The organism is Pseudomonas rosaeacicularis, assembly GCF_057128745.1.
On sequence record NZ_JBSKHT010000011.1, the window covers coordinates 115,343 to 171,950 of the forward strand.

Consider the following 56,608-nt stretch of genomic DNA (forward strand, 5'->3'; position numbering starts at 1 on the left):
ACTGGATGGTCTGCGATATCGTCGAGAAGCCCGCGCGCAATGCCGCATTGCTGGAAACCTGGCTGGGCGAAGGTCTATGCCGGGAAGCGGTGGTGAATCTGAAGCTGCCGATGAAACAGCGTTACGCCGAAGTACGACGCTTGTTGGACCGTATCAAAGAAGGTTTCAAGGCACGAGGCATCAAAGTGGCCATCGGCTGCAAGCAGCTGTACCACGACCGCGAAGAAGTGACGTGCCATCTGCGGCGGCTGGATATGAAGCGTAAGGCGTGAAGTGTTGCTTTTGTAGGCGCTGACGAGCCGTGCGAAGCTGCGATGCGGTACACCTGACACACCGAATCGCAGCCTCGCGGAGCTCGTCAGCTCCTACAGGTGTTAGTTGATATGGGCGAACTCACTCGCAGGTTCTGACAGTGCAAAAAGACAACCCCCCACGGCCACCGGTTCTACAGCACGTCAGCCTGAACGTGCGACGGTTGCGGCGTGCTGCAGGTCTCAGTCAGACGATGCTGGCGCAGAAATCGGGCGTCAGCCGACGGATGCTGGTGGCAATCGAGGCGGGTGAGACCAACGTCAGCCTCGCGACGCTGGACCGCGTCGCCGAAGGGCTGAGCGTGGCGTTCAGTGATTTGATTCAGGCGCCGGATGAGCGTGATTTCAGTCGCATCAACCAAGTCGCGTGGGTCGGCGAATCATCTGGCAGCGAAGCGGTGTTATTGGCCAAGGCCAGCGCCCGGCGCGAAGTCGAACTGTGGGAGTTCAGCCTGGCGCCCGGTGATTCTTACGTTTCCGATGCCGATCCTGATGGGTGGAGCGAGCAGGTGTTCGTCATCGAAGGTTGCCTGACCGTGACCCTTGCCGACCAAATCCGGCAGGTCGCGGCGGGAGAGTTTTTCATGTTTCCCAGCAACCAGCCGCACACCTTCAGCAACGAAGGGGACGTTGCGCTGCGGTTTGTCAGGAATGTGGTGATTTAGCCGCCGTGTTGCGGACAATCCCCTGACCTGTAGGAGCGAATTTATCCGCGAGGAATGCGTCAGGCGAAAAATCAATGTCAGGCATGTCGGCGCTCGCGAATAAATTCGCTCCTACAGAGGTGTGCGGTTGTTTATCCAGCAGCACCAAATCAACACTTTGCTGAATCTGCCCGCCCGACACCCGTTCGAATACTGCGCAATGCAGCGAATATTCCGGCACGGCCCGTGCACAGTCGTCACATCTGCATCTTCGTACCGAAGTGGCCGTACTAACGTCTTGTTTGAAACCCGACCTACGCTCACCCTACTCAAACAGCCGCGCCACTTTCCAGAAAGCACCCAAGGCGATAATCAATGACTGCTGAAAACCATCGACCCGCCGCTGACATCCTGATCGTCGGCGGTGGCCTGAGCGGCACGATGCTGGCCGTGCAACTGCTGCGCCTGCCCGGCCAGCGCCGCATCCTCATCATCGAGTCTCGCCGCGAACTCGGGCGCGGCGAAGCCTACAGCGCCACCGAACTGGGCCACACGCTCAATGGCAATGCCGCACGCATGGGCGTCGATCCCGACAATGCAGATGACCTGACCCAATGGCTGACCGACTTTATCGCCGCAGGGGGCTGGCCTGAGTCCGACGAACAGCACGTCCCGATCCCTGAGCTGTTTCCCCCGCGTGGCATTTTTGGTTTGTACGTGCAGCAGCGTCTGGCTGAGGCTCAGGTGGCGGGCGAAGTAAATGGCTCGACAGTGGAACACGTGTGCGGTGAGGTCGTGGATCTGGTGACAGACGATCGGGGTGTGTCGATCACCTTGGCCGATGGCAAGCTGTTACGCGGCGCCAAGGCGGTGCTGGCCACTGGCATGTTCGCGGCCGCCCGCACGCCGCAGCGTGACTCCAACGAACTCAACGCTGCCGCCGTCGACCCTTGGGATGTCAACGCTATGCGCCAACTCGACCCTCAGGGGCGAGTGCTGATAATCGGCTCCGGCCTGACCATGGTCGACGCAGTGGTTTCGCTTGAAGAGGCCGGGCATCGCGGGCCGATTGACGTGTTTTCCCGCCACGGCCTGTTGCCCCATGTGCGCAGGCAGCCGCCCGCGTGGCCGGACTTTCTGGGTGAGGACCACAGCCTGCGTAGCACCCGGCAACTGGTGCGTGCCTTGCGAGCACAATGCGCGCAGGCCGTCGCTCAAGGCATCGACTGGCAGGCGCCGCTGGACACGGTGCGGGTGCATATTCCCAGGCTGTGGAGTCAGGCGACTGACCTGCAGCGTCGACAGTTCGTACGGCACGTGCGGCCATGGTGGGAGAGTCATCACCACCGTTCGCCGCCGCCCAGCGGCAAGCTGCTGGCGCGATTGGTTGAAGAGGGGAGATTGACGATTCATGCCGCTTCGTTACTGGGCGTCGAGCCTGCCGAGCCCGCTCAGGTGCGCATTCGTGTGCGCCGCCGTGGTGATTCCGAGCCGACCCTGATCGACGGCGCTGCGTTGATCAACTCCACCGGCATTCAATATGACTGGCGCCGCGTCGACCGGGCATTGCCTCGGCAGTTGTTGGCGCGAGGGCTGATACAGCCCGGTCCGTTGGCGCTGGGGATTGCCGCAGACCCAAGCGGTGCGGTTATAGATGCGAACGGCGTGGTGTCCCAGCGGTTGTTCGCCATGGGCCCACCCCTGCGTGGCATGTGGTGGGAAAGCACGGCCGTCACCGATGTGGCGTTGCAGGCCAAGTTGTTGGCGGGCACGTTGGTCAGCGTCTAACCTCAGTCCTGGTCGAGTAAGCGCGGGCCGGCGCCGTCCTCGCCCAACGCGTCGCCATTATTGCGCAGCGGGCAGGCGTCCATCGACAGGCAGCCGCAGCCGATGCAGCCCGAGAGTTGATCGCGCAGGGCGGTCAAGCGGTCGATCCGTTCATCCAGATCGGCCTTCCAGCTTAGGGAAAGCCGATTCCAGTCTTCCATGGCAGGCGTTCGGTCTTGAGGCAGCGTTTCAAAGGCGGTCTGAATGCTCGCCAAAGGGATGCCCAGCTTTTGTGCGGTCTTGATCAAGGCCACACGGCGCAGCACGTCGCGCTTGTAACGCCGTTGATTGCCACTGTTGCGCTGGCTGCTGATCAGGCCTCGGGCTTCATAGAATCGCAGCGCGGTGATTGCGACGCCACTGCGCGCGGCCACTTGGCCGACGGTCAGTTCTCGCAGGATGTTGGGTGAATCGGCCTTGCCCATGGGTGATCTCGTCCGTTCAAGATTGACGCTTGACCTCTAGTTAGGTGGAGGTTTTACCCTGCGCAGCACCTGATCGCAACTGAGTGCGTTATTGATGATGCAACGCAAGAAACGTAGTTCGCGACATTGCGCAAGACAGCATTCTGTTGCGCGGTTCTTTTGCCCGCTTCCTTTGCCCGAGAAGGCCATCAGTGGAGAACGTTCATGACGTCGCCAGACCGTAATCGTCCTTTCAGTCAGTTCGTCGAGTTTGTGGTGGATGCACGTCATCAGCCTGGCCTGGTCAGTGCGTTGATTGACCGAACCGAGCGCTTCACTCGGACCTATCCCGGCTTTATCAGCGCCAGTGTGCAGGTCAGCGAAGATCAGCAGCGGGTCCTCAGCCACGTACTGTGGGATTCAAAGGAGGACTGCGAGCGGGCGTTTGAGAATGCCGAGCAGGGGGAGCAGGATTTCTGGACCTTGATCCGCCAGCACCGGGCCACGGCGCTGACGTTCAATGCGTATCAGATGATGAGCCAGACGGTTGGGCGTCGGTAGCTTGCAATTCTGTGTCGGGCAATCCACGTCCTCAAGTCTGCATCGACCTCTTCGCGGACAGGTCCGCTCCCACAGGTTTTGAGTCAGGTCGAAAGCCCGCATCCCCTCAGATCCATTGTGGGAGCGAACCTGTTCGCGAAAGCGGTGCTTGAGGCGATAAAGATGTAGCGACTGGTCCCGGTGCCCGGCAGATCGCCTGCAAGCAAGGCTCCTACGGCCTGCGGCCAGAATCCAGAGGAATCGTGACTCTCACAGTCCTCAAACCGACAACTGCACCATGCGGTCGCCCTGCAACTGCTCGCCGGGCCTGCGTTTGTTGACGGCCAGTTCACCGATCTTGATCAGGCGTGCGCGGGTAACGTTGCGACTCAGGCCCAGCAGGCCCGCCGTGTGCACCTGGTTGTAATGGCTGAAACGGTAGGCAGCGCGCAGCAAGGCGTCCTCGACTTTTTCATGAAGGGCGCCAGCCTGTTCTTCGAACAGTCTTTGAAACGCGCGCTCCAGCAAGGCCTGGGTTGAATCATCGACCTGCGCGGCTTCGTCCTGACGCTCGATACGAAGGTTGGACAGGCGCAGATCGTCACGCTGAATCACGCCGTCGCGGCAGATCAACAGCGTGTGGTGAATGACGTTTTCCAGCTCGCGAATGTTGCCAGGCCAACTGTACGTCTTGAGCTTGTGTTCGGCTTCCGGGCTGATGCGGATCGGGCCGTAACCCATGCGCTGGCTGTAGACACCAATAAAGTGCCGGGTCAGCGGCATGATGTCACCCGGGCGCTCACGCAGCGTATGCAGCTCCAAATTGACCACGTTCAGCCGGTAAAACAGGTCTTCGCGAAAATGTCCGGCGTTGATTGCGCGCTCCAGTTGCACGTTGGTGGCGGCCAGCACCCGAACATCGATAGGCGTGCTTTTGCGTGATCCAAGCCGCACCACTTCGCGCTCTTGCAACACGCGCAGCAGCTTGACCTGAATCGCCATGGGCAGATCGCCGATCTCGTCGAGAAACAGCGTGCCGCCATTGGCCTCTTCGAACCAGCCGGCCTTGGCTGTCAGCGCGCCTGTAAACGCACCTTTCTCATGACCGAACAGTTCGGCTTCCACCAAAGACTCGGAAAACGCGCCGCAGTTGACCGCCACGAACGGGCGATGACGACGGGCGCTGAGGTTGTGAATATGGCGCGCGATCAACTCTTTGCCGGTCCCGGTTTCGCCGATGATCAGCACGCTGGCTTCGCTGGGCGCAACCTGCTGCACATGGGCCAGCAGCGCTTGTGATTTCGGGTCTTCGAACACCTGCGCGGTGGCGCGAATCGAAGTCGCCAGCGCGGGCGAGGGCGGTAAAGTCAGTAGCTGCATGGGAGATCACTTTTGAACTGAAGATTGTGGGCGTCACCACCAGTGGGAGCGGACCTGTCCGCGAATGCAGTATTTCAGGCGCTAATGTCGCGTCGAATGTACTGGCCTCTTCGCGGACAGGTCCGCTCCCACAGGGCTGGTCGGCTCCGGGTTTACTTCTGCGGCGGCAAATCGTTGGCGATCATTTCGCCGAATGGGCCGGTCAGGTTGGTAAGGCCACCGCCTGCCAGGCTGCGATACGGCTCGGGCAGCAGCGGGAACACCAGTTCAGCGAAGCGATAGGCTTCTTCCAGGTGCGGATAGCCCGAGAAAATAAAGCTCTCGATGCCCAGGTCTGCGTATTCCTTGATCCGCGCGGCGACCTCTTCGGGATTGCCCACCAGCGCCGTGCCCGCACCGCCACGTACCAGACCGACGCCGGCCCATAGGTTTGGCGCGATTTCCAGGTTGTCGCGGCGCCCGTCGTGCAGCGCGGCCATACGACGCTGGCCTTCGGAATCGAAACGGGCAAAAGATTTTTGAGCAGCGGCGATGGTTTCGTCGCTGATGTGCTCGATCAGTGTGCTTGCGGCTTTCCAGGCTTCTTCGCTAGTTTCACGCACGATCACATGCAGACGAATCCCGAACTTCACTGTGCGACCATTGCGTGCTGCGCGCTCGCGGATGTCCGCCAGCTTTTCTGCCACAGCGGCAGGTGGCTCGCCCCAAGTCAGGTAGACATCAACCTGCTCGGCAGCCAGTTCGTGAGCAGCCTCGGAAGAGCCGCCGAAATACAGCGGCGGGTAGGGCTTCTGGATCGGCGGATACAGCGCCTTGGCGTTTTGCACGCGCAAGTGCTTGCCTTCGAAATCCACGGCCTCGCCTTGCAGCACGCGACGCCAGATTTTCAGGAATTCATCGGTGACTTCGTAGCGTTCTGCGTGATCGAGGAAGCTGCCATCGCCACGGTTTTCGTCAGGATCGCCCCCGGTCACGACGTTGATCAGCAAGCGCCCGCCCGACAAGCGATCCAGCGTGGCTGCCATGCGCGCCGACACGGTCGGAGAAATAATCCCCGGACGGATCGCCACCAGATAACGCAGGCGCTCGGTCAGCGGCACCAACGCCGAAGCGATCACCCAGGAGTCTTCGCACGAACGTCCGGTCGGAATCAACACGCCGTGGTAACCGAGGCTGTCGGCAGCCTGGGCCACTTGTTTCAGGTAATTCAACGTAACCGGGCGCGCGCCCTTGGTGGTACCCAGAAAGTGGCCGTCGCCGTGTGTCGGTAGAAACCAGAAAACATCCATGAGACATCCTTCGAGCAGAATCGGTGGCTGTGTATAAGTGCGCTATTTATAGAGGCTGAGATTTATTCCGTAAAAGAACTGAATTCCATATTTTTAGATCGTTTGGAGATATGTCATTGTTTCTGTAGGAGCCAACTTGTTGGCGAGGCGATAAATGAGGCATATAAGGTGCGGCTTCTCGCGAATAAATTCGCTCTTACAGGGTTCTGAACATCTGCATGACCTCAAAAAAAGAAGTAGCGCCGCTGCCCGAAGACCTGCGGGTGTTCCTGACGGTGATCCGCAAGGCCGGTTTTGCCGCCGCTGCCGAAGAGTTGGGGCTGTCGCCGGCTTACGTCAGCAAGCGTATTCAAATCCTCGAAAGCACCCTCGCCACGCGCCTGTTGCACCGCACCAGCCGGCGGGTTGCGCTGACCGAAGACGGCGAACGGGTGCAGCGTTGGGCGGTGCGGATTCTTGAGGATTTCCAGTTGCTGCACGACGAGTTGTCGGACGCCCATTCGGCGCCGCGAGGTCGTCTGCACATCTGCAGCTCGTTCGGCTTCGGCCGCAATCATGTGGCGCCGGCAATCTCGCAACTGGCCGAACAACACCCCGATCTGGAAATCCGCCTGGACCTGTTCGACCGGGTGGTGGACATCGTCAGCGAAGGCTTCGATCTGGAGATCCGCGTTGGCGACGACATTCCCGGCCAGCACATCGGCCGACAGCTGGTGAGCAACCGTCGGGTGCTGTGCGCGGCGCCTTCCTACCTTGAACGGCGCGGTGTCCCGCAAGAGCTGACGGATCTGGAGCAGCACGATTGCCTGGTGATCAAGGAACGCGACAACGCGTTCGGCATCTGGCATGTCGAGCGGGACGGCATTCGGGAAAGCGTGCGGGTCAGCGGGGCGTTGTCGTCCAACAGCGGCGAGATCGTTCTGCAATGGGGGCTAGATGGGCGCGGGGTGTTGCAGCGCTCATTGTGGGACGTGAAGCCGTTTCTGGATCAGGGCCTGCTGGTGCAAGTGCTGCCGGACTACACCGAAAGCGCCAACGTCTGGGCGGTATACCCGACGCGTCTGGCCAACTCCGGGAAATTGCGCGTGTGCGTCGAGTTTTTGCAGACCCATTTTCAGGGGTTGTCGTTGTAACGCCGGCCGCCTTACTGGGCTTCTGGCCGCAGGCCCTAGGAGTCCAGCTTGCTGACGATCTGCCGGGCACCGGCAGCAAATCGATTCATCTCGGCGTGTCATGCGAATGGAGGTCGATAATTCTACGACCGGTTCCCGGCCGATCGCTGGCAAGCCAAGCTCCTACGCCTTCGGCAGAAGCAGATTCCCTTTGCGGCATCACCCCAACCACGGATTCTGCGCCAGGTGCCGCTGCTCGAACGCGCGGATCTGCTCGCTGCGCTGCAAGGTGCTGCCAATCGCATCCAGCCCCAGCAACAGGGCGTCTTTGCGCAGTTCGTCGATCTGAAACGGGATTACGCTGCCATCCAGCAGGCGAATCTGTTGCTGCTGCAAATCCACATCGATCTGCGCGGTCTCGGCCTGACTGACCACCCGCCCCAGTTCCTGAATCTGCGCTTCGTCCAGCGTGATGACCAACACGCCATTGCGCTGACAATTGTCGTAGAAAATCCCGGCGAAACTGCTGCCGATTAAAGCGCGAATGCCCATTTGCTTGAGCCCCCACACGGCATGTTCGCGGCTGGAACCGCAGCCGAAATTCGGCCCGACCACCATGAACGTCGACCCCTGCCAGCCGGGCTGGTTGAGGATGAAGTCCGGGTTGGGCTCGGCGTTGGGTAAAAAGCGCAGGTCGAAAAACAGCCCGCGATCAAGCCCGGCGCGATCGATGCCCTTGAGAAACTGCTTGGGCATGATCACGTCGGTGTCGATGTTGGCTGCGAGCATCGGTGCGGCTTTGCCGCTGACGTGGGTAAAAGGCTGCATGTCAGAGACTCCCTTGCAGGTGGCGAACGTCGGTCAATCGGCCAGTGATGGCGGCTGCGGCGACCATCGCCGGGCTCATCAAATGGGTGCGCGCCCCAGCGCCCTGGCGGCCCTCGAAATTACGGTTGGTGCTGGACGCACAACGGTCGCCGGGGGCAAGCACGTCGTCATTCATTGCCAGGCACATGGAGCAGCCCGACTGCCGCCATTCGAATCCGGCGTCGCGGAAAATCGTCGCCAGCCCTTCGGCTTCGGCCTGATCTCGCACGGCAGTGGAGCCGGGGACGATCATTGCCCGCACATGCGCGGCGACATGTTTGCCATCCACCACTTTGGCGGCATCGCGCAAATCCTCGATCCGCGCGTTGGTGCACGAGCCGATAAATGCGTGGCTGATGACGATGTCGCTGAGCGGCATGCCGGCTTGCAGGCCCATGTAAGTCAGGGCGCGGCGCATGTCCTGACGCAGGATCGGGTCGGCGATGGCATCCGGGTCAGGCACGCTGGCGCCAATCGCGGCAGCCTGATCCGGGCTGGTGCCCCAAGTGACCATCGGTTGCAGATCGTGCGCTTCGAGTTGGACCTCTCGGTCGAACACAGCGCCTGGGTCGCTGTGTAACTGCCGCCAACTGGCGACGGCGCGTTCCCATAATTGGCCTTTCGGCGCGCGGGGTTTGTCCTTTAGGTAAGCAAACACTTTTTCGTCCGGTGCCATGAACGCACCCCGAGCGCCGGCTTCAACGGCCATGTTGCAGATGGTCATGCGCGCTTCCACGCTCAACGCGGCAATGGTGGAACCGGTGAATTCAATCGCGTAACCGGTGGCGCCCGAGGCACCGATTTTGCCGATCAGCGCCATGATCACGTCTTTGGAGGTGAGGCCCGTAGTCAGCTCGCCCTCCACTGTGACGCGCATGCTCTTCAGGCGTTTGTAGACCAGCGTCTGCGAGGCCAGCAGGTGTTCGATTTCCGAGGTGCCTATGCCAAAGCCGAAAGCGCCCAGGGCGCCGTAAGTGGTGGTGTGGCTGTCGCCGGCGGCGATCACCATGCCCGGCAGAATGAAGCCTTGCTCAGGCGCGATAACGTGCTCGATGCCCTGGCGCTTGTCGAGGACATCGAACAGCTCAATGCCGAATTTCTCGCAGTTGTCCGCCAGATACGAGACCTGCAACGCGCCGCCTGCATCGGCCATGGCGGCAACCCGTTGCGGCGCGGTGGGGTTGACGTGATCGACAACGGCCAGCGCCGTTTCCGGTCGCCAGACATCGCGGCCCGCTTCACGCAAGCCGCTGAAGGCTTGCGGGCTGGTGTATTCGTTAATCACCTGGCGATCGATGTAGAGCAAGACGTGGCCTTGATCGTCGAGCGTGCACACGGTGTGCGAATCGATGTGCTTGTCGTAGAGGGTTCTTGTTCGAGTCATGGTGGCGCTCACGGTAAAGAGGTCACAGCCATTCAGGCGGCAGTGAACATCTTAAGCGCGCGCGTGTTGCCATCAATGGCAGGAAGGTGAGGGCAGGGGACATGGATCGTGTTTGATGGGATTGGCGCCAATCTTCTGTAGGAGCGAACTTGTTCGCGAGACGTTGCACCTCGATACCCAGGTCAATCGTCTCGCCAACAAGTTGGCTCCTACAGAAAAGGCGGATCCCACGCGCAAAAACGGGCGCCTGAGCGCCCGTTTTTTCAATATGCCGCCCTTCAGAACATCTTGGTAAACAACCAGTACAAACTGCCCGACAACACAATCGCTGCCGGCAAGGTCAGGACCCACGCCAGTGCCAGATTGCGCAGGGTGCGCATCTGCAGGCCGGAACCGTTGGCAGTCATGCTGCCCGCCACGCCGGACGACAACACGTGGGTGGTCGACACCGGCAAGCCGTACATGTCCGCCGCGCCAATCGTGAGCATCGCCACCAGTTCAGCCGACGCGCCCTGAGCGTAAGTCATGTGGGTCTTGCCGATCTTCTCGCCGACGGTGATGACGATGCGCTTCCAGCCGACCATCGTTCCCAGGCCCAGCGCGATGGCGACCGCTATCTTCACCCACAACGGGATGAACCGCGTGGCGCTGTCGATCTGTTGCTTGAACTGCGTCACCTTGGCTTGGGTGTCGGCGTCGAAGTTGCCGATCTTGTCCTTGTCCATCAGGCGAATGGTTTCGGACGTCAGGTACATGTCGTTACGCACGTTGGCCACGGCTTCGGCTGGAACCTTAGAGAGCGAGCCATAGCTGCCGACCTGAATGCCGATCTTGCCGGTCATCACGGCCAGTGCCGGGACCAGATCCGGGGTGGCTTTCTTGTCCCGCACATACTCGGACAACGTCAGGCGTGGGTCCGCTGGCGCTGGCTGAGCCGAGTTGCGACTCAACGCTTGTTGGGTGACTTCGGCCACAGCTGCGAACTGCAATGACTGATCCGCTGGCATTGTGCGGTTCAGCGCGTAGGCCATCGGCAGGGTGCCCACCAGAATCAACATGATCAGGCCCATGCCTTTCTGGCCATCGTTTGAACCGTGGGCGAACGACACGCCGGTGCAGGTCAGGATCAACAGGCCGCGAATCCAGATCGGCGGTGGCGCGTTGCCTTCCGGCGCCTTGTACAGGGCGCGGTTCTTGATGAAAAGGCGCATCGCCAACAGTAACAGCGCGGCGCAGACAAAGCCCACCAGCGGTGACAACAGCAGCGAGTAACCGACTTTAGTGGCCTGCGCCCAGTCCACGCCGCTGGTGCCGTCGCGGCCGTGCATCAGCGCGTTGGCGACACCGACGCCGATGATCGAGCCGATCAGCGTGTGGGACGACGAAGCCGGCAAGCCCAGCGCCCAAGTGCCGAGGTTCCAGATGATCGCAGCAATCAGCAGGGCGAAGATCATCGCAAACCCAGCCGACGAGCCGACCTGCAGGATCAACTCCACTGGCAGCAGGGCGATGATGCCGAAGGCTACCGCGCCGCTTGAGAACAACACCCCCAGAAAGTTGAACATCCCCGACCAGGCCACGGCGAAGTTCGGCGGCAGGGAGTGGGTGTAGATCACCGTCGCCACTGCGTTGGCGGTGTCGTGGAAACCGTTGACGAACTCAAAGCCCAAGGCGATCAACAACGCCACGCCGAGCAACAGGAAGGGGGTCCAGGTCAGAATGACCACGCCCATGTCGTCGACGTCCTGTTTCAAGCTATAAGCGGTGAACAGCAGCCCCATGCCCAGAACGGCAAAGAAAATCACCATCGTCAGTACGCCGGGCTTGCGCCCGAATTGAGAACTCAGCCCGGAGCCGCCAGCGGCAGAGCCCGAAGCCAGTGATGGGGTCGCCATGATGCACAATCCTGTTGTGATGGAATGGTGACCATGATCATTTCAAAATGTGACAAGAATGCGACGTGGGTCACGAAAGCCCGTGTTTGTTGGGTTTTTTGGACAAATGGCTCCCGATTCTGCCCGAATTGACGCAATTTCCGTGGGAGCGGACCTGTCCGCGAAGGGGCCATTACATCCGGCAAATCTTCATCGGTCGACCCATTGCATTCGCGGACAGGTCCGCTCCCACGGGTCCGGCGGCGTGTGCGTTCAGTAATCGCCACGTTTCCTGAACGCCCAGCGTCCGGCAACAAACGTAAACGTCGCGACCAACGCCACCAGCACCCAAAAGCCATGGGGATCGCTGGCCAATGGAATGCCGCCCACGTTCATGCCGAAAAAGCCGGCGACGATGTTGATCGGCAGCGCCAGCACCGTTACTACGGTCAGGGTAAACAGCGTGCGGCTGCTTTGCTCGTTCAGGTTGGCGGCGATTTCTTCCTGCAGCAGCTTGATGCGCTCGCCCAGGGCCGTGAGGTCGCTGATCACCAGTGCCGACTCCTCGGTGGCCTGGCGCAGCTCCTGCAGATCCTCCTCCAGCAACCAGCTTGGCGGTTTGTGCAGCAGGCGCATCAGCGAACCGGGCTCCAGCGCCAGCAGGCGTTGCAGGCGCACCAACACCCGACGCATGGCGCCCAGTTCCGAGCGGTTATTGCTCAGGCGCTGGGACAGCAACTGGTCTTCGATCTTGTCGACGCTGATGCTGGTCTTACGCATGAACTGCGACAGCACCTCGCTTTGATCACGTAGCAAGTGTGCAAGCAATTCCAGCGGCGAGCGAAACAGCTCGCCGTGCTTGACCGACGATCGCAATTTGTCCACCGAGCGCAACGGATGGTGGCGCGCGGTGATCATCACGCCGCTGCGCAGGCACACCCATAAGGTGGCGATGTCGGTGGAAACGCGGTTGAAGTCGAATACCACATCGTTGACTACCGCCAAGAGGGCTGAGTCGACGTGTTCGATACGGGTCGAGCGCGAGCCTTCGTGCAGGGCTTCGAAGAACTCGTCGGGCAGTTCAAGGTTGGTTTTGAGCCAGCGTTCGCAACCGGCGTGGGCGAGGTTCAGGTGTAGCCAGACGAACTCGTCCGAAGGGGCGTCGCGGTGCAGGCATTCCAGCGCAAGCGTTGAAGCAATTTCTCGCCCCGGCTCATCGGGCCGGAAGCGGAACGCATAAAGCAGTCCGAACAGGTCGGAGTCCTGATGATGGGCAATGCTTGGGTTCATGGAGGCTCGCTGGCGGGGAGGGGTGCCGATCCGGGGCAGGATCGAAATCGGCATCATCGCAAGCGGTTTTGACAGTTATGTGACGGTTTGTTTCTAAATAGCGGGGGAGGTCGAACGGTGCCCTGTGGGAGCCAACTTGTTGGCGAGACACCCACGGCGGTGTGTCAGGTGCAATGTCTCGCGAACAAGTTCGCTCCTACAAAATCGGGTTACACCATCGACAACCGCTGCTTGCGATGGGGCGCTGGCCACGCCCGGTCTATCAGCAGCTCATCATCAATGCTCAGCTCGATCTGCGCAGCGGCGATATTCAGGGCAATGTGCTCGGGACTTACCGCCTTGGGAATCGCAATAACTCCATCCTGACGCAGCACCCACGCCAAACTGATCTGGGCGGGCGTTGCATCGTGGCGTTCGGCGACTTCCAACAGGGCAGGGTTACGCAGCAGATGCCCGGCCTGACCAATCGGGCAGTAGGCCATGAGTGGCATGTCGACGTTTTGCATCCACGGCAACAGGTCGTACTCGATGCCGCGCTCTTCGGGGTTGTACAGCACTTGATTGGTGGCGCAGGCCGCAGCGTTCAGTTCGAGCATGTCCGACACGTCGAAATTGGACACACCCCAACGGCCAATCTTGCCCGCTTCACGCAGTCGCTCGAAGGCTTCGACGGTTTCTTCCAGCGGGTATTGGCCGGGCCAGTGCAGCAAATAGAGATCGATGAAATCGGTCTTCATGCGCTTGAGGCTGCGCTCGCAGGCTTCGGGGATGCCTTTACGGCTGGCGTTGTGCGGGTAGACCTTGCTCACCAGCACCACCTTGTCGCGCTGACCGGCGATGGCTTGGCCGACGACCTCTTCAGCGCCGCCTTCGCCATACATCTCGGCGGTGTCGATCAGCGTCATGCCACGCTCGATGCCCAGTTTCAGCGCCGACACTTCGGCCTCGCGCTGCTGCCGGTCCTCGCCCATGTGCCAGGTGCCCTGGCCAATGACGGGGACGGTTTTATCTGCCAGTTCGAGGGTGCGCATGGTGGCTCCTGCAAAATGAGGGGTGATGAGAAGTCTGGCAGCGGATGGGCGTGGGGGTTCAATTGGATGGGGGCAGCTGCAGGTTGCAAGCTTCAAGCGGCGAGTAAAAGCCCAAGGCGGGTCGCAGATCCAATGTGGGAGCGGACCTGTCCGCGAAGGGGCCAGTACATCCGGCGAATCTTCATCGGTTGACCCATTGCATTCGCGGACAGGTCCGCTCCCACAGGTATAGGTCCGGCGCTATTTCTTGGCTTGCGCAGGCGCCACCGCACCACTTCCTTCCCAACCCCCGCCCAGTGCCAGGAACAGGTCGATCTGCCCCATCGCCACTTGGGTGTTGGCCGCAGCCAGTTGGGCGCGCACGTCGGTGTAGGTGCGGGTCGCTTGCAGGTCGGCGAGGAACGATTCGCGGCCGGCCTGGAAGAAACGATGGGTCTGGTCCGCCGCCTGTTGCGCGGACTGCTCGGTGTCTGCCAGCGCATCTCGTCGCTCCAGCAGCGCGGTGTACTGCGACAGACCGGTCTGGGCCTCGCGGATCGCGTTCAGCACCACGCCGTCGAAACGCGCGAGCGCTGCCTGACTCGACGCCTCGGCAATGTGAATCCGCGCGCGGGCGCCGTTGGAGGGAATGGTCCAGTTGATCACCCCGCCAAAGCCCCAGCGATTGGTGGAAGGATCGCCCAGCTCATCGAGAACACCGACCGTGCCCACCGTCGCGCCGATGCTGATGTCCGGGTACAGCTCACCTGTGGCCACCCCAATCCCCGCCACCGACATTGCCAGACGACGTTCCGCCTGACGCACGTCCGGACGACGCTTGAGCAGCGCCGCGCCATCGCCCACCGGCATCACTTGCGCGATGTGCGGCAGTTCGGCGCATTCGGCCACGCCCTTTGGCAAGTGATTCAATGGTCTGGCCAGCAGCATCGACAGGCGATACAGCCCGGACTGCCGCGCTGCCTGATAGCGCGGCAAATCGGCGCGCAGGGATCTGAATTGCGTCTGCGAGCGCGTGACCTGGGTTTCATCGCCACGCCCGGCGTCGCGCAGGCGCTGTGTCAGGGACAGGCTTTGCTGTTGCAGATTGACCGACTCCAGCGCGATGTCGTGCTCTTCATTGGCGGCGCACACCTGGGTGTAGGCGCGAACCACGTCGGCAACCAGGGTGATGCGCGCAGTATCAGCCGCAGCCTGGGCCGCATCGGTATTGGCCTGGGCCGCTTCGATGCCGCGCTGCAACACGCCGAACAGGTCAAATTGGTAGGAAGTCGTCAGGCCGACATCACCGACATTGGACACTGGCACTTTTTCCGGCAGCAAAAATGCCTGTCCGGATTCCTGCAAGCGCTGTGCGCCCGCTTTGGCCGAATTGGTGAAACCGCCAGCGGCGTCGGCTTCGGCAGACTGGTAGCGGGCGCGCTGCAAGTTGGCCGCAGCCACGCGCAGGTCAGTGCTGGACACCAGCGCCTGGCGCACCAGTTCGTTGAGTTTCGGGTCCTGATACAGCTTCCACCAGTCCTCGGGCACAGGGGCCGACACCACATTCGACGACTCACCGGCCAGCTCGCCCTGCAGGTCCGGGCGATTGACCGCTGCGTCCTTGGGCAACTCGTAATCGGGCCCGACCACGGTGCACGCCGACAGCAACAAGCCCAGTCCGACCGTCAGCAGGCGAGCGCTGTGTTTCATTGCGCGGCTCCTGTCTTGGTGGCGGCTTTGTCGTCGGCCTTGCGCAAGTCGGCGTCGTCGAGGATCGACACCGTCGCCGTGCGCCCGGCGATCATGCGGAAGTCCGCCGGCACTTCGTCAAAGGCAATACGCACCGGAATTCGTTGCGCCAGACGCACCCAGCTGAATGCGGGGTTGACGTTAGGCAGCAGGTTGGAGCCGCTGCTGCGGTCGCGGTCTTCGATGCCGGCCACGATGCTCACTACATGACCACGCAGACGGGCGTTATCGCCGATGACGCGGATATCGACCGCAGAACCGATGTGAATGCCGTCGAGTTTGGTTTCTTCGAAGTAGCCGTCGATGTGGAACGAATTGCCGTCCACCACCGACAGCACCGCGCGTCCTGCCGTCACGAATTCACGATCACGGGGCGCGCGGTCGTTGAGGTAGCCGTCCACCGGGCTGCGAATCACGGAGCGATCAAGGTTCAGCTGCGCGGCATCCACCATCACCTGCGCTTCATTGAGGGCCGACAGCGCGCGGGCTTCCTTGGACTGGCTCTCTTCCAGTTGCTCGCGGGCCACCAGATTGCCCAAGCCACGGTTACGTCTGTTCTCGCGCTGGGCCTGCTCCCAGGTCTCTTTGCGCTCGGCCATGGTCGCCTGGGCCTGACGCAACGCCAGGCGGAAACGATCCTGGTCGATGGTGAACAGCACATCGCCTTTGCGCACTACCTGGTTGTCGGTGACCGAGACTTTCTGGATCAGCCCGGACACGTCGGGCGCGATCTGGATCACGTCGGCGCGAATATGCCCGTCGCGGGTCCACGGCGCGTACATGTAATACATCACCATGCGCCAGACGACGATCGCGGCGAACAGCACAACCAGCAGGGTCAGGACCACGCGGCCCAAAGTCAGTAAGGGTTTTTTCATTTCATCAAATATCGACTAAGAGTATCCACGGCACCCAGCAGCAGGGCGTATAGACCAACGTTGAACAATGCCCGGTGCCAGACCAGGCGATAGAAGTGGGTCCGTGACAACACGGCGTGCACCACCAGAAAAATCAGGTACGCAATGCCCATCAGGGCCAGGAACGTGGGGACGAAAATCCCGCTGACGTCCAGATCACCAATCATAGAGGTGCTCCGTCGATGCCATACGGCGGTTGTTCTTCCTGCTCTGCGACCACATCGACAATCTCCACGCCGGGCAACAGCGCCAGACGCAGACCGCTCAGCGCATGCAGCAACTGCAACCGCGCCTGATCGTCGCCCATGGCGTCAAAGGCCAAGGCGCGGCGGGCGCGGTCCATGGTCATGAGCAGACCTTTGGGCGCTGGCAAGCGTTCATGCGACTTGAGGCAGGCGTTGAAATAGCCGCCGACCTCGGTGGTGACCTGCCGCAACAACTGACGCGGCACCGCTGGCACACGCGGCATGTAGGCCAGCAAGTCGAGCATGTTCAGCGCCACCCGCAGTTCACGAACTGCGATCCCGGTGTCCTGCGCGGTGATGGTCAGGCGCGGCAGTTGCTGCATCAGCCGGTCGAGCATGGTCACGCCCATGCGCCGGTGTTCGGCAAGACTGGCTTGCTCACTCAGGGACACAATGTCGCGCCAGCTGAAGCGGGTCAGGCGTTTGGCCGCAAGCTCGGTGCCGAACGGCCGTACGATCAGCGTCCAGACGAAGGCAAACGCCAGGCCTGCGGGACCAGCCAGATTGGAATTGACGAAGTTCAGGAAATCCGCGTCGTAAGCGCTTTGAATGCTGATAAACGAAGACGTATTGACGATGGTCAAAAGCGTGCCGAGGTAGAACTTCGGCTGCACCGTCAGCGTGCCGACGCAGATGAACGGCACCGCGAAGGCCAGCACCAGCATCGGGAAGTCATGCAGGTTGGGCAGCACCACGAACAGGTACAGGCTGGCGAACACCACCGACAGCATGGTCCAGAAAAAGAACCGGTAAATCTGCGGGGCCGGATCGTCCATCGCCGCGAAGAAACTGCACGACACCGCCGCCAGCGCCACGGCACTGGCGCCATCCTGCCAGCCCAGCAAGATCCACAGCACCGAAGCGACGATGATCGCGCTGACTGATGTGGCGACCGAGTAGAGCATCATTCCTTTGTCGAGAAACGGCGACAGCCGACCCAGACGCCAATGGCGGTAAACGGCTCTCCAGGAGCTGTGATCGTCGGTGACGATGGCGTGTTGCAGGCTTCGACAGTCCTGCCACAAATCAATGAATTCGGTCAGGCGGAACAGTGCGTTGGACAGCAACAACTGACGCCGATCATCCAATTGTGCGGGCGTGGGTTGCAGGCGCTCAAGCTCGCTGTGCAGCACTTTCCAATACTTGATTGGCGCGCCTTGTGACGTTTGCTCCAGCCAATCGCGGGTCTCGATCAGCAGCGGCGCCAGATCGGCCACCAGTTCAGGAGTGCGTCGCTCAAGGGCCCACAACGCATCATCCAGCGCGTCGATGACCGGCAACAGGTGAATCATCCGGCCGCGCAGCTCTTTGGCGTTACGCACCCGCTGTTTGTGAGCGCCCTCGTGGGGCAACTGGCCGATCATCAGCTCCAGGCTGTTGAAAGTGCCGACCATCGCCGTGCGCAGAGTGCCCACCGCTTCCGGGGTAGAGGAGCGCGACAGAAACAGGTCGCTGTAGGTCGCGGCGTCGTTGAACCATTTGCCCAGGGAATCCACCAGCACCGGCGCCAGACGTCGGGGCCAGAACATGCTGCCGACCACGGCGGCGCAGATGATCCCGAGGAAGATTTCTTCAGTGCGTGACACCGCAATGTCGAACACCGCCTGCGGGTTGTCCACCACTGGAAACGAGATCAGCGGCATGGTGTAGCCGGCCAGCATCAGCGCGTAACTGTTGGCGGTGCGCAGGTGCAGTGAAAGAAACAACAGGGTGCCGGTCCACAAGGCAATGACCACCGCCAGCAGAAAGGGCGTCTGCACGAACATCGGCACCAGGATCACCGAAGCGGCAGCCCCCAGAAACGTCCCGGCTGCGCGGTACAGCGCCTTGGAACTGGTGGGCGCGACGAAGGGACTGGAGACGATGTAAACCGTGGCCATCGCCCAGTAGGGGCGGGGCAATTCCATGATCAGCGCAATGTACAACGCCAACATCGACGCGGCGAAGGTACGCACGCCGTAGAACCAGTCACGGGCCGGTGGAACGCCTTTGAAAAAGTCGCTGCTGAAAAAGCCCGGCCGGTCGGCGGACTTGTTGGCGATGGTGCTCAAGATGGCGTCACCGCAGCGTTAGGTGTGGCGTCTGCAAACGCTTTGATCACGCGCAACGCTGCTTCGAGATCGGCGGGGTCGAGGTGGCTGAAGACTTCGCGGCGCAGGCGAATCAGCTCGTCCTCGATCGATTGGGCCAGCGCGCGGCCGTCATCCGTCAGGCTCAGGGATTTAGCGCGGCGGTCGGTGGGATCTTCGGTGCGGCACACCAGATTCGCGGCGCCCAGTTGGTCGAGCAAGCGCACCAGCGACGGGCTCTCAAGACCGCACGCCTGTGCCACCGTCACCTGACGAACGCCGTCGCCCAATCGCGCGATCATCAGCAAAGGGCCGGCGCATGCTTCGGAGACGCCATAGCTGCTGATAGTCGTATGGCAAACGCGGCGCCATTGACGCGACGCTGCGACGACGCCGCCGGTGATGTGCATCTGCAATGAATCGAGAGTCATAAAAAAGTGCCACTGAGTGCGTTTGAAGACAGGGTTTGGTAGGCAGTGAATGATTAGGCTAAGTATTATTAGGATGCTAACTATTAATATCCTGTAACAAAGTCCTTCCGTCAAATGAAAAGTCGCCGAACGGTCGTGTGACGCGTCGTCGCAGAGTAGGTCCGAGTTGTTGTGCAGAGGCCTACCGTCGTCCAACCGCCGGGCCGTCGTGCAACCAAACAAGAGTTAAGGGAGGGAGCTTGCTCGCGATTGGCTACTTGGCATCAAAAAGGGTGGCAGGCGTTCCGGCCCCTTCGCGAGCAAGCTCCCTCCCACTCACTCTGGGTAGCCAGTCCGAAGTTTGATGTGGAATTTTTAACCCGTCAGAGTCAATTAAGCGCGAACCCTGCCGATACCAAAGGCGATACGAACGGTCGCAAAGCCCCGTTCCAGACACATCCCTTTGCTGGTGCGCATGCCGCACCCATGAGCGCAACATGATCGATCTCGCCACCTGGAACCTCTCCATCCCTGTGGGCTCGCCGGCCACGACTATCAGTACGCCCAAGCTGGTGGCGGGTTATCAGGACGAATATTTCAGGTCTGGAAACACTTTGTTTTTCTGGGCGCCGGTGACGGGTTCGAAAACCGACAATGCCGTTTACCCACGCACTGAGTTGCGCGAAACCTACGCCAGTGGCGCGGTCTACAACTGGACCTATGCCCAGGCAGACAACGTATTGCGGGCGTCGCTGGAGGTGGATCAAGTGCCCTCGACCGGCAAGATCGTGATCGGGCAAATACACTGCTATGGCAGCACCGAGCCGCTGATCAAGCTCGAGTACCAGTACAAGGAGAAGCTGGGCAACGGCAACCTCGTCGCCAAGTTTCGCCTGACGCCGACGTCAGAGCCGCAGGTCATTCAGATTGCTACCGGTGTGCTGCTCAATGCGCGCTTCACGTACAGCCTTCATCTGACGCCAGCGGGCAACCTGACCGTGAACGCCGCCGACATGCAGTGGACCGCCAAGCTGGACAGCACCTGGAATGGCAAATTGTTGTATTTCAAGGCGGGGGTCTATACCCAGGACAACACCGGGTACGCGACAGAGGGCGGGGCGGCAACATTTTACAAACTAGAGATCGCCCATACCAAGGGCTAAAGATGCATGCACCTGTAGGAGCGAATTCATTCGCGAGGCGGTTTACCTGAGCCGCATCGAAATCGCCTCGCCAACAAGTTGTCTCCTACAGAACGGTGCAGTGCTCAGGTTTGGGGAAACACCAATGCAAAACAGATCCGCCCAGGCATAGGCTGTTTCACGCTGACCGTCCCGCCGTGCAACTGCATGATCGCTGCGACAATCGCCAGCCCCAGTCCGTTGGAATCCGAACTTTGATGGCGGGACGCATCGCCGCGGTAAAAGCGGTCGAACAGCTTGCCCAGCGCCGCGTCGGTCAGCACCGGGCCCTGGTTTTCTACCTCAATTCGGCACGTGCCCTCTGCGGCAACCACGCGCATGAGGATCTCGCTGCCTTCATCGGCATAGCGAATCCCGTTGGCGACCAGGTTGCTCAGGGCCCGGCGTAACAACAGAGGGTCTGCGTTGAGCGTGGCGTCGCCCGAGGTGCGCAGCGTCAGTTGTCGCTCTTCAGCCAGACCTTCGAAGTACTCGGCGATGCGCTGCAATTCATCGTTCATGCACAGCGGCTGACGCTCCGGCACGGCTTGCGCTTCATCGGCGCGAGCGAGAAACAGAATGCTTTCGACCATGCGCGAGATACGCTCTAGCTCCTCAAGATTGGAGGCCAATAAAGCCTGGTATTCATCCTCGCTGCGGGTCTGGCGCAGGGCGACCTGGCAATGGCCCATTAACGAGCCCACTGGCGTGCGAATCTCGTGGGCCAAATCGGCGGAAAACTGCATCAGCCGCTGATACCCGTTGGCCAGGCGATCGAGCATCGCGTTATAGGCGTCACTCAACTGCTGCAACTCCACCGGCGTGTCGTCGCTGTTCATCCGGCTGTCCAGACGCGCGGGCGTGATATTCGACGCGTGCGCGGCCATCTGGCGCAAGGGCAGCAAACCGCGACGCAGCAGGATGTAACCGAGCAGTGCAGTGATCAGAAACGCCAGTGCCACAGCCAGGTAAATACGCTGGCGAAACTCACCGAGCATGGCCTGTTCCTTGACCATGATGTGCGCGGCGGTGAGGTGTACATCGCGACCGTCAGAAATCGTCTGCACGCTGGCTGCGCGCAGCGGGATGCCCGACGGCGACATGCCGCTGCGCAGATCATTCACGCTCAACGGCACGCCTTGCTCCACCAGCGGCAGGTTCGGCAACTGTGCGTGCAACGGGTTGACCGTGATGATCGGAGGTTGGCCCGGCTCGGCGATGATGAAAATGTCGTCTTCGCTGTCGAGCATGTTTTCGAAAATCTGCGGGCTGCTTTGAAGCTTGTCCAGGGTCACGTCGTAATGCAGCAACTTGCGAAAGTGATCCAGGCGCGCCAGCACCGCGTGGTCGCTGCGTTGCAGGACTGAGGCCTTCATCGACTCGTACAGATACAACCCGGCGCCGGCCACGGTGAGCATGGCCACCAGCGAAAACGCCAGGGTCGAGCGCAGGGTCAGGGAAGGTTGGCGTCGGGTCCGCATGGCCGCACCTCGCACACATAACCGATGCCGCGCACGGTGTGGATCAATTTGACGGGGTAGGGCAGGTCGACCTTGCTGCGCAGGCGCTTGACCGCGACGTCGACCACGTTGGTGTCGCTGTCAAAATTCATGTCCCAGACTTCCGAGGCGATCTGCGCCCGGGACAACACATCGCCTTCACGGCGCAAAAACAGATGCAACAGCGCGAACTCCTTGTTGGTCAAGACGATGACCTGTTGCTGGCGGGTGACCCGGCGACGCAGCAGGTCCAGCTCCAGATCGGCGATGTGAAAATGATCGGCTTCGCGCACCACGCCACGGCGCAGGATCGTGCGAATGCGCAGCAGCAGTTCAGTGAAGGAAAACGGCTTGACCAGGTAATCGTCGGCGCCCAGTTCCAGCCCGCGAATGCGGTCTTGCAGCTGATCGCGAGCGGTGAGAAACAGCACCGGGACGTCCTGTCGCGCGCGCAACACTTCGATGATCTGGAAGCCGTCGATGCCGGGCAGCATCACGTCCAGCACGATCAGGTCGTAGCGGGTTTCCAGCGCCATGTGCAGGCCGTCGGCGCCATGCTGGGTCCAGTCGACTTTATAGCCGGATTCGCCGAGGCCCTTTTTCAGGTACTCGCCGGTTTTGGTGTCGTCTTCGATCAGCAGAATGTGCATCGTCGGGAGTGCTCGGTTCACGCTGTGATGAGCGTAATCGGTGGGCGGCCGGATTGCCGCAGGCCGCGTTGGACTTGGAGTTTAACCAACCGCACTTGCTACGTCGGTTACATTTTTGTCATTGATCGCGCGGCGTGCGGTGAATGACAAAAATGTAATCGGGCGGTCATTGTGCGGTCCCGGTTGGGGGTGGAGGATGGCTGCACATTAACCCGCAAGGAATCGTCACTGTGATTACGAACAAGAAGATGAAGACTGCACTGTCCACCACGTTCGGCGTGCTCATGCTCAGCGCCGCGGTCATGGCCGCAGCGGCCGACATGCCAGTGGTCAAGCCACTGCGCGGTACGGTCGACAGCGTTGATAACAACACCCTGACCTTCACCACCCGGTCCGGCGCCCACCAGACTATCGGCCTGACTGACAAGACCGGCATCCGCCTGGTGTCCAAGACCGATATCGATTCGATCAAAGCCGACAGCTTCATCGGTTCGGCCGCCACTCCTCAGGCTGACGGTTCTTTGAAAGCGCTGGAAGTGACTGTGTTTGAGCCAAGCCTGAAAGGCAGCGGCGAAGGTCACTACGGCTGGCAGAACGCGGACGGCAGCACCGGCACCATGACCAATGGCACCGTGGGCAAACTGGCCAATACCAATGGCCGCACCCTGACCGTGGGCTATAAAGGCGGCGAGAAACAATTGGTTGTGCCGACCGACGTGCCAATTGCTTACGTAGAAGCTGGAAAGCCTGAGCAACTGGTCAAGGGCGCCAAGGTTGTGGTGTTCCCGGCCGATGACGGCAAGACCGCACGCGGTGTGGCTGTCGGCAAAGACGGCTTCCAGCCGCCGATGTAAGGTATTGCGGTGCCTCTGATGCACCGCGTGACGCCCTTCGCGGACAGGTCCGCTCCCACAGAATCGCCGCTATCCTCGTGGGAGCGGACCTGTCCGCGAAGACGTCAGTCCAGGCACCGCTGCACTCCGGGAAGTGCCATTGCCAGAGAATTCTGTGATGAGCCTTAAAAAATGAAAACAAAACGCATCCATCCCTGGCCCGTCCGCCTCACCCATTGGCTCAACGCCTTTGGCATGACCTGCATGTTCATGAGCGGCTGGGCGATCTACAACGCCTCACCTCTTTTTGCCTTTCGTTTCCCGCCCTCATTTACCGTCGGCGGCTGGCTGGGCGGTGCACTGGCCTGGCACTTCGCGGTGATGTGGCTGTTGTTTTTCAACGGTTTGATTTACGTGCTCTACGGCCTGTTCAGTCGGCATTTCAAGCGCGATCTATTGCCCATCACGGCCCAAGCAGTGAAGCAGGATTTGGGCGATGCGCTGCGTTTCAAACTGGTGCATCAGAAGGGCGTCTACAACGCGGTTCAACGGCTGATGTATTGGCTGGTGCTGGCGGCGGGGGTGCTGATCGTGGTCTCGGGGCTGGCGATCTGGAAACCCATTCAACTGCAGGAACTGGTAGCGCTGCTGGGGGGTTACGACATCGCGCGTTATGTGCATTTTGGCGCTATGGCGGCGATTGGTGCATTCACTGTGGTGCATCTGGCGCTGGTGCTGCTGGTGCCCAAAACCCTATTGCCGATGATTACTGGCGGCGTGCGGCCGATTGAAAGCGGGAAACTCAACCATGATTGAGCCAAAAAAACGCGCCATCCAGCGGATCAAGCTGGAGCCTGCGCAGCAGATTCAGCTGGAGAGTATTCAGCGCCGCAACTTCCTGCGCGGCGGTTTGACCGTGGGCGCGATGGCGATGCTGACAGGCTGCAACCTGCAGGACGGCGATCAGGTGGACAAGGTGCTCTGGGCCATGTCGCGCTGGAATGACCGGGTTCAGGCCTGGCTGTTCAGCGGGCAAAAGCTGGCGCCGACCTTCACCAAGGCGCAGATGACCAACCCGTTTCCGTTCAACGCGTTTTATGCCGAAGACGATGTGCCGGAAGTGGACTTGTCGGATTACGCGCTGGAAGTCTCCGGACTGGTCCGCGACAAAGCGCCGTGGACACTGGACGGGTTGCGCAAACTGCCCCAGCGTACCGACATCACGCGGCTGATCTGTGTCGAGGGCTGGAGCGCCATCGGTCAGTGGGGCGGGGTGCCGCTGCGCACGTTCCTGGAGCACATCGGTGCCGACACCACGGCGAGGTTCGTCGGTTTCAAATGCGCTGATCGCTACTATTCCAGCCTCGACATGCCCACCGCGCTGCACCCGCAAACCCTGCTGGCGCTGGATTACGGCGAAGTGGCCTTGCCGCCGGAGTATGGTTATCCGCTGCGGGTTCGGGTGCCGACCAAGCTGGGCTTCAAGAACCCCAAGCACATCGTCGAGATCTTCGTCAGCAACGACTATCCGGGCGGGTATTGGGAGGATCAGGGGTATAACTGGTTTAGCGGGATATGAGTAAGTAATGCTTGCGCTGACGCGCCTGGATTGTGTGTATATCCGTTATTTTTTGGTGCTGCTGATATCGGCTTCGCCGGTGCGGATCCCCCGGTCCCTTGTAGGAGCTGACGAGCACCGCGAGGCTGCGATGCGGTTTAGCTGACACGCTTCAGATGGTGTGTATATCCGTTGTTTTTGGTGCTGCCTATATCGGCTGCACTGCTGCGGGTGACGCGGTCCCCTGTAGGAGCAATCGGAGGTTACGAGGGGCGCGATGCGGTGGGTCGGGTGTACCGGGATTGGGTGAATATCCATTATCTCGGTTGCTGCTTATATCGGTTCCGCCCTTACGGCGTGTCACTTTGTCTTGGCAAAGTAACCAAACCGTTTCGCTCCCGTGTCCGGCCCTCCTTCGTCGGGTTCCCTCGCTCCGGCATTGCTCCGGGGACACGCCGCCATCGGCCATCCATGGCCGGGGGCGGCTAGCGCGGCATCCATGCCGCGCTGTCCCCTACGCAACGCCTGCGCTCGGCCTTCCAAAGTCGCACTTTGTGGCGCTCACAAAATCTCGGCATGAATGAAGACCGATCGCTCCCACGCTCCGCGTGGTAGCGCCTCTCATGACGCTCCGCGTCATTGGACGCAGAGCGTCCGCGGCTGCATTCCCACGCGGAGCGTGAGGAACGATCTGATTCCTTATTCGCTTTTGATCTTCATCCACGCCAGCCCAGACACCACAAAACGCGACTTGGGTGCAGGCCGAACGCAGGTGGCGCGGAGTGGGCAGCGCGGCATGGATGCCGCGTTAGCCGCCCCCGGCCATGGATGGCCGATGGCGGCGTGCCCACGGAGCGTCGCCGGAGTGAGGGAACCCGACGAAGTCGGGCCAAACCGGGAGGAAGACCTTTTGGTTACTTTTGGGGCGCCTTTGCCAAAAGTGACCCGCCGTCAGGGCGGAACCGATACAAGCAACACCGCAAATAACGGATATACACCCAATCCCGGTACACCCAACACACCGCATCGCAGCCTCCCGCTGGTCGTCAGCTCCTACAGGGGACCGCGTAAATCGCAGTAAAAGCGGAACCAATCCCGGTACACCAGACTCACCGCATCGCGAATAAATTCGCTCCTACAGGTCATCATGCGCAGCCAGCACCCACAAAAAAGCCCGCCTGCCGATCACTCGGCAGGCGGGCTTTTCGCTGCAGCAGGGCTTAGTTCAAACCAAGCTTGCCACGCATTTGCGACAGGTCTTCAGCCAGGGTGTTGACCGGGCCGACCAGCGCTTTGCGGTCGTTTTCTTTCACTTTGTCGTAGGTCTCGTAGCCGCCATCCTTGGTTTTGTACTTGGCCAGGATCTTGTCCACGGTGGCGAAGTTCTTGTCGACCTTGGCTACGAACGCCTTGTCAGACTTCTCAAGCTGCGGCTTGAACAGGTCAACGATCTTCTTGGAGCCATCAACGTTGCCCTGGAAGTCATACAGGTCGGTGTGGCTGTAACGGTCTTCTTCACCGGACAGTTTGGTCGCGGCCACTTCTTCCATCAGCGCAGCAGCACCGCCCACGACTTTCTCTGGCGGAAAGGTCATGTCCGCGATACGCGCCTGCAGGTCTTTCACGTCGGCCATCAGTTTGTCCGCGAAAACAGCCTGGTCCTTGGTGGTGTTCTGCGAGAACAGTGCGTATTCCAGGCGGTGGAAACCGGTGAAGTCGTCGGCTTTTACGCCGTTTTCATGGTCGTCTTCACGTGAGTCGATCGACGCGTCGAGGTCGCTGAACAGCTCAGCGATCGGCTCGATGGCCTCGTAAGACATACGGGTGGTCGGGAACAGCTTCTTAGCGGTCGCCACGTCGCCTTTCTTCACCGCATCGGTGAACTTCTGCGTGTCGGCAGCCAGCTTATCGACGTTCTCGGTGACGTAGATCTTGTAGTCCGAAACCGGGGTCACCAGGTCCAGCGGGGCGGTGGCGGCAAACGCTGACAACGAGGTCTGCAACACACCAACGCTGAGCATCAATGCAATAGACGACTTTTTCATAAAAAACGCTTCCTGTGAGGTAAGTGGTATCAGGCAGTTGTTGTTTTAGGAGCAGACGCAGCCAGCAGGGAACGACCGATGAAGTCCTGATCATTAACCACGCCCGGCAAAGTAAAGAAGTAACCGCCACCGATCGGCTTGAGGTATTCCTCCAGCGGCTCGCCATTGAGGCGGGTCTGGACGGTGATGAAGCCTTTTTCGAGATCCGACTGGTAGCAGATGAACAGCAAACCCATGTCCAGCTGACCGTTCTTGTTCACGCCGTTGGAATAGTTGAACGGGCGACGCAGGATCAGGTTGCGCTGGCTTTCGGCCGTGCGCGGGTTGGCCAGGCGGATGTGCGCGTCGAGCTTGGTGACTTTGCCTTCCGGGTCTTTTTGGTAGTCCGGGACGTCGGTCTCGGCCTTGCCGTCCATCGGCGCGCCCGTGGTTTTGACCCGGCCGAAGATCGCTTCCTGCTCTTGCAGCGGGGTACGGTCCCAGCGCTCGACGAAGTTACGGATGATGCGCACCGCTTGATAGCTGCCGTTGGCGGCCCACTCAGGTTCGTCGCTGCCCGGTTGCACCCAGACCAGCGTGTTCATGGCTTTCTGGTCGTTGGAATCGGGGTTGGCCGAGCCGTCGCGAAAGCCCAGAAAGTTACGTGCGCTCTCGGCGGGCTGACCCGGCTTGAGTGGCGCCTGGGCCGGCACCGTGCCTTCCTGCTTCCAGCGCACGAATAGCAGGTCCGGCAGGTTTTTCACGATGTCGCGCAGGGCGTGAATGTTGCTGTCCGGCGCGTTTGAGCAGAACTGAATGCTCAAGTCGCCGTGGCAGCAATCGGCTTCTAGCGCGTCATTGGGGAAACCAACCATGCGTTGCAGGCGCTTGGGCTTGACCGCTTCCAGGCCGAAACGCTCGTCGAACAGCGACTCGCCCACCGAGACGGTGATGGTCAGGTTATCCGGCGTCACCACCGGGCCCAGAATGCCGGAATCCAGCGGTGGCAGTTTCGGGTCCACCTGAGGCACGGCGCCGCCCGTCATCAGAAAAGCGATGCGTTCGTTAAGGGTGCGAAACAGCCGCTCAAGGTCTTCACGGTCTTGGGCCAGCACATCGAACGAGACCATCATGCCGGCGACCGGGCGCGGATTGACGATGCCGGTCTGGTGCAGGCCGAAGTAGCTGTTGTGGTCTTGGGTCTTTTCGCTTTTCGGGGCTTCGGTGACTTGCGCAGGCGAGGCCGCTGCCAGCACGTTGCTGCTCAGGCTGCTGCCGGCGATGGCTGCACCCGCAGCGCCCAGGCCCATGAGGACTCGGCGGCGTTGAGCGGAAATCGGGGCGTTGGATGCGTCAGAATCTTTCATGTGCGTTAAGTCTTCGCTCTGGATTTTCAGGGCCAGGCGGGCGCATCACGCACCCGCCAGTGCACGCCTACAGGCCTGAGAGGCCGAGGGCCGGATCGATTCCATCGAGTGCGTCGGCCAGTGCCTTGGCCTTGTCTGCAATTTGCTTTCTTGTGTCGGCGCCGACCTGGTCATACGGCGTGTAGCCGTCGTCGGTCTTGAGCATCAGCAATTGGTCGTCCAGCGCAGTGGCCGCGGTGTCGATCTTTTTGAGCAGTTCGCCGGACGTCTTGGCCAGCAAGGGGCGCAGCAAATCGATGACTTTGCGGGTGCCAGCCAGATTCGCCGCGAAACCGCTGACGTCGACATGGCTGTAGCGTTCTTCTTCACCGGTGCTACGTACATCGGCCAGGCTGCGCAGGTTGCGCACGACCATGCTCGCCAGTTGCTCCGGCGCGATGCTGTTGGCCAGCAGCGCTTGCTTGAGGCTGGTGATGTCGGTTTGCAGGCGCTCGACCACAGGCGTCAGGCCTTCGACCGAGTGCTGCTGGAACAGGCCGAACTCGATGCGGTGGAAACCGCTGAAGCCTGGGTCCTGCTCGCGTTTTTCGTAGTAATCGGCGCGGGCGTTGACCGCGTTGTCCAGTTCGGACAGACGCTGAGCTGCAGGTGCAATGCGCTGGTAGGCCGCACGGGCCGGGGCGTACGCTTTTTGCGCAGCGCTCAGATCGCCACTGGCGATGGCTTGTTGCAAATCGCCAACGGCGCGCAGCAGGGCGCTGCTCTGGGTGCTGAGGTACACGCGGTATTCAGACAGCGGACCGATGAACGCGACCATCGAAGGACGGGCCTTGGCGGCGGCGTCGGATTCGGCAGTCGGCGTGACGTGCAGGGTGCCCCGCGGGTTGCTCAGCAGCCCGCAGGTGATTTCATAGTCGCCCGGTTGCAGGTTGGCGTTGATGATCTGATTGAGGCCTGGGACGATGTTTTCACGCTCCTCGACAACCAGCACGCCGTCGAGAATCTCCCACTCCACCGCGCGCTCCGAAGCGTTGACGATGCGGAACGCATTCTTGCCAGCGGGTACGGTGATCGCATTCGGCTCGCAATTTTTCGCGTGGATCGTCACTACGGTTTCATTGCCGCTGTTGGCTATGCGTTTTTTCTGCGCGGCCTGGGACGCGTAATAAAACACGCCACCTGCGGCGATCGCCAGGATCACGGAGCCGGCGACGGCCAATTGCAGGGCGCGCGAAGGTTTGGCTTTCTGTGGAGGAAGGCCGGTGGGACTGGAGGTCATGGTTGCCCTTACTTGTTCGGAACTGAAGAAGATCGGCCGTGTTCATGTGCCGGACGGGTGGGCAGACTCACCACCCGTGCCTGAGGCTTGAAGAACAGCACCAATGCGAAGATCAGGTAGGCCAGATAGGCCGTCAGCACGCTGACGGTCGGCGCATCCTGATAGCCAAACATGCCGGCCAGCACCGAGCCCGTCGGGCCGTCCATCGGCAAGGTAGCGCTGATATCGAAGACCACGTCCTGGAAGTGATTCCACACGCCAGCCTCATGCAGCGAACGCACCGAGTTGGAGAGAATGCCCGCCGCGACGACAAGAATGAAAAGCCCGGTATAGCGGAAGAACAGGCTCAGGTTCAGGCGCATGCTGCCTTTATAGATAGCGACGCCCACGCACACGGCGATGATCAGGCCGAACAGGGCGCCCAGCGGACCTGACGCGCCATCGCTCTGCTGGAAGATCGCAAGCAGGAAGAATACGGTTTCAAGGCTTTCCCGAGCCACGGCGAAGAACACCATGCCGATCAGGGCGTAGGTCTGGTTTTTCGACCCGCCGAGGGCGGCGTCCAGGGATTGGTGCAAATCATGTTTGACCGAGCGCGCCACTTTGCGCATCCAGACCACCATGGAACTGAGGATCACCACCGCGAGCAGACCGACCAGGCCTTCGAACAATTCTTGCTGCTTTTGCGGGAATTCGGCGCTGACCATTTCCAGGCCGCCACCGACGAACAAGGCCAGGGCGACGGCGAGGAAAACACCGATCCAGACAGCGGGCATCCATTCGCCACGGCCGGTCTGTTTCAGGTAGCTGGCGATGATGCCAACGATGAGCGCGGCTTCAATCCCTTCGCGCAGCATGATCAAAAAAGGAACGAGCATGATTCACCGGGTAAAGACTGTTAGGGTGTGCGGCGTGAACGCGTGATGTAGTCATTCGCATTCAGCCAGTGCGTAACATAATGATACTCATTATTGAATGCGCATACTTGTTTTTTTGCATAATCCCGGATTTGTGCATGTGTTCAGGTGGCGTTCAGCCACTTCGCTGCCTGAACCACTGTAGGAGCGCGCTTGCCCCTACAGTTGTGGATCAACCTCATTACCTGTAGTCGCGAACTTGTTCGCGAGAGCGCCGTGCGTAGTACCTGTCGGGGCGTCTCGCGAATAAATTCGCTCCTACAGGGGCAGCGCTGCTTTCATCATCTGAACGAACTGCTCAGCCGCAGGACTCAACCCTTGCCCCGCCCGGGTAATCAACCCGATCTCGCGATTCACTCCTGGATGGTCCACCCGCACCTGCACCAGATCGCCTCGGCCTTCGTCAGCCGATTCTGGCAGCAGTGTCGTTCCCAGTCCTTGTCGAACCAGCGCCAGTACCGTCGACATGTAGTTGGCTTCCAGCCCCGGCGTCAGCGACAGACCCTCCTGAGCAAACAACGCTTGCACTCGCTCACGCACGCTGCTGTCGCGTCCGGTGAGGATGATCGGCTCATCCGCCAGCGCCGACAGCGTGACCGAGCTGCGTTTTGCCAGCGCATGCCCCATCGGCACGAACAACGTCAGACGGTCCACGAGTACCACCTCGAAATCCAGGCCATGGCTCATTCGCGCCCGCACACCCAGTCCGAAATCCACTTCACCCTCGCGCACCAGCGCATCGATTTTTTGCGCCACCACGTCGCGCAGCCGCACCTCGACCCCTGGATGCTGCTGCCGAAAAGCCTTGAGCATCGGCGGCAGCGCGCTTGAACACAGGGAGGGCAGGGCGGCGATAGTCACCACACCGCGCCGTAACGCCGCCAGATCCCGCGAGCCGGTGACGATGTTTTCAAGATCCAGCAGCAGTTTTTCCATGGGCCCGCGATTGTTCTGCCCGGCGGCGGTAAGGCTGACCTGGCGCGGGCTGCGTTCCAGCAGCGCCACGCCGAGCCATTCTTCCAATTGCTGGATTTGCACGGTGAGCGCCGAAGGCGAGAGGTTCAGCGCGACCGCGGCCTTGGCGAAACTGCCGCTGTCGGCCACGGCAAGGAAGGCGCGGATGTGCTGGATCGAGTTTTTCATCAGATTCTCGGTGATTTTGTTTTTCCGAACGGACGTCGCTAAACATTTCAATTTACAAAGCTTACGCCGCTTTCCACTATCGATGAAAACAACAACAGCTCATCCCGCCGCTTGCGGCCAAGGATGACGAACAGGATCCCGCCCTATGCTTGCCACGCTTGGTGTCATCACGATTCTCTGTTTGCTCGCAGCCGTCATGAGCAAACGTCTCTCGCCTCTGGTTGCCCTCATCGCCTTGCCGATCATCGCGGCGCTGCTCGGTGGCTTCGGTCTGCAAACCAGCGCCTTCATTATTACCGGCATCAAAAACGTCGCCCCGGTGGTCGGCATGTTCGTGTTCGCCATTCTGTTTTTCGGCGTGATGACCGACGCCGGCATGCTCGACCCGATCATCGACCGCATCCTGCGCACGGTGGGCACGCGCCCTACACGCATCGTGGTCGGCACCGCCCTGCTGGCGCTGTTGGTGCACCTGGACGGTTCGGGCGCAGTGACGTTTCTGGTGACCATCCCGGCGATGCTGCCGTTGTACACGCGGCTGGGCATTGATCGACGAATTCTTGCTTGCGTGGCTGCCATGGCCGCCGGGGTGAATTTTCTGCCCTGGACCGGCCCGGTATTGCGCTCATCGGCCGCGCTGCATGTGCCGGTGGCCGAGCTGTTTCAGCCGTTGATTCCTATTCAGATCGTCGGCCTGGCGTTCGTCTTCATCAGCGCCTGGTGCCTGGGCCGTCGTGAAGAAAAACGCCTGGGGCTGGGCGCGGGATCGAATGTGGACGTGGTGCCGCATCGGGTGCTCAGCGAAGCCGAAGAAGTGCTGCGCCGTCCGCGGCTGTTCTGGCTCAACCTGCTGCTGACCATCGTGGTGATGGCGGTGATGATTGCCGGTTGGGTCGATCCGGTGGTGATGTTCATGGTCGGCACGGTGCTGGCGCTGTGCATCAATTACCCGAACGTCGACGCACAACGGGCCCGCATCGATGCCCACGCGAAAACCGCGCTGACCATGGCCAGCATTCTTTTGGCCGCCGGGGTGTTTACCGGCATCATGCAGGGCACCGGGATGCTCAAGGCCATGGCTGAAGTCGCGGTGGCGCAGATCCCTGCCGGGCACGGCAAGTTGATTCCGATGGTGGTGGGTTTCCTGTCGATGCCGCTGAGCCTGTTGTTCGACCCGGATTCGTTCTATTTCGGGGTGATGCCGGTGATCGCTGAAGTCGGCCGCTCGCTGGGCGTCGACCCGCTGCAAGTGGCGCAGGCCTCACTGCTCGGCGTGCACACCACCGGTTTCCCGGTCAGCCCGCTGACCCCTGCGACTTTTCTGCTGGTGGGCCTGTGCAAGATCGAACTGGCCGATCACCAGCGCTTCACCATCCCGTTCTTGTTTGGCGCTTCGGTGCTGATGACCTGCACCGCGTTGTTGCTGGGAGTGTTCTGATGAAAACCTTACGTATTGGCTCCGGCGCCGGTTATTCCGGCGATCGCATCGAGCCGGCCGTTGAGTTGGCCGAGAAAGGCGACCTGGATTATCTGGTGTTCGAATGCCTGGCCGAACGCACCATTGCGCTGGCGCAACAGGCGCGACTGTCTGACCCGCATGCCGGTTACGACCCTTTATTGAGCGAGCGCATGCATCGCGTGCTGCCCTTCGTCGGGCGCGGTCAAGAAGCCGGGCAACGCCGACTGCGGATCATCACCAACATGGGCGCCGCCAACCCGCTGGCGGCCGCGCAGGAAGTCCGGCGCATTGCAGCCGATCTGGGTTTGCCGGGCCTGAAAGTCGCGGCTGTCACCGGGGATGACGTGTTGGAGGCGCTGCGCAGCAATCCGGCTCAGCCCTTGGATAACGGCGCCACGCCGCAATCACTGGGCGAGCGGTTGATATCGGCCAATGCGTACCTCGGCGCCGAGGGCATTATCCAAGCGCTGGCTGCCGATGCCGACGTGGTAATTACCGGGCGTGTGGCCGATCCGTCGCTGTTTCTCGCGCCGCAGATGTTCGAATTTGGCTGGGCGGCCGACGATTGGTCGCGATTGGGACGCGGAACGCTGATTGGTCATTTGCTCGAATGCGCGGGGCAGATCACAGGCGGTTACTTCGCCGATCCAGGCTACAAGGATGTGCCGGATCTGGCGCGGCTGGGCTTTCCCCTGGCCGAGATCGACGCCCAGGGCCATGCAGTCATCAGCAAAGTGGCAGGCTCGGGCGGGCGAATCGACACGGCCACCTGCACCGAACAGATGATTTACGAAGTGCACGATCCCAAGGCCTATCTCACTCCGGACGTGACGGCGGACTTTTCCGGTGTGTCGTTCAGCGTGATTGCGCCTAATGAAGTGCGAGCGCAAGGCGCTGACGGTCGGGCCCGGCCCGAGACGTTGAAGGTTTCGGTGGGGTATCTGGACGGCTGGATTGGCGAAGGGCAGATTTCCTACGGCGGACCGGGTGCGCTAACTCGTGCTCGATTGGCGCGGGACGTGGTGCTGGAGCGTTTGAAGCTGATGGGCGTGGTGGTCGATGACGTGCGCGCCGAGTTGATCGGCGTCGATGCGCTGCATGGCCAGGAGCTGGGCGCGCGGGCGTCGGGTGAGCCGTGGGAAGTGCGCTTGCGGGTCGCGGCGCGCTGTGTCGATAAAGCTGAAGCAGTGCGCGTCGGCAATGAAGTCGAAACGCTGTATACCAACGGCCCGTATGGCGGGGGCGGGGCGACCAAGGCCGTGCGCCAAGTGGTTGCGGTGGCCTCGATGCTGTTGCCCCGCACTGCGGTGAGGCCACAGGTCCATCTGGAGAATGCATCATGACAACCGTGAAACTGCGCGAACTGGCCCATTCCCGTACGGGCGACAAGGGCGATACGTCGAACATCTCGGTGATTGCCTTCAGGCCCGAAGATTATCCGCGTGTGCTCAAAGCCCTGACGGTGGAGCGCGTCACTGCGCATTTTTCCCAGTTGCTGGATGCCAGTGCGGCACCGGTGAGGCGATACGAGTTGCCCAATGTGCACGCGCTGAATTTCGTGTTGCCGGGCATTCTCAAGGGCGGCGTGACCCGATCCCTGGCCCTCGATGCTCACGGCAAAGCCCTGGGTGCGGCGCTGCTGGATATCGATATCGAGGCCTGATTCATGATCGAATCGGGGTCCCCTGTAGGAGCTGACGAGCCCGTGCGAGGCTGCGATTCGCTCTGTCTGACCCACCGCAATCGCAGCCTCGCGCGGGCTCGGTAGATCTGTAGGAGCGACCTTGTTCGCGAGGGGGGCGCCCTGACAGACCGTAGCGTCTGGCTCGCCAACCAGTTGTCTCCTACACAAGCGCGGGCAGCTCCTGCTGAGAGCAGCGCTATCGAAATTATTTTCAAAAAACAGGTGAGGTAAACCCCTCCCGCTTACGTGTAGTGAGAATCAGACTCGTTTAATCGCGACGTCCTCACTCTTCGACAGCTCAGGTTTACCCCGTCATGACAGCTCAATCCGGTGTTCGCAGGCCTCTGTTTCATGCTCGTCCCGCTTCATTGCTCGGTGTGTGTTCGGCGACGGCGTTGTTGTGTTCGCTGGGGCTGACGTCGATTGCCCAGGCGCAAGAGCTGCAACTGGACGCGGTCAACATCGATGCCGCCTCGCAATCCGCGCAAGCCAGCGACGTCGAACAAAGCAAAAACAGCTATCAGGCCCGCCGTGCCTCTGTGGCCACGCGCACCAATACGCCATTGGTGGAAACGCCGGCGACGGTCAACGTAGTGACCAACCGGGTGCTCGAAGACCGCCAGCCCAGCAGTCTTGACGAGGCGATCAATGCCGTCAGCGGCGTGAAACAGGGCAACACGCTGGGCGGCACCCAGGACGCGATTCAAAAGCGCGGTTTCGGCACCAACCGCGACAACTCGATCATGCGCGACGGCATGCAATCGGTGCAGGCGCGCAACTTCACCCCCACCACCGAGCGCATCGAAGTACTCAAGGGGCCGGCGTCGATGCTCTACGGCGTGCAGGACCCGGGCGGGGTGATCAACGTCGTGACCAAAAAACCGCAGCTGACCGACGCGCGTTCCATCTCCGCCTTCGGCAGCAGCTTCGGTGGCGGCGGGGAGCAGATCGATCTGACCGGTCCGTTGGGCAGCAGCGGTCTGGCGTATCGCTTTATCGCCGACAAGCAGAACTACGATTACTGGCGCAGTTTCGGCAGCATCGATCAATCGGTGATCGCGCCGTCGCTGGCCTGGTATGGCGACGACACCACCGTCTCGGTGGCTTACGAGCACATGGAATATTCGGTGCCATTCGACCGTGGCACGCAGATCAATCCCAAGACCGGCAAGGTCCTGGACATCCCGCGCAACCGGCGTCTGGACGAGCCGTTCAACGTCACCACCGGGCGCTCCGATTCCCTGGACCTGCGCATGGAGCACCGCCTCAACGACATGTGGACCTTGCGCACCGGTTACGGCTACAGCCGCAATTACTACAACGACTACCAGTCGCGTTACATCTCGGCCAACTACAACACCGGTGCCGTCACGCGACGGGGCGATGCCACCCGCGATGCCGTGCAGGTCGCCCACACCGCAACGGTCAACGCACTGGGCGACCTTTACTGGGGTGACATCCGCCACGAGTTGTTGATCGGCGCTGACTATATGCAAAACGAACGCGACCTCGGCGACCTGTATCGCAGCACCAACAAGGCCGATTTCAATTACAACACCCCGGTGTATGGCGTGACCCCGCGCCCGAGCACGGTCAGCGCCGCGAACAGCGACCAGAGCGATCATCTGCGCACCCACGCATTCTTCGTTCAGGACTCGATCCATCTGAGCGACAAGTGGATTTTCCAGGCCGGCCTGCGTTACGACGCGTTCGACGAGATCACCGGCAAGGGCCGCCCGTTCGTGGTCGGTGCCGACGTCAAGGACAGCAAAGTGGTGCCGCGTCTAGGGCTGGTCTACATGATCCAGCCGGACTGGTCGGTGTACGGCAGCTACACCGAGTCATTCCGCCCCAACACCTCGATTGCCGCCCCCATTGGCGACCTGCCCCCGGAGGAGGGCAAGGCCTACGAGATCGGCACCAAATTCCAGAATGACTACCTGACCGCCACGGTCGCGCTGTTCAACATCAACAAGAAGAACGTGCAGACCAGCGAACAGTGCGGCACCGAGACCTGCACGCGGGTGTCGGGCGAGGTGCAGTCGCGCGGGCTGGAAGCGGATATCACCGGGCAGATCAACGAGAACTGGAGCATCACCGGCAGCTACGCTTACACCGACACCGAAGTGCTGGAAGACCCGATCCTCAAGGGCCAGCCGCTCGATGGCGTGTCCAAGCACACTGCGGCGGTCTACCTGACTCGTGATTTTGGCCACGTCGGCATCGGCAACCTGCGGGCTGGTGCCGGCGCGCGTTACGCCAGTCGCTGGGGCGTGAACGACGGCACGGGTGTCGAGTACTACCTGCCGTCGTCGAAGGTGGCCGATGCGTTTGTCGCTTACAAAATGAAGCTCGACGAGCGCGACCTGACTTTGCAGCTGAACCTGAAAAACATGTTCGACAAGCGTTACTACACCTCGGCCAGCGGCCTGGGGTCGCCCGCGATCGTGATCGGCGAGCCTCGGCAGCTGATTGCTCGCGCGAAACTTGAGTTTTGACGGTCACTCAATCCTGTGGGAGCGGACCTGTCCGCGAAGAGGCCGGTAAATCCGTTGTGGATCTGGCGGCCGAACGAATGTCTTCGCGGACAGGTCCGCTCCCACGGGCATCGGGGTTATGCGGTTATGTGGCGATGGGGTTGAAGCGAGACGATGTTGGCCTGAATGTCTGGCTCTAAACCATCCGTTTGACGGTATTGTCCTTGCGCACAAAGTGATGCCAGACCGCTGCAATGACATGCAGGCCAATGACGTAATAAAAGATCGTGCCCAACAACACGTGATAGTGCTCAAGGCTTTCGGCCGTGCCCTTGGCAATCTCAAAAGGCGAGGGGATGGCCAATTGGGTCAGCGGGATGGGCAGCGCGCCGCGTTCCAGCAGCACAGTGAACAGCCCCATCAACGGCTGGGCGAACAGGAACGCGTACAGCGCGTAATGTGAAACGGTTGCGGCCAGACGCAACGCGCCTTCCAGCGGCGGGGTAATGCCCGGCGGGGTGTGACGGTGGCGTTCGGCAATCCGGAAAAACGCCAGCAACAATACCGCTATGCCCACCCAGAAATGGCTTTGCACCACCAGCGTGCGCAGGTCCGTGCCCTTTGCGAATTGGCTGCGGCTCAGGATCAAGATGTAGGCCAGTACGATCAGGGCGGCCATTGCCCAATGCAGCCAGCGTGCCCGGTAACTGTAGCGTTCTGTGGTGGAAGGTGTCGTCACGGTTCGATCCTCTCTTTTTTTGATGTGAACTGACAGGCGTTCGGTAAACGTCAGGATCAGTGCGACCAGAGATTAACCCAATTCCCGCACGCGATTGAACCCGGAATTCAAAAACCAGAATTTCAGAAATTTAAACTTGAAAGCATGGCAATTGATAAATAACTGCGGCCAATAAAAATTGTTTGATCCCAATAAAGTTAGAGCGCTACTACGGCTGTGGTCCAACGTTATTGCCAAATGAACTAATCCGTTTGAGGGGCACAATAAGCGCTCAATTAAAATTTATTTTTTTAGACTCAGTACTTTATTTTTTAGAATAATTCGTGATAAAAAAACCAATGAAACGGATTTGACAGGTATTGCCTCTGCATCCATCTTTACCTTCTGCAAGAAAGCTCTACCGCTACTGGCCTCCCTAGATCGCCGTTTCTTTGGCGCATTTCCAGCCGGCGCCAAACATTTTTTCATAAGGACCATGAATGATGGAACTCCCGGACTTCGTTCGCCTGTTGAAATCCCAAAACCCAGACTCGGAAGTATGGTGGGATGCTTCACCAACAACATATGCAGCCTTCAGAGAGTTGGTATTACGTCGTTATCCACAACTCACTTCACATATAGAACAATTACTCTCGGCGTTCTGGCTTGATACCAAAAGCGGAATAAGCGGGGCCACCACCAATCCAAGACTGGTGGCGCAGGCATTATTGGAAGATGCCGATATAACCCATGACTGGATTGAGGCCCTGGCACCCGATTCTTCAACGGCGAACAGAGCACGTCAGGTATACGACCGACTGATCGTCGAAGGCGCCCATTTGCTTCGGCCACTGTGGGCGTTGTCGGGCGGTCGACTTGGCTGGTTGTCGGCGCAGGTGGACACCACGCAGTTGCACAGCACCGAGCTGTTGGTCGCTCGAGGGCTGGAGCTGGCGCGGTTGTCACCCAATGTGATGGTCAAGATGCCTGGCAGCCTGAGTGGCTACAACGCCATCGAACAACTGGTGGCCAAAGGTTGCTCGATCAATAACACCCTGTGCTTCACCGCTTCGCAGTTGAGCGCAGGTCTTGCGGCGATTCATCGCGGCAGGCTACTGGCCGGGCAAAACCATGTCGATGTCAGCAGCGCACAGTACGTCATCACCTTCATGATCGGCAGGTTCGGCGATGAACCCCAGTTCGAGCAGCAGGCCCGTCAGTGCGGCATCACACTGACCCAGACCGACAAGCGCTGGGCTGAGCTGGCGATTTATCAGGCGCTTCAGGTGGTGCTGCAGCATTGGCAGACCCCGGCACGACTGCTGCTTTGCAGCCTGCGCGTGGACACCAATGAACACGGCGAAGCATTCGCCTGGCATCTAGAGCGCACCGGCGCCGATACCACCGTTTACACCCTGACGCCGGCAATCATCGATTTTCTCTTGCAGCGCCAGGCCAGCGGTAAACCGGTGTTGCCGGCGTCCAGGCGGTGGAGCATTCCTGATGAGGTCATGAACAAGCTGCTGCGCATCCCTTACTTCACCGATGCGTACTTTGAAAACGGTCTCGACGTCGCAGCGTTCGAGCATCACCCGGCGTTCATCACCGCGCGCAATGAAGCGTGCACCGCCCACGGCCAATTGCAGGCGTTTGTCGAAGGTTTCGCCCGGCAAGCGCTCAACGCCACGCCGATGCCCAGCGGCTGGCGCCATACCTCCCAGACTGGAGCTCAACCATGAACCGCATGATCGCGTTGTGGGCGCACCCCCGTTCGCGCTCCACCGCACTTGAGCGGGTATTTATCGAGCGTCAGGACTTTGAGGTATTCCATGAGCCCTTCGCCCACGTGGCGTTCGATGAATATTCGGCGATCCCGTCCGACGACCTTGATTGCGGCCTGCCGACCACCTATGACGGGGTCAAGGCGTTGTTGCGCAATACCCGCGAGCGCCGTCACGTATTCCATAAAGACATGTGCTACCACTGCCTCGACGAGTTGAAAGTCGACGACGAGTTTCTGTTGGAGCAGCAGCACGTCTTCATCATCCGCGAGCCCGGTCGCGCCATTCTTTCGCACCACGCGATCTTCGCGCAGATGCCGGTGAAGTCAGTCGGGCATCAGGCGCTGTATGAGATTTTCTGCCGCGTGACCCGTCTCACTGGCAAAACGCCCTATGTGATCAACGCCGATGAGCTGGCGCGCAGGCCCGAATACACCGTGCGCAAACTGTGCGATTACCTGCAACTGGCGTTCTTGCCCGGCTCCATGAACTGGCAAGCCTGCTGCCCGCCGCAATGGTTGCCATGGCGCAGTTGGCATCACGACGTTGCGCTCAGTACGGGAATCTCATTGGCCCACACCTCTGACTTCGATGAAACCCAATTGCAGATTCACCCACGGCTGGTTGAGTACTACGAGGTTCACCGGCCGTTTTACGAACGTATGAACCAATTTGCGCAGCAGGGGCAAGCATGAAAAAAGTGGTGATTACCGGCGCGGCAAATGGCATCGGCAGGGCCACGGTGCTTGCGTGTGTGGAAGCGGGGTACTACGTGATCGCCGCCGACAAGGACAAGGAGGGCTTGATGGCGCTGCAGCAAGTACTGGCCAGTGAAGCGCTGGAAGTGCATGTCGCCGACTTTTCCCGGCACGCAGTTTTCAAATCCTTCATCCCCGATTTGTGCAGCAAGTACGGACACGAGTCGCTCTACGCCTTGATCAACAACGCAGGCCTCTACCACGGCAAGAGCGTGTACGACTACTCCGATGAGGAGATCGACGAGATCTGGGCGCTCAATCTTCAATCGCTCGTTTACCTGTCCAAGGACTTCGCCAGGGCCGCCGCCCACACCGATGCCTCGCGTTGCATCATCAATATCGCCTCGGTGGCGGGTGAGGTGGGCAGCTTCGATGCGTTGTATGGCGCCACCAAGGCCGGGGTGATCGGGCTGACCAAGGCCAATGCCTGGAATTTTGCACCGCAGGTTCGGGTGAATGCTGTTTCCCCCGCGCTGATCCTCGACACGTCTATTCACGACCGCATCCCCGAACATCGACGAAAGGAGTACCAGCGCCAAGAAATCCTCAAAGACCCTATTTACCCTGCGGGAGTCGCCGACGTGATCATGTTTTTGTTATCCGATCAGAGCCGGCACATGACCGGAAAAGTTATTTCGGTCGATAACGGCGCCTACCCGCGGTAAGCCCTCATCCTTTTGCGTGTTTTTTTCAGGGAGATTGATATGCATCGCAAAAAATTGCTCATCGTCGGAGGCGGCAACCTCTGTCTGCAAATTTTGCAAATCCTTGCGCCCCGCAATGGATTTCATTTCCACGTTGCCAGTCGCGATTTTGAAGGCGCAACGAGGCTCTGCAATCTCGTGCGGCTGGGTGCGCTGCAATTAGACGCTAACGTTTCAATCCAGCCATGCCACATGGACCTGACCGAGGCGAACATCGAGCGCAACGCCGCGACACTGGCATCGATCAAGCCGGACATCATCGTCAACTGCGCCTCGTTGCAGTCCTGGCGGATCATCACGCAATTACCAAAACCAGGCTTTGAGGCTCTGGACAAAGCGCAACTGGGGCCATGGCTGCCCATGCATCTGGCCCCGGCCTACGCGCTGATGCGAGCCGTCCGACAGTCGGGGGTACGGGCCTTGACAGTCAATGTGGCGTTTCCGGATGCGGTGAATGCAGTGTTGGACAAAGTCGGGCTGGCACCGGACGTGGGCGCGGGCAATATCGCCAATCTGGTGCCAGCGACCCGCAGCGCTATTGCGCTACTGGCTGGATGCGAGCCGGATAAAGTGCGGGTCAAACTGATCGGGCAACATTATTTCAGCCATTACGTGCCACGGGCAGGTTTGCCGGACGAGGCCAATTTCCATCTGTGTTACTGGGTGGACGGCGTGGAGTGGACCGGTGAGTTCAGCGCCCGCAATATTTTTGACCGTGTGGCCACCGCTTTCCGACGTCTGGGGGGCGTCGACGGTCAGTTCCTCACCGCGGCCTCGGCGGTCAACGTCATCGATAATTTGTACGGGCTGCAAGAGATCGAAACCCATGCGCCCGGCCCCCATGGACTGCCGGGTGGCTACCCCGTACGGGTCGGCATGGGCAGGGTGCTGCTTTCGTTGCCCTATGGCATTGGCAGGGCAGAGGCGATCAGCGCCAATCAGTTGGGTCAGCGACAGGACGGCATCGAGCTGATTCGGGCTGACGGCCGAGTGTCCTTTGGCCAGGAACAAATGAACGTCATGGAGTCGCTGCTGGGCTTTTTCATGCCACAGATGCAGGTCGCCGACGCAGCCTCGTGGGCAGACGAGCTAGGCAGCAAATACAAAACCTTCGCTCAAAGCGCGGGCAAACAGGGAGTTTCCACTCATGCCACATCATCGGCCAAGCAATCAGTCCGATTTGCCCCACAGCGTTGATCAGGATTACGCGCGGCAGTACTCACAGGATTTCGTCAGCCGCTGGGATGAGCTGATCGACTGGGACAAGCGCGCCATTGGGGAGGCCGGCTTCTTTACTGACCTGTTGCTCGGCGTCGGTGCTTGTTCGGTACTGGACGTGTCCACGGGCAGCGGATTTCACGCCGTGCAGCTGAAAAAGGCAGGGTTCAAGGTCCGTGCCAGCGATGGCAGCCAGACCATGGTGGATCGGGCGACAGTGAATTTTGCCCGCCACGGCGTGGATATTCCGATTGCCTGCTGCGACTGGATGGACCTTGATCCTGCTCAGCTAGGCATATTCGATGCCGTGCTGTGTCTGGGCAGCTCGCTGTGTCATGTGTTCGACGAGGGCGAGCGGGTGGCGGTGCTGCAACGCTTCCACCAATTGCTACGGCCTGGAGGTTTGCTGGTCGTGGACCAGCGCAATTTTCAGGCGATTCTGGCGGGTCACTTCAAATCGTCCGGGCGCTATTACTACTGCGGGCAGACTGCGCAGGTGACGCTGAGCGAGGTCAATGATCATCTGTGTGAGTTCGTTTACACCTTTAGCGACGAGGCCGTCTTTCGGTTGCGCGTCGCCCCTGTCAGGCCTCAACACCTGCGCAGTGAGATTTTGGCTGCCGGCTTTAAGGGCGTGTACCCGTTCGGTGATTTCAAGTCGCTGTACGACCCGATGCGCGCCGACTTCATCATTCACGTTGCGCATTGCTGAACTACCCAAGCGTCACCACCAAGGAAGGTCACCATGAACATTCAAACCGGCGTCGACGGCAGTCGGCAAATCTATCCGTATTCGTTCACAAGGCACAACGCGCATCAGAGTGCTTCCCCGCCTCAGGTGCTGTGGTTCACCGGGCTCTCGGCAGCAGGTAAATCGACCATCGCCAACAGCCTGAACGCCGTGTTGATTGCACGGGGTCTTAAAACCGCGATTCTGGACGGCGATTCTCTGCGCACTGGACTGTGTCGGGATCTGGGCTTCAGCGAGCAGGATCGCGATGAAAATGTACGGCGCGTCGCCGAGGTTGCCGCGTTGATGATTGACGCCGGATTGACCGTGCTGGTGGCGTTGATTTCGCCCACCCGTGAAGCACGGCACTACGCGCGCTCGATCATCGGCACTGACCGGTTCGTCGAAGTGTTTGTAGACGTGCCATTGGATGTCGCCGAAGCCCGCGATCCCAAAGGCTTGTATCGCCGGGCCAGAAGCGGTGAGCTCAAAGGTTTTACTGGAATAGATTCACCGTATGAACCCCCGGTGTACCCGGAATTGCATGTGCGCAGCGATCAGATCAGTGTCGCAGGCGCCGTTGGACAGATTGATGCCTGGCTGCGTCGCACTCGAGCGGGTTAGCGCCCGGGTTTGCCGCGCCCTGTAGCGGATGTGACGCAGCAGTGGGAACTGTGGGAGGGAGCTTGGTGGCGATGAGCTCAGCACATCCGCTGGATATCTCGCGTCTCTTTGATTAATCGCGAGCAAGCTTGCTCCCACCAAGCTCGCGCCCAACTGACCGATAGCCCTGACATTTCCGAGTTCTCTGCCATGCTTGGTGATCGTGTTGATATCGGAGGTGGGGCATGTCAGTCAGCCAATCCAAGATAAATGCCATCCGCTTGGTTGGGGGGTTGTCGGTACTGGATTTTCTCAACACCTGCGATGGCCGGCGTCCGGGCACGGCGCTGGAGGCCGTGGTCGATAAGTTGTCGAGCCTGGAAGACATCATTCACTGGTACCTGCATGCCGGGTTGATCTCGGCGGATGAGCATCAGCGCTTTTGCGACCTGGTGCAGCAATCTGCGTGGCAGGTGACGGCCTTCAGGGAATTGATCAGTTTTCGTGAGGCGCTTTATCAGTTGCTGTTGCCGGTCGCGTTAGGCAAGACCGTCGATGAGCGCGCGCTTGAAGCGCTCAACGAGCAGTTGGCGCGGACCGCCTGCGAACGTGTGTTGATGTCCTCGCCGTTTGGAACGATGTGGTGCTGGCGTGCTTGTGATTCGCTGCAGGCTATGACCGCCAGCCTGATCGGCCGGGTCGCGGTGCAGGCTGCCGCGCTGTTGACGGGACCTGACCTCGCCAGGCTCAAGGCCTGCGGTACGCCGAACTGCGATTGGCTGTTTATTGACCTCTCAAAAAATGGTCGCCGCCGCTGGTGCCAGATGAACATCTGCGGCAGCCGGGAAAAAGCCCGGCGTTGGGGGGCTTAGTGTGGCAGCTTTTGAGAAACGGGCCCTGCGAACTGTCGTACCGATAGATGGCGGACAAATACGCTGAACGCCTGATGCCTCACTGATTCAAACGTATAAGGTGCCCAACCTGGTGCCCATACGAGGTGAATCATGAAAAACAATCTGAGCGAACAACTGATTTCACAAAATCCTCTGTCGCAAAACCCCGGCCCGGACTACGGCGAAGATGTGGCAACTCCGGGGTTTCCCGAAGAGGGCGTCCCCGGCATCGGCCCTGATGAGGTCCCGCCCGGCGGCCTCGATCCGGCAGATCCGGAAACCCTGCCCAGCGACGCCGACGTTAAAGACGACGACGCGCATCAGATTTAAGGTCCGATTAGCGTCCCATCGTCGGCAAGCCGGACTCCTACGCCCTTCGGGCAGAAGCGGAGTTGTCGCGATCTGATGGGTCGTTGGAGGTTTGCTCGCAATGCTTTTGATTCTGGCCGCAGGCCGTGGGAGCCTGACTTGTCGGCGATCTGCCGGGAACCGGCAGCAGGACCTGTGCACGCGGTATGTCTGACATGCCGAAGACTCTGGTCTGGGTCCGCCTCGCGTCCCATCGTCGGCAAGCCGGACACCTACGCCCTTCAGGCAGAAGCGCAGTTGTGGCAATGCTTGCGCCGTTGTCTGCAACTGCGTAATAAACCCATGGAACCAGCGTCGTCGTCAGGCTTCATATGACCTGAACCGTTCTGTTGACCGGACGCACGAGACTTCTTCCATGAGTGATATCCGCATTGGCATTTCTGGCTGGCGCTACGTGCCTTGGCGCGGGGATTTTTACCCCGAAGGCCTTACACAAAAGAACGAGCTGAAATTCGCCTCGCGTGCGGTCAACAGCATCGAGATCAACGGCTCGTTTTATTCATTGCAGTCCCCGGACCTTTACGCGCGCTGGTATGCCGATACCCCTGAGGACTTTATGTTCAGCCTCAAGGGGCCGCGCTTCATCACCCACGTCAAGCGCCTGAATGAGGTCGAAGAGCCCATCGCCAACTTCTTTGCATCCGGCATTTTCCAGCTCAAAGAAAAGATGGGCCCGATCCTCTGGCAGTTTCCGCCAAGCTTCCGGTTCGATCCCGAGAAGTTTGAACACTTCCTTTCGCTCTTGCCGCACACCGGCAAAGCGGCAAAGGCCTGCGCAAAGGGCGCTGGCGAGCGCATGCACAAGCCTGGCTATCTGGACATTCCGGCCAAGGGCCGTGTGCGTCACGCGGTAGAGATTCGTCACGAAAGCTTCCGCTCCCCTGAATTCATCGCGCTGCTGCGTAAATACAACGTGGCACTGGTAGTGGCGGACACAGCGGGCAAATGGCCTTACCTGGAGGACCTCACCAGCGACTTCGTTTACCTGCGGCTGCATGGCGAAAAAAAGCTCTACGCCAGCGGCTACACCGCGCCTGCCCTCAAACGCTGGGGTGATCGCATTGACGCCTGGTGTCACGGCAAGCAACCGGCCGATGCACACGTGGTGGTCGCCAAAGCTCCGCGGGCGCGCAAATCGCGCGACGTATTTTGCTACTTCGACAACGACATAAAGGTCCGCGCGCCCTACGACGCCCGCTCATTGCTTGAGCGTTTTGATCTCGCCAAAGGGTTGCAAGTGGCGCCCGGCGACCTGCAAGGAGCCCAGTTTTGACCAGCGCTTTAACCCCCCAACACACCACCGGCCCTCGCGAATCAGCCACCACGCAGGTGACGCTCAACGTGCTGACCATGAACATGCACATGGGCTTCGGCTTCTTCAATCGGCGCTTCATCCTGCCGGAGTTGCGCGACGCGGTTCGGCACGTTTCAGCCGACGTCGTGTTCCTGCAGGAAGTCCATGGCGAACAGCAAAATCACGCGCAGAAGGTCAAGGACTGGCCGACCACCTCGCAATACGAGTTTCTCGCCGACAGCATGTGGACCGACTTCGCCTACGGGCGCAATGCGGTCTACCCCCATGGTCATCACGGCAACGCGCTGTTGTCGAAATACCCCATCCTGCGGCACGAAAACCTCGACATCTCCATCCTCGGCACCGAGGAGCGAGGCCTTTTGCACTGCGTGCTCGATGTGCCGCATTTTGGTGAGGTGCACGCGATCTGCGTGCATCTGGGCCTCAAGGAAATACACCGCCAACAACAACTCAAACTGTTAGCCGAACTGCTGGCGCGGTTGCCTCAGGATGCACCGGTCATTGTCGCCGGGGATTTCAACGATTGGCGGCAAAAGGCCGATGCTGCGCTGGCAGGTACCGGCTTGCAGGAAGTGTTCGTCGGTGCTTTCGGCGCGCCGGCAAAAAGTTTCCCGGCACGTTTTCCGCTGTTGCGTCTGGACCGGATTTACGTACGCAACGCCCGCGTTCGCGCCCCCAGAGTGCTGTCCAATCGGCCCTGGTCCCATCTTTCCGATCATGCGCCGCTTTCGGTGGAGGTCACGTTATGAGCGCTAAAAATACCCCGGTCGGGACGTGGCACGACGGCAACTCGGTTGAGTTGCTGATCAACGGAGAAGACTTCTTCACGGCTGTGTTCGACGCCATCGGCGCGGCAAAAAAAGAAGTGCTGATCGAGACCTTCATCATTTTCGAAGATCGTGTCGGTGAAGCGTTGCAACAGGTGCTGATCGACGCGGCCAACCGCGGTGTGCGGGTGGTGATGACTGTTGACGATTACGGCACCAGCGATCTCAGTTCCAGGTTCATCACGCAAATGACCGACGTGGGCGTACAGATTCAGCTGTTCGACCCACGCCCCAAGTTCATGGGCATGCGCACCAACCTGTTCCGTCGCCTGCACCGCAAGGTCGTAGTGATCGATGCCGAAACCGCGTTCATCGGCGGCATCAACTACAGCGTCGATCACATGAGCGACACCGGCATTACGGCCAAACAGGATTACGCGGTGAAAGTGCGCGGGCCGATCGTCGCCGAGATCTACCGCTCCACATCGGGCATGCTCGGGCCGGTGGCCCGCAAAACCTGGTCGCCGCTCAAGGTCGTCACCCGTCAGGCTGGCAGCGCCAGAATGCTGCTGGCCGAACGCGATAACCGCGAGCACACCACCGACATCGAAGAGCAGTACCTCAAAGCGATGCGCACCGCGACACAGCGCATCACCATTGCCAATGCGTATTTCTTCCCCAGTTATCGATTTTTGCGCGAGCTGCGCAGCGCCTCGCGACGTGGGGTCAAGGTCACGTTGATTCTTCAGGGCCAGCCCGACATGCCGTTTGTGCGCATGTGTTCGCGGCTGACCTACACCTGGTTGCTGCGCGAGGGCGTAGTCATTCATGAATACACACAGCGCGCGCTGCACGGCAAGGTCGCACTGATAGACCAGGAATGGTCCACCGTGGGCTCCAGCAATCTGGACCCGTTAAGCCTGGCGCTGAACCTTGAAGCCAACTTGTTCATCCGCGATCAGCGTCTCAATCAGCAATTGCATGAGCATTTGAAGGACCTGGCCGCCGCCCACAGCAAGCAGGTCAACCTCAAGGGGCTGGCGAAAGGGCAGTGGTGGCGCGCACCGATGATCTTCTTGAGTTTCCACTTCTTGCGCCACTTTCCAGCCATTGCCGGGCTGTTTCCGGTGCATGGCCTGCGCCTCAAACCTGTCCGCACCCCGGAAGTGATTCCGGAAGCGGCAGAACTCAAACGTGAACTGCCAGATCAGGAGAAGTCGGTATGAGCGCGGTGTCCGAAACGTCCAATGGCCAGCCGCAAAATCCGGCTCAGGAAAAGCCCGCCGGCAAGCACGCCACGCTGCTGAAATGGGCAAAGATCGTCTTCACGCTGTTCTTCTTCATCGCTGTGCCGGTGATGTTGTTTTTGCTGGTCAAGAATCTGGACTGGAACGAGGTCAAGCAGGCGCTGCAGTCCTACAAGGCCAGCACCCTGGCGCTGGGGTTTTTGATCGCCGCGGGGAGTTACCTGACCTATTGCGGCTTCGATATCCTCGCGCGGCGCTACACCGAGCACAAACTGTCGGTGAAGCAGATCATTCCGGTGACCTTCGTGTGCTACGCGTTCAACCTCAACCTGAGTTCATGGGTCGGCGGCATCGCGTTGCGCTACCGGTTGTATTCGCGGCTTGGACTGGACGTACCAACCATCACGCGGATCCTCAGCCTGAGCCTGATTACCAACTGGTTGGGCTACATGCTGCTCGCCGGGATCGTGTTTTCGGCGCGCTTCATCGATATGCCGGACGGCTGGAAGATTGGCGACACGACCCTGCAATTGATTGGCTTCGCACTGCTGGCGGTGTGTTTGACGTACTTTGCCGCGTGCCGATTCTCGAAGAAGCGCACCTGGAAGTTTCGCAAGCAGGAGCTGGTGCTGCCCTCGCTGAACCAAGCGCTGCGTCAGGCCTTGCTCGGTGCGTTGAACTGGGGATTGATGGCGCTGCTGATTTACGTGCTGCTGCCGGAAAAGGCGTTTTATCCCGCCGTGCTCGGAATCTTGCTGATCAGCAGTATCGCCGGCGTCATCGCCCATATCCCGGCCGGTTTGGGCGTACTGGAAACTGTGTTCATCGCCCTGATGCAGCATCAGTTCTCCAAAGGGCAGTTACTGGCGGCGTTGATCGGCTATCGGGTGATCTACTTCCTGGTGCCGCTGCTGCTGGCGCTGGTGGTGTATGCGGTGCTGGAGAAAAGGGCGAAGACCATGCGGCGTAATAATGAGGCGCAGGAAGGGCGCGAAACAAACGCCTGAGTGCGGGCTTGTCGGGATCCTGTAGGAGCGAACTTGTTCGCGAAGCTTTGCGTCGGGTGTATTCGGTTGGCCGCCTCGCCAACAAGTTGGCTCCTACAGAACGCTTAGTCTTTTTGCGCAAACATGCGCACTGCATCCACCGCATTATTAGTCCCGTCACTGATCTGCACGATGGCCGAGCCTGCCTGATCGGCCAGGTCCACACCTTTGGCTGCGTTGGTGCGGGTATTGTCCATGCTGGTGATGGCTTGTTGGGTCTCGCTTTGGATCACTTGAATCATCTGCGCGATCTCCTCGGTGGAGCGGCTGGTGCGCCCCGCCAGTTGCCGCACTTCGTCTGCTACCACGGCAAATCCTCGTCCCTGATCACCTGCGCGCGCGGCCTCGATCGCCGCATTGAGTGCCAACAGATTGGTCTGGTCGGCGATGCTGCGAATCGTGTTGACGATGGCGGTAATCTGCTCGGAGCGTTCACCGAGCTGACCAATGATGCGTGAGGAATCCTCGATATTGCGCGAGATCTGGCGCATCTCGCTGGCGGCCTGCTGGATCACCTGCGTGCCTTGCTCGGCGACTTTCTGGGTTTGCACCGAGATGTGGTAGGCCTGGGAAGCGCTGCGCGAATCCTGCTCGTGCCGTTCGATGCGCGCGGTGATGTCGGAGGCGAACTTGACCACTTTGCACAGCACCCCGCTGGCGTCGTACACCGGGTTGTAACTCGCTTCCACCCATAGCGTTTGCCCGTTGCGACCGACCCGCTTGAACTGGCCGCTGAAAAATTCGCCTTTGTTCAGCCGCCGCCAGAAATCCTGATATTCGGCACTGGCAATCACGTCCGCCGGGCACAGCAGTTTGTGATTCTTGCCGAGCAACTCCTGGCGGTTATAGCCCATCAGCCGCAGCAAATTGTCGTTGGCCGCGATGATGTTGCCCGCCAGATCGAACTCAATGACCGCCATGGCCCGGTCGATGGCCGCCAGCTTGCTCTTGGTTTCATTTTCCGCCTGGACTTTATCGGTGACGTCCATGGCGTACTTGATGATCTTGATCACCTTGCCGTCCAAGTCCTTGATCGGGTTGTAGCTTGCTTCCAGCCACACGGTGCGGCCGTCGCCCGCAACCCGCTGGAAGGTCGAGGAAACGAATTCGCCGTTGCTCAACCGAGCCCAGAGTCTGGCGTACTCGCTGCTGCGCGCGAAATCCGGTGTGCAGAACATCTTGTGTTCCTTGCCCACCACTTGCTCGCTGCGGTAGCGCATCGTGCTTAAAAAGTTGTCGTTGGCCGACAGCACGAAGCCATTGAGGTCGAACTCGATGCTGGCCATGGAACGATTGATGGCGTCGAGCAGGCTGGTCTGGTGCGACAGGGTGAGTTGCAGGTCTTGTACAAGTTTCTTCTTGGATGAGTCAAAGAACATGGCGGCGGCTCAAGACGTGTAGATGCAGAGGGTTCCTGTCCATGGCCCGGCGAGCGCGGGCTGGCACTCTGCTGCTATTCCTTCGCAGTGAGTTGATCATACGTGGATGCCACTAAAAAGCCATACAAATAGTTGTACAGCTCGTCGGTTCTGTATAAGGCTGTCACCGATCTGTAGCAGCGAACTTGTTCGCGAGACCCCAGCGGCGCCGAGAGGTCCGCTTCGCCAACAAGTTGGCTCCTACAGGCTTCCACTAATCATCAAACCCCACCTGCTCGGACATTTCGTCGACTTTCAATTCCAGCCGATACGCCACGGCGATAAACAGCGCCTGGCACAGGCATAAGGTGGCGCTTAGGGAGCGGAAGGCGAATGAGCTGCCTTCGTTGACCAGCAGCACCGAGTCGGCGCGCTTAGCCAGGGGCGAAAGGTTGCTGTCCGTAATGATCAGCGTCTTGGCCTGATGATGCTGAGCGATGCGCAGACAGTGCTGGGTTTCTTTGCCGTAGGGCGTGAAGCTGATGGCGATAACCAGATCGTTGGCGCGCACGCTGCGCATTTGTTCGCGATAGCTGCCGCCCAGCCCTGAGATCAAGTGAATGCGCTTGTTGGTGTGTTGCAGGTTGTAAACCAGATAATCGGCCACCGCGAACGAGCGTCGCACCCCGACCACGTAGATGTTGTCGGCGTTGACCACCAGATCCACGGCCTTGTCGAACGCCTCGTCGTCCAGTTCCACGGCCAGACGCTCCAGTCCGGACAGGGTGGCGTTTACGCATTCGCGGGCCAGGTCGCCCCCGCTGGCTTTCTGCGACTTGTTGGCGATCATGCTGCGGATGCGTTGCTGGTAATTTTGCACCGGTGTGGCTTTGTGGGTGTAAGCCTCGCGGAACAGCGCCTGCATCTCGCTGAACCCGCTGAAACCAAAGCGCTGGGAGAAACGCACGATGGCCGAAGGGTGCACTTCGCATTCACGGGCGATGTCGCTGATGCGATCGACCATGATCCGGTCGCTCTGCTGGCTCATGTAGCTGGCAATGCGCTTGAGCTGGCGTGGCAGGCTTTCATACTCGGTGGTGATCAGCGTGAGCAGCGCTTGCGCAGACTCCGGCGGGCTGGCCAGCACGGCATCGGGGGCGACGGTCTCGACGCTGGTGTCAGGCAAAGACGGCTGATCGGTGCTGGACATACGCTTGAGTTCCTTTGGGTTGTTCTTATGTGCGCACGCCGCGCAAGTTCTCAGTAGGAGCGAATTCATTCGCGAGGCGCAGGGCCTGACATTCCGCATCGAGCCCTCGCCAACAAGTTGGCTCCTACAGCTTACCGCGCATGATCCTGGATGGCACTAAATGGAAAAAATATTCCACATTAAAAAAATTCAGAATAATTGTTGATCAGTGTTTCTAGGCGATCTAGTCTGCATCCACCAAGAGCGTTTCATGCACCCGTGCATGACGCAGGCTGATAAAAATAACAGGAGCCACTATGGGCCAGACTCGTTTTGCTGCCGGGCGTGAATTGGATGTGATTTGCCTGGGGCGCCTGGGCGTCGATCTGTACGCGCAGCAGGTAGGCGCGCGCCTTGAGGACGTCAGCAGTTTTGCCAAGTACCTGGGCGGTTCTTCCGCCAACATCGCATTCGGCACTGCGCGGCTGGGCTTGAAGTCGGCCATGCTGAGCCGCGTTGGCGACGATCATATGGGCCGTTTCCTCATTGAATCCCTGGCCGGCGAAGGCTGCGATGTCAGCGGCATCAAGGTCGATCCGGAACGCCTGACCGCCATGGTGCTGCTTGGCATCAAAGACCGCGAAACCTTCCCGCTGGTGTTCTACCGCGAAAACTGCGCCGACATGGCCCTGAGCAGCGACGACATCGACGAAGCCCAAATTGCGTCCAGCAAAGCGCTGCTGATCACCGGCACGCATTTCTCCACCGATCAGGTGTTCAAGGCCAGCAGCCAAGCCCTGGATTACGCTGAAAAACACAACGTCAGACGCGTGCTGGACATCGATTACCGCCCGGTTCTTTGGGGGCTGGCGAGCAAAGCCGATGGCGCCACGCGTTTTGTGGCCGACCAGAAGGTCAGCCAGCACGTGCAACGCATCCTGCCGCGTTTCGACCTGATCGTCGGCACCGAAGAAGAATTCCTGATTGCCGGCGGCGACACCGATTTGCTCACAGCCCTGCGCACCGTGCGAGAACTGACGGCGGCGACCTTGGTGGTCAAGCTCGGCCCCCAGGGCTGCACGGTGATCCACGGCGCGATTCCAACCCGCCTCGAAGACGGCTCGATCTACCCCGGCGTGCGCGTCGAGGTGCTGAACGTGCTGGGGGCGGGCGATGCGTTCATGTCCGGCTTCCTCAAAGGCTGGCTCAACGACGAATCCGACGAGCGCTGCTGCCAGTTGGCCAACGCCTGCGGCGGCCTGGTTGTATCGCGTCACGCCTGCGCGCCGGCCATGCCGACCTTGGCCGAACTCAATTACCTGCTCAGCAGCCCGGTGCCGATTACGCGCCCCGATCAGGACCCGATCCTGCAGCGCCTGCATCAGGTCAGCGTGCCGCGCAAACAGTGGCGTCAGCTGTTCATCTTCGCGTTCGATCATCGTGGTCAGTTGGTGGAGCTGGCGCAGAAGGCCGGGCGTGACCTCAACAGCATCGGCCAGCTCAAGCAGTTGTTCATTCGGGCGGTGGAGCGGGTTGAGGCCGATTTGATCAAGCGCGGCATTCCGGCCGACGTCGGGCTGTTGGCCGATCAGCGTTTCGCTCAGGGCTCCCTCAACGCTGCCACCGGGCGCGGCTGGTGGGTCGCGCGTCCGGTGGAAGTACAAGGCTCGCGTCCGCTGGCGTTCGAGCATGGTCGCTCGGTCGGCAGCAACCTGCTGACTTGGCCCAAGGAACAGATCATCAAGTGTCTGGTGCAATACCACCCCGATGACGAACCGCTGCTGCGTCTGGAGCAGGAAGCGCAAATCAAGGGCCTGTATGAAGCGTCTCAGGCCAGCGGTCATGAATTGCTGCTGGAAATCATCCCGCCCAAGGATCATCCCTCGACCTATCCCGACATCATGCTGCGTTCGCTAAAACGCCTGTACAACCTCGGCATTTACCCTGCGTGGTGGAAAATCGAAGCGCAGACGGCCCAGGTCTGGGAGCAACTCGACGCGCTGATTCAAGAGCGCGACCCGTACTGCCGCGGCGTCGTATTGTTGGGGCTCAACGCACCGGCGCAGGATCTGGCCGACGGCTTCAAACAGGCCAGCAAAAGCACGACGTGCCGTGGTTTTGCCGTGGGGCGCACGATCTTCGATGAGCCCAGCCGAGCGTGGTTTGAAGGCGAGATCGACGACGCTGGCCTGATTGCCCGGGTGCAGGCCAATTTCTGTTTCCTGATTGAATCCTGGCGTGACGCTCGGGCCTGATCGCTCAGCTGACTTTTGCCAGCCACAAAAACAAAAAAGGTGCAGAACATGCCCGTTTCCTCAATCCGCATTGGCATCAACCCGATCTCCTGGAGCAATGACGACTTGCCCGCCCTCGGCGGAGAAACGCCGCTGAGCACCGCCCTCAGCGAAGGCAAGCAGATCGGCTACGAAGGTTTCGAGCTCAACGGCAAATTCCCCAAGGACGCCAAGGGTGTAGGCGACGTGTTGCGCCCCTACGACCTGGCGCTGGTCTCGGGTTGGTATTCCAGCCGTCTGGCCAGCCGCTCGGTGGCTGAGGAAATTGAATCCATCGCCAGTCACGTTGAGCTGCTTAAACAGAACGGCGCGAGCGTGCTGGTCTACGGCGAAGTGGCCGATTCGATTCAGGGCCAGCGCATTCGTCTGGTGGAACGCCCGCGTTTTCACAGCGAGCGCGCCTGGCAGGACTACGCTGACAAACTCACTGAACTGGCTCGCTTCACGTTGTCCCAAGGCGTGCGTCTGGCCTATCACCACCATATGGGCGCTTACGTTGAATCCCCCGAAGACATCGACCAACTGATGACGCGCACTGGCGCGGAAGTGGGGCTGTTGTTCGATTCGGGGCATTGCTACATGGGTGGCGGCGATCCATTGCAGGTGCTGCGCATGCACATCGACCGGGTCTGTCACGTGCACTTCAAGGACGTGCGTAAACCGGTGGTGCAACTGGCCCGAAACAACTTGTGGAGCTTCCCCGATTGCATCATCAACGGCACTTTCACGGTGCCCGGCGACGGCGACATTGATTTCGCCGCGCTGCTCGATGTATTGATTCAGGCCAATTACAGCGGCTGGTTGGTGGTGGAGGCTGAGCAAGACCCCGCCGTCGCGCCGAGCTACATTTATGCTGAAAAGGGCTACCAGACGCTGCGCAACCTGCTGGCCGCCGCCCAAGAACAAAATCCCGCCCAAAGGAGTGTGTGAGCATGAACCTGTTGGTCAAGAGCAAGCCCGAGGGCCGCGACGTGGTGGCCCTCGCTGAAGGCGTTCTGGAATACGTCGGTTTTTCGGCCCATCGCCTGACCGTTGGCGAGCGTTTGCCGGTCAGCGCCGGGGATAAAGAGCTGTGCCTGGTACTGCTCAGCGGACGAATAAACGTCAGCGGCGAGTCGCCGGAGCAGGGCGCGTTCAACTGGGACAACATCGGCGACCGACAATCGGTGTTCGAAGACAAATCCCCCTTCGCCGTATATCTGCCGCCCGGCAGTCAGGCGCAAGTCACGGCCTTGAGCGCGGTGCAAATAGCGGTCTGCGCAGCGCCCGGCGACACCAGCAAGGACTTGCCTGCGCGGCTGATCAAGCCCGAGACCATGAAACGCAGCGTACGCGGCAAAGGCGCCAATACGCGCTATGTGTGCGACATCCTGCCGGACACGGAACCGGCCAACGCGCTGTTGGTGGTGGAGGTCCGCACACCGTCCGGGCATTCGTCCAGCTACCCGCCGCACAAGCACGACACCGACGATCTGCCGCACCAGAGCTTTCTCGAAGAAACCTATTACCACCAGATCAACCCCGCGCAGGGCTACGTGTTCCAGCGCGTGTACACCGACGATCGCAGCATTGATCAAGCCATGGCCGTGGAGAACAATGATCTGGTGACGGTGCCCAAGGGCTACCATCCGGTGAGCGTGCCCTATGGTTACGAGTCCTATTATCTGAACGTGATGGCCGGGCCTAAACGCGCCTGGCATTTCCACAACGATCCCGAGCACAGTTGGCTGCTCGATCTTTAGGCTCTCATGAACGGTGGTTGCGCTTCGGTGATGCTGCGTTAAAAACAGACCTTCGCTCTCCGGCCTTTCATGAAGACCCTACAACTTTTTTTAAGGAGCAGATCATGAGCAACACCCCGGTTATCGGTCATTACATCAACGGCCAGATTCAGGACAGCGGCGAGCGCTTCAGCGACGTGTTCAATCCGGCCACCGGCGAGGTCCAAGGGCGCGTGGCACTGGCCAGCGTTCAGACCGTCGATGAGGCAGTGGCTGCCGCGCAGGCAGCGTTCCCGGCGTGGGCCGATCAGTCGTCGCTGCGTCGAGCGCGGGTGATGTTCAAGTTCAAGGAACTGCTGGATCAGCATCACGACGAGCTGGCGGCGATCATCTGTCGCGAGCACGGCAAAGTGTTCTCCGACGCCAAGGGCGAAGTGGTGCGTGGCATTGAAATCGTAGAATTTGCCTGTGGCGCGCCGACCCTGCTCAAGACCGATTTCAGCG

53 protein-coding genes and 1 pseudogene (2 of these 54 cut by a window edge) are annotated in these 56,608 nt (G+C 60.2%); 29 read left to right on the forward strand and 25 right to left on the reverse strand.

Annotated features, from left to right (window positions below):
- Together rlmM and ACWKWM_RS15725 are read left to right on the forward strand one after the other, a co-directional pair.
- Positions 1-272, forward strand: partial view of a 23S rRNA (cytidine(2498)-2'-O)-methyltransferase RlmM gene (gene rlmM / locus ACWKWM_RS15720; RefSeq protein WP_483847018.1) — the 3' end only. The gene continues 796 nt to the left of window position 1, outside the view; only the last 272 of its 1,068 coding nucleotides appear in the window; its start codon lies beyond the left edge, outside the window; it ends in the stop codon at positions 270-272.
- A gap of 140 nt (positions 273-412) precedes the next feature.
- The gene (locus ACWKWM_RS15725; protein ID WP_483847019.1) at positions 413-976 is read left to right on the forward strand and encodes a helix-turn-helix domain-containing protein; all 564 of its coding nucleotides are present in this window, start codon (positions 413-415) and stop codon (positions 974-976) included.
- Here the strand turns inward: ACWKWM_RS15725 and ACWKWM_RS15730 are convergent.
- Positions 957-1,196, reverse strand: coding sequence for a hypothetical protein (locus ACWKWM_RS15730; RefSeq protein ID WP_483847020.1), 240 nt, complete (start codon positions 1,194-1,196; stop codon positions 957-959). The two genes, ACWKWM_RS15725 and ACWKWM_RS15730, sit on opposite strands and share 20 nt — an antisense overlap.
- A gap of 134 nt (positions 1,197-1,330) precedes the next feature.
- Here ACWKWM_RS15730 and ACWKWM_RS15735 point away from each other — a divergent pair, with 134 nt between their 5' ends.
- Positions 1,331-2,743 (forward strand): FAD/NAD(P)-binding protein, encoded by a 1,413-nt coding sequence (locus tag ACWKWM_RS15735; protein ID WP_483847021.1) that lies wholly within the window; start codon positions 1,331-1,333, stop codon positions 2,741-2,743.
- A 2-nt stretch (positions 2,744-2,745) separates the two neighbouring features.
- On the opposite strand, the gene soxR is transcribed toward ACWKWM_RS15735, so the two are convergent.
- Positions 2,746-3,207, reverse strand: a complete 462-nt coding sequence (gene soxR / locus ACWKWM_RS15740) for a redox-sensitive transcriptional activator SoxR (RefSeq protein ID WP_483847022.1) — start codon at positions 3,205-3,207, stop codon at positions 2,746-2,748.
- Positions 3,208-3,411: 204 nt separating this feature from the next.
- Here soxR and ACWKWM_RS15745 point away from each other — a divergent pair, with 204 nt between their 5' ends.
- Positions 3,412-3,747, forward strand: a complete 336-nt coding sequence (locus ACWKWM_RS15745) for an antibiotic biosynthesis monooxygenase (RefSeq protein ID WP_483847023.1) — start codon at positions 3,412-3,414, stop codon at positions 3,745-3,747.
- 258 nt (positions 3,748-4,005) lie between these two features.
- Here the strand turns inward: ACWKWM_RS15745 and ACWKWM_RS15750 are convergent, their stop codons facing one another.
- Both ACWKWM_RS15750 and ssuD read right to left on the reverse strand, forming a co-directional pair.
- Positions 4,006-5,106 (reverse strand): sigma-54 interaction domain-containing protein, encoded by a 1,101-nt coding sequence (locus ACWKWM_RS15750; RefSeq protein ID WP_483847024.1) that lies wholly within the window; start codon positions 5,104-5,106, stop codon positions 4,006-4,008.
- A 152-nt stretch (positions 5,107-5,258) separates the two neighbouring features.
- Positions 5,259-6,395: an FMNH2-dependent alkanesulfonate monooxygenase gene (gene ssuD, locus ACWKWM_RS15755; RefSeq protein WP_483847025.1), complete on the reverse strand. Its 1,137-nt coding sequence runs from the start codon at positions 6,393-6,395 to the stop codon at positions 5,259-5,261.
- A gap of 218 nt (positions 6,396-6,613) precedes the next feature.
- Here ssuD and ACWKWM_RS15760 point away from each other — a divergent pair, with 218 nt between their 5' ends.
- Positions 6,614-7,528, forward strand: coding sequence for a LysR substrate-binding domain-containing protein (locus tag ACWKWM_RS15760; RefSeq protein ID WP_483847026.1), 915 nt, complete (start codon positions 6,614-6,616; stop codon positions 7,526-7,528).
- A 198-nt stretch (positions 7,529-7,726) separates the two neighbouring features.
- Here the strand turns inward: ACWKWM_RS15760 and leuD are convergent, their stop codons facing one another.
- The 10 genes from leuD to ACWKWM_RS15810 form a co-directional block, all read right to left on the reverse strand.
- Positions 7,727-8,335: a 3-isopropylmalate dehydratase small subunit gene (leuD, locus tag ACWKWM_RS15765; RefSeq protein ID WP_483847027.1), complete on the reverse strand. Its 609-nt coding sequence runs from the start codon at positions 8,333-8,335 to the stop codon at positions 7,727-7,729.
- 1 nt (position 8,336) lies between these two features.
- Positions 8,337-9,758 (reverse strand): 3-isopropylmalate dehydratase large subunit, encoded by a 1,422-nt coding sequence (gene leuC / locus ACWKWM_RS15770; protein WP_483847028.1) that lies wholly within the window; start codon positions 9,756-9,758, stop codon positions 8,337-8,339.
- Between the two features lie 278 nt (positions 9,759-10,036).
- On the reverse strand, positions 10,037-11,566 hold the full coding sequence (locus ACWKWM_RS15775) for an inorganic phosphate transporter (RefSeq protein ID WP_483847131.1): 1,530 nt from the start codon (positions 11,564-11,566) through the stop codon (positions 10,037-10,039).
- Positions 11,567-11,905: 339 nt separating this feature from the next.
- Positions 11,906-12,922 (reverse strand): transporter, encoded by a 1,017-nt coding sequence (locus ACWKWM_RS15780; protein WP_483847029.1) that lies wholly within the window; start codon positions 12,920-12,922, stop codon positions 11,906-11,908.
- A gap of 209 nt (positions 12,923-13,131) precedes the next feature.
- On the reverse strand, positions 13,132-13,953 hold the full coding sequence (locus tag ACWKWM_RS15785) for an aldo/keto reductase (protein ID WP_483847030.1): 822 nt from the start codon (positions 13,951-13,953) through the stop codon (positions 13,132-13,134).
- A gap of 240 nt (positions 13,954-14,193) precedes the next feature.
- Positions 14,194-15,642 carry an efflux transporter outer membrane subunit gene (locus ACWKWM_RS15790; protein ID WP_483847031.1) on the reverse strand — a complete coding sequence of 483 codons (1,449 nt, stop codon included), beginning with the start codon at positions 15,640-15,642 and terminating at the stop codon, positions 14,194-14,196.
- Entirely contained in the window at positions 15,639-16,559 is a 921-nt protein-coding gene (locus ACWKWM_RS15795) for an efflux RND transporter periplasmic adaptor subunit (protein WP_483847032.1), read from the reverse strand. Before ACWKWM_RS15795 ends, ACWKWM_RS15790 begins: the two co-directional genes overlap by 4 nt.
- Entirely contained in the window at positions 16,556-16,765 is a 210-nt protein-coding gene (locus tag ACWKWM_RS15800; RefSeq protein ID WP_483847033.1) for a DUF1656 domain-containing protein, read from the reverse strand. The genes ACWKWM_RS15795 and ACWKWM_RS15800 overlap by 4 nt, the downstream gene beginning before the upstream one ends.
- Positions 16,762-18,885: an FUSC family protein gene (locus tag ACWKWM_RS15805; protein ID WP_483847132.1), complete on the reverse strand. Its 2,124-nt coding sequence runs from the start codon at positions 18,883-18,885 to the stop codon at positions 16,762-16,764. The genes ACWKWM_RS15800 and ACWKWM_RS15805 overlap by 4 nt, the downstream gene beginning before the upstream one ends.
- A gap of 5 nt (positions 18,886-18,890) precedes the next feature.
- Positions 18,891-19,343, reverse strand: coding sequence for a MarR family winged helix-turn-helix transcriptional regulator (locus ACWKWM_RS15810; protein ID WP_483847034.1), 453 nt, complete (start codon positions 19,341-19,343; stop codon positions 18,891-18,893).
- Positions 19,344-19,819: 476 nt separating this feature from the next.
- On the opposite strand from ACWKWM_RS15810, the gene ACWKWM_RS15815 reads away from it, so the two are divergent.
- A complete protein-coding gene (locus ACWKWM_RS15815) occupies positions 19,820-20,485 on the forward strand; it encodes a polysaccharide lyase family 7 protein (RefSeq protein WP_483847035.1) in 666 nt (221 codons plus the stop codon).
- 104 nt (positions 20,486-20,589) lie between these two features.
- On the opposite strand, the gene ACWKWM_RS15820 is transcribed toward ACWKWM_RS15815, so the two are convergent.
- Complete coding sequence (locus tag ACWKWM_RS15820) at positions 20,590-21,984, reverse strand: heavy metal sensor histidine kinase (RefSeq protein ID WP_483847036.1); 1,395 nt, start codon at positions 21,982-21,984, stop codon at positions 20,590-20,592.
- Entirely contained in the window at positions 21,957-22,652 is a 696-nt protein-coding gene (locus tag ACWKWM_RS15825) for a heavy metal response regulator transcription factor (RefSeq protein ID WP_483836083.1), read from the reverse strand. The genes ACWKWM_RS15820 and ACWKWM_RS15825 overlap by 28 nt, the downstream gene beginning before the upstream one ends.
- Positions 22,653-22,900: 248 nt before the next feature.
- On the opposite strand from ACWKWM_RS15825, the gene ACWKWM_RS15830 reads away from it, so the two are divergent.
- The 3 genes from ACWKWM_RS15830 to ACWKWM_RS15840 all read left to right on the forward strand — a co-directional run bounded on the left by ACWKWM_RS15830 (position 22,901) and on the right by ACWKWM_RS15840 (position 25,064).
- Complete coding sequence (locus ACWKWM_RS15830) at positions 22,901-23,506, forward strand: hypothetical protein (RefSeq protein ID WP_483847133.1); 606 nt, start codon at positions 22,901-22,903, stop codon at positions 23,504-23,506.
- A 171-nt stretch (positions 23,507-23,677) separates the two neighbouring features.
- Complete coding sequence (locus ACWKWM_RS15835) at positions 23,678-24,301, forward strand: cytochrome b/b6 domain-containing protein (protein ID WP_483847037.1); 624 nt, start codon at positions 23,678-23,680, stop codon at positions 24,299-24,301.
- On the forward strand, positions 24,294-25,064 hold the full coding sequence (locus ACWKWM_RS15840; RefSeq protein ID WP_483847038.1) for a molybdopterin-dependent oxidoreductase: 771 nt from the start codon (positions 24,294-24,296) through the stop codon (positions 25,062-25,064). The genes ACWKWM_RS15835 and ACWKWM_RS15840 overlap by 8 nt, the downstream gene beginning before the upstream one ends.
- Positions 25,065-26,263: 1,199 nt before the next feature.
- Here the strand turns inward: ACWKWM_RS15840 and efeO (ACWKWM_RS15845) are convergent.
- From efeO (ACWKWM_RS15845) to ACWKWM_RS15865, 5 genes are all read right to left on the reverse strand, one after another.
- The gene (gene efeO / locus ACWKWM_RS15845; RefSeq protein ID WP_483847039.1) at positions 26,264-27,088 is read right to left on the reverse strand and encodes an iron uptake system protein EfeO; all 825 of its coding nucleotides are present in this window, start codon (positions 27,086-27,088) and stop codon (positions 26,264-26,266) included.
- A gap of 29 nt (positions 27,089-27,117) precedes the next feature.
- Positions 27,118-28,434, reverse strand: a complete 1,317-nt coding sequence (efeB, locus tag ACWKWM_RS15850; RefSeq protein ID WP_483847040.1) for an iron uptake transporter deferrochelatase/peroxidase subunit — start codon at positions 28,432-28,434, stop codon at positions 27,118-27,120.
- A gap of 67 nt (positions 28,435-28,501) precedes the next feature.
- On the reverse strand, positions 28,502-29,713 hold the full coding sequence (gene efeO / locus ACWKWM_RS15855; protein WP_483847041.1) for an iron uptake system protein EfeO: 1,212 nt from the start codon (positions 29,711-29,713) through the stop codon (positions 28,502-28,504).
- Between the two features lie 8 nt (positions 29,714-29,721).
- Positions 29,722-30,591: an iron uptake transporter permease EfeU gene (efeU, locus tag ACWKWM_RS15860; protein ID WP_483847042.1), complete on the reverse strand. Its 870-nt coding sequence runs from the start codon at positions 30,589-30,591 to the stop codon at positions 29,722-29,724.
- A gap of 297 nt (positions 30,592-30,888) precedes the next feature.
- Complete coding sequence (locus ACWKWM_RS15865) at positions 30,889-31,773, reverse strand: LysR family transcriptional regulator (RefSeq protein WP_483847043.1); 885 nt, start codon at positions 31,771-31,773, stop codon at positions 30,889-30,891.
- A gap of 145 nt (positions 31,774-31,918) precedes the next feature.
- Here ACWKWM_RS15865 and ACWKWM_RS15870 point away from each other — a divergent pair, with 145 nt between their 5' ends.
- The 4 genes from ACWKWM_RS15870 to ACWKWM_RS15885 all read left to right on the forward strand — a co-directional run bounded on the left by ACWKWM_RS15870 (position 31,919) and on the right by ACWKWM_RS15885 (position 37,414).
- Complete coding sequence (locus tag ACWKWM_RS15870; RefSeq protein ID WP_483847044.1) at positions 31,919-33,211, forward strand: CitMHS family transporter; 1,293 nt, start codon at positions 31,919-31,921, stop codon at positions 33,209-33,211.
- Positions 33,211-34,575 carry an acyclic terpene utilization AtuA family protein gene (locus ACWKWM_RS15875; protein ID WP_483847045.1) on the forward strand — a complete coding sequence of 455 codons (1,365 nt, stop codon included), beginning with the start codon at positions 33,211-33,213 and terminating at the stop codon, positions 34,573-34,575. The genes ACWKWM_RS15870 and ACWKWM_RS15875 overlap by 1 nt, the downstream gene beginning before the upstream one ends.
- Positions 34,572-34,895, forward strand: coding sequence for an AtuA-related protein (locus ACWKWM_RS15880; RefSeq protein ID WP_483847046.1), 324 nt, complete (start codon positions 34,572-34,574; stop codon positions 34,893-34,895). The genes ACWKWM_RS15875 and ACWKWM_RS15880 overlap by 4 nt, the downstream gene beginning before the upstream one ends.
- A 389-nt stretch (positions 34,896-35,284) precedes the next feature.
- On the forward strand, positions 35,285-37,414 hold the full coding sequence (locus ACWKWM_RS15885) for a TonB-dependent siderophore receptor (protein WP_483847134.1): 2,130 nt from the start codon (positions 35,285-35,287) through the stop codon (positions 37,412-37,414).
- 175 nt (positions 37,415-37,589) lie between these two features.
- Here ACWKWM_RS15885 and ACWKWM_RS15890 read toward each other — a convergent pair whose 3' ends face one another.
- Positions 37,590-38,132: a cytochrome b gene (locus ACWKWM_RS15890; RefSeq protein ID WP_483847047.1), complete on the reverse strand. Its 543-nt coding sequence runs from the start codon at positions 38,130-38,132 to the stop codon at positions 37,590-37,592.
- A gap of 479 nt (positions 38,133-38,611) precedes the next feature.
- Here ACWKWM_RS15890 and ACWKWM_RS15895 point away from each other — a divergent pair, with 479 nt between their 5' ends.
- From ACWKWM_RS15895 to ACWKWM_RS15950, 12 genes are all read left to right on the forward strand, one after another.
- Complete coding sequence (locus tag ACWKWM_RS15895) at positions 38,612-39,850, forward strand: transaldolase family protein (protein ID WP_483847048.1); 1,239 nt, start codon at positions 38,612-38,614, stop codon at positions 39,848-39,850.
- Entirely contained in the window at positions 39,847-40,587 is a 741-nt protein-coding gene (locus ACWKWM_RS15900; protein WP_483847049.1) for a sulfotransferase-like domain-containing protein, read from the forward strand. Before ACWKWM_RS15895 ends, ACWKWM_RS15900 begins: the two co-directional genes overlap by 4 nt.
- Entirely contained in the window at positions 40,584-41,315 is a 732-nt protein-coding gene (locus tag ACWKWM_RS15905) for an SDR family NAD(P)-dependent oxidoreductase (RefSeq protein WP_483847050.1), read from the forward strand. The genes ACWKWM_RS15900 and ACWKWM_RS15905 overlap by 4 nt, the downstream gene beginning before the upstream one ends.
- Positions 41,316-41,354: 39 nt before the next feature.
- Positions 41,355-42,551: a hypothetical protein gene (locus tag ACWKWM_RS15910; protein ID WP_483847051.1), complete on the forward strand. Its 1,197-nt coding sequence runs from the start codon at positions 41,355-41,357 to the stop codon at positions 42,549-42,551.
- Positions 42,502-43,284 (forward strand): class I SAM-dependent methyltransferase, encoded by a 783-nt coding sequence (locus tag ACWKWM_RS15915; RefSeq protein WP_483847052.1) that lies wholly within the window; start codon positions 42,502-42,504, stop codon positions 43,282-43,284. The genes ACWKWM_RS15910 and ACWKWM_RS15915 overlap by 50 nt, the downstream gene beginning before the upstream one ends.
- Before the next feature lie 33 nt (positions 43,285-43,317).
- Positions 43,318-43,926: an adenylyl-sulfate kinase gene (gene cysC, locus ACWKWM_RS15920; RefSeq protein ID WP_483847053.1), complete on the forward strand. Its 609-nt coding sequence runs from the start codon at positions 43,318-43,320 to the stop codon at positions 43,924-43,926.
- A 224-nt stretch (positions 43,927-44,150) separates the two neighbouring features.
- A complete protein-coding gene (locus tag ACWKWM_RS15925; protein ID WP_483847054.1) occupies positions 44,151-44,777 on the forward strand; it encodes a CGNR zinc finger domain-containing protein in 627 nt (208 codons plus the stop codon).
- A 132-nt stretch (positions 44,778-44,909) separates the two neighbouring features.
- Positions 44,910-45,128, forward strand: coding sequence for a hypothetical protein (locus ACWKWM_RS15930; protein WP_483847055.1), 219 nt, complete (start codon positions 44,910-44,912; stop codon positions 45,126-45,128).
- A gap of 394 nt (positions 45,129-45,522) precedes the next feature.
- Entirely contained in the window at positions 45,523-46,440 is a 918-nt protein-coding gene (locus tag ACWKWM_RS15935) for a DUF72 domain-containing protein (RefSeq protein ID WP_483847056.1), read from the forward strand.
- 89 nt (positions 46,441-46,529) lie between these two features.
- Positions 46,530-47,231, forward strand: a complete 702-nt coding sequence (locus tag ACWKWM_RS15940) for an endonuclease/exonuclease/phosphatase family protein (protein WP_483847135.1) — start codon at positions 46,530-46,532, stop codon at positions 47,229-47,231.
- Positions 47,228-48,475 (forward strand): cardiolipin synthase ClsB, encoded by a 1,248-nt coding sequence (gene clsB / locus ACWKWM_RS15945; RefSeq protein ID WP_483847057.1) that lies wholly within the window; start codon positions 47,228-47,230, stop codon positions 48,473-48,475. The genes ACWKWM_RS15940 and clsB overlap by 4 nt, the downstream gene beginning before the upstream one ends.
- Positions 48,472-49,503, forward strand: a complete 1,032-nt coding sequence (locus ACWKWM_RS15950) for a lysylphosphatidylglycerol synthase domain-containing protein (RefSeq protein ID WP_483847058.1) — start codon at positions 48,472-48,474, stop codon at positions 49,501-49,503. Before clsB ends, ACWKWM_RS15950 begins: the two co-directional genes overlap by 4 nt.
- 104 nt (positions 49,504-49,607) lie before the next feature.
- Here the strand turns inward: ACWKWM_RS15950 and ACWKWM_RS15955 are convergent, their stop codons facing one another.
- The 3 genes and pseudogenes from ACWKWM_RS15955 to ACWKWM_RS15965 all read right to left on the reverse strand — a co-directional run bounded on the left by ACWKWM_RS15955 (position 49,608) and on the right by ACWKWM_RS15965 (position 52,110).
- Positions 49,608-50,093: a methyl-accepting chemotaxis protein gene (locus ACWKWM_RS15955; RefSeq protein WP_483847136.1), complete on the reverse strand. Its 486-nt coding sequence runs from the start codon at positions 50,091-50,093 to the stop codon at positions 49,608-49,610.
- A gap of 51 nt (positions 50,094-50,144) precedes the next feature.
- Positions 50,145-50,921: pseudogene (locus ACWKWM_RS15960) on the reverse strand (PAS domain-containing protein); the annotation flags it as partial.
- A gap of 253 nt (positions 50,922-51,174) precedes the next feature.
- Positions 51,175-52,110 (reverse strand): MurR/RpiR family transcriptional regulator, encoded by a 936-nt coding sequence (locus ACWKWM_RS15965; RefSeq protein ID WP_483847059.1) that lies wholly within the window; start codon positions 52,108-52,110, stop codon positions 51,175-51,177.
- A 296-nt stretch (positions 52,111-52,406) separates the two neighbouring features.
- On the opposite strand from ACWKWM_RS15965, the gene ACWKWM_RS15970 reads away from it, so the two are divergent.
- The 4 genes from ACWKWM_RS15970 to ACWKWM_RS15985 all read left to right on the forward strand — a co-directional run.
- Complete coding sequence (locus tag ACWKWM_RS15970; RefSeq protein WP_483847060.1) at positions 52,407-54,344, forward strand: bifunctional 5-dehydro-2-deoxygluconokinase/5-dehydro-2-deoxyphosphogluconate aldolase; 1,938 nt, start codon at positions 52,407-52,409, stop codon at positions 54,342-54,344.
- Positions 54,345-54,392: 48 nt separating this feature from the next.
- A complete protein-coding gene (gene iolE, locus ACWKWM_RS15975) occupies positions 54,393-55,313 on the forward strand; it encodes a myo-inosose-2 dehydratase (protein WP_483847061.1) in 921 nt (306 codons plus the stop codon).
- 2 nt (positions 55,314-55,315) lie between these two features.
- Positions 55,316-56,125: a 5-deoxy-glucuronate isomerase gene (iolB, locus tag ACWKWM_RS15980; RefSeq protein WP_483847062.1), complete on the forward strand. Its 810-nt coding sequence runs from the start codon at positions 55,316-55,318 to the stop codon at positions 56,123-56,125.
- Between the two features lie 104 nt (positions 56,126-56,229).
- Positions 56,230-56,608, forward strand: partial view of a CoA-acylating methylmalonate-semialdehyde dehydrogenase gene (locus ACWKWM_RS15985; protein ID WP_483847063.1) — the start only. Its footprint extends 1,121 nt past the window's final position; only the first 379 of its 1,500 coding nucleotides appear in the window; it begins with the start codon at positions 56,230-56,232; its stop codon lies off the right edge, out of view.

Bases quoted from the DNA above. Each gene is read 5' to 3' on its own strand.
- ACWKWM_RS15735 (WP_483847021.1), top strand. From the start codon at position 1,331: ATGACTGCTGAAAACCATCGACCCGCCGCTGACATCCTGATCGTCGGC.
- soxR (WP_483847022.1), bottom strand. From the start codon at position 3,207: ATGGGCAAGGCCGATTCACCCAACATCCTGCGAGAACTGACCGTCGGC.
- ACWKWM_RS15745 (WP_483847023.1), top strand. From the start codon at position 3,412: ATGACGTCGCCAGACCGTAATCGTCCTTTCAGTCAGTTCGTCGAGTTT.
- ACWKWM_RS15750 (WP_483847024.1), bottom strand. From the start codon at position 5,106: ATGCAGCTACTGACTTTACCGCCCTCGCCCGCGCTGGCGACTTCGATT.
- ssuD (WP_483847025.1), bottom strand. From the start codon at position 6,395: ATGGATGTTTTCTGGTTTCTACCGACACACGGCGACGGCCACTTTCTG.
- ACWKWM_RS15760 (WP_483847026.1), top strand. From the start codon at position 6,614: ATGACCTCAAAAAAAGAAGTAGCGCCGCTGCCCGAAGACCTGCGGGTG.
- leuD (WP_483847027.1), bottom strand. From the start codon at position 8,335: ATGCAGCCTTTTACCCACGTCAGCGGCAAAGCCGCACCGATGCTCGCA.
- leuC (WP_483847028.1), bottom strand. From the start codon at position 9,758: ATGACTCGAACAAGAACCCTCTACGACAAGCACATCGATTCGCACACC.
- ACWKWM_RS15775 (WP_483847131.1), bottom strand. From the start codon at position 11,566: ATGGTGATTTTCTTTGCCGTTCTGGGCATGGGGCTGCTGTTCACCGCT.
- ACWKWM_RS15780 (WP_483847029.1), bottom strand. From the start codon at position 12,922: ATGAACCCAAGCATTGCCCATCATCAGGACTCCGACCTGTTCGGACTG.
- ACWKWM_RS15785 (WP_483847030.1), bottom strand. From the start codon at position 13,953: ATGCGCACCCTCGAACTGGCAGATAAAACCGTCCCCGTCATTGGCCAG.
- ACWKWM_RS15790 (WP_483847031.1), bottom strand. From the start codon at position 15,642: ATGAAACACAGCGCTCGCCTGCTGACGGTCGGACTGGGCTTGTTGCTG.
- ACWKWM_RS15795 (WP_483847032.1), bottom strand. From the start codon at position 16,559: ATGAAAAAACCCTTACTGACTTTGGGCCGCGTGGTCCTGACCCTGCTG.
- ACWKWM_RS15800 (WP_483847033.1), bottom strand. From the start codon at position 16,765: ATGATTGGTGATCTGGACGTCAGCGGGATTTTCGTCCCCACGTTCCTG.
- ACWKWM_RS15810 (WP_483847034.1), bottom strand. From the start codon at position 19,343: ATGACTCTCGATTCATTGCAGATGCACATCACCGGCGGCGTCGTCGCA.
- ACWKWM_RS15815 (WP_483847035.1), top strand. From the start codon at position 19,820: ATGATCGATCTCGCCACCTGGAACCTCTCCATCCCTGTGGGCTCGCCG.
- ACWKWM_RS15820 (WP_483847036.1), bottom strand. From the start codon at position 21,984: ATGCGGACCCGACGCCAACCTTCCCTGACCCTGCGCTCGACCCTGGCG.
- ACWKWM_RS15825 (WP_483836083.1), bottom strand. From the start codon at position 22,652: ATGCACATTCTGCTGATCGAAGACGACACCAAAACCGGCGAGTACCTG.
- ACWKWM_RS15830 (WP_483847133.1), top strand. From the start codon at position 22,901: ATGAAGACTGCACTGTCCACCACGTTCGGCGTGCTCATGCTCAGCGCC.
- ACWKWM_RS15835 (WP_483847037.1), top strand. From the start codon at position 23,678: ATGAAAACAAAACGCATCCATCCCTGGCCCGTCCGCCTCACCCATTGG.
- ACWKWM_RS15840 (WP_483847038.1), top strand. From the start codon at position 24,294: ATGATTGAGCCAAAAAAACGCGCCATCCAGCGGATCAAGCTGGAGCCT.
- efeO (WP_483847039.1), bottom strand. From the start codon at position 27,088: ATGAAAAAGTCGTCTATTGCATTGATGCTCAGCGTTGGTGTGTTGCAG.
- efeB (WP_483847040.1), bottom strand. From the start codon at position 28,434: ATGAAAGATTCTGACGCATCCAACGCCCCGATTTCCGCTCAACGCCGC.
- efeO (WP_483847041.1), bottom strand. From the start codon at position 29,713: ATGACCTCCAGTCCCACCGGCCTTCCTCCACAGAAAGCCAAACCTTCG.
- efeU (WP_483847042.1), bottom strand. From the start codon at position 30,591: ATGCTCGTTCCTTTTTTGATCATGCTGCGCGAAGGGATTGAAGCCGCG.
- ACWKWM_RS15865 (WP_483847043.1), bottom strand. From the start codon at position 31,773: ATGAAAAACTCGATCCAGCACATCCGCGCCTTCCTTGCCGTGGCCGAC.
- ACWKWM_RS15870 (WP_483847044.1), top strand. From the start codon at position 31,919: ATGCTTGCCACGCTTGGTGTCATCACGATTCTCTGTTTGCTCGCAGCC.
- ACWKWM_RS15875 (WP_483847045.1), top strand. From the start codon at position 33,211: ATGAAAACCTTACGTATTGGCTCCGGCGCCGGTTATTCCGGCGATCGC.
- ACWKWM_RS15880 (WP_483847046.1), top strand. From the start codon at position 34,572: ATGACAACCGTGAAACTGCGCGAACTGGCCCATTCCCGTACGGGCGAC.
- ACWKWM_RS15895 (WP_483847048.1), top strand. From the start codon at position 38,612: ATGATGGAACTCCCGGACTTCGTTCGCCTGTTGAAATCCCAAAACCCA.
- ACWKWM_RS15900 (WP_483847049.1), top strand. From the start codon at position 39,847: ATGAACCGCATGATCGCGTTGTGGGCGCACCCCCGTTCGCGCTCCACC.
- ACWKWM_RS15905 (WP_483847050.1), top strand. From the start codon at position 40,584: ATGAAAAAAGTGGTGATTACCGGCGCGGCAAATGGCATCGGCAGGGCC.
- ACWKWM_RS15910 (WP_483847051.1), top strand. From the start codon at position 41,355: ATGCATCGCAAAAAATTGCTCATCGTCGGAGGCGGCAACCTCTGTCTG.
- ACWKWM_RS15915 (WP_483847052.1), top strand. From the start codon at position 42,502: ATGCCACATCATCGGCCAAGCAATCAGTCCGATTTGCCCCACAGCGTT.
- cysC (WP_483847053.1), top strand. From the start codon at position 43,318: ATGAACATTCAAACCGGCGTCGACGGCAGTCGGCAAATCTATCCGTAT.
- ACWKWM_RS15925 (WP_483847054.1), top strand. From the start codon at position 44,151: ATGTCAGTCAGCCAATCCAAGATAAATGCCATCCGCTTGGTTGGGGGG.
- ACWKWM_RS15930 (WP_483847055.1), top strand. From the start codon at position 44,910: ATGAAAAACAATCTGAGCGAACAACTGATTTCACAAAATCCTCTGTCG.
- ACWKWM_RS15935 (WP_483847056.1), top strand. From the start codon at position 45,523: ATGAGTGATATCCGCATTGGCATTTCTGGCTGGCGCTACGTGCCTTGG.
- ACWKWM_RS15940 (WP_483847135.1), top strand. From the start codon at position 46,530: ATGGGCTTCGGCTTCTTCAATCGGCGCTTCATCCTGCCGGAGTTGCGC.
- clsB (WP_483847057.1), top strand. From the start codon at position 47,228: ATGAGCGCTAAAAATACCCCGGTCGGGACGTGGCACGACGGCAACTCG.
- ACWKWM_RS15950 (WP_483847058.1), top strand. From the start codon at position 48,472: ATGAGCGCGGTGTCCGAAACGTCCAATGGCCAGCCGCAAAATCCGGCT.
- ACWKWM_RS15965 (WP_483847059.1), bottom strand. From the start codon at position 52,110: ATGTCCAGCACCGATCAGCCGTCTTTGCCTGACACCAGCGTCGAGACC.
- ACWKWM_RS15970 (WP_483847060.1), top strand. From the start codon at position 52,407: ATGGGCCAGACTCGTTTTGCTGCCGGGCGTGAATTGGATGTGATTTGC.
- iolE (WP_483847061.1), top strand. From the start codon at position 54,393: ATGCCCGTTTCCTCAATCCGCATTGGCATCAACCCGATCTCCTGGAGC.
- iolB (WP_483847062.1), top strand. From the start codon at position 55,316: ATGAACCTGTTGGTCAAGAGCAAGCCCGAGGGCCGCGACGTGGTGGCC.